This is a genomic window from Micromonospora sp. NPDC047812 (genome assembly GCF_040704175.1).
Taxonomy (GTDB): Bacteria; Actinomycetota; Actinomycetes; order Mycobacteriales; family Micromonosporaceae; genus Micromonospora.
The window spans coordinates 1,229,569-1,284,609 of sequence record NZ_JBEYRY010000002.1 but is presented as its reverse complement, the minus strand read 5'-3'; the positions used below and the strand labels follow the sequence as shown (position 1 = coordinate 1,284,609).

56 protein-coding genes, 1 tRNA gene and 1 pseudogene (2 of these 58 cut by a window edge) are annotated in these 55,041 nt (G+C 73.8%); 34 read left to right on the top strand and 24 right to left on the bottom strand.

The features are described 5' to 3' along the window. Both AB0883_RS13830 and AB0883_RS13825 read left to right on the top strand, forming a co-directional pair. Positions 1-463: the 3' portion of an NAD(P)H-binding protein gene (locus AB0883_RS13830; protein WP_366641484.1), read on the top strand. 323 nt of this gene lie to the left of the window's left edge; 463 of the gene's 786 nt are visible here — the last part of the coding sequence; the start codon falls outside the window, past its left edge; the stop codon is at positions 461-463. Positions 464-500: 37 nt separating this feature from the next. Further along, positions 501-695 (top strand): hypothetical protein, encoded by a 195-nt coding sequence (locus AB0883_RS13825; protein WP_121397379.1) that lies wholly within the window; start codon positions 501-503, stop codon positions 693-695. 98 nt (positions 696-793) lie between these two features. Here AB0883_RS13825 and AB0883_RS13820 read toward each other — a convergent pair whose 3' ends face one another. After that, a complete protein-coding gene (locus AB0883_RS13820; protein WP_121397378.1) occupies positions 794-994 on the bottom strand; it encodes a hypothetical protein in 201 nt (66 codons plus the stop codon). 148 nt (positions 995-1,142) lie between these two features. On the opposite strand from AB0883_RS13820, the gene AB0883_RS13815 reads away from it, so the two are divergent. Next, on the top strand, positions 1,143-1,691 hold the full coding sequence (locus tag AB0883_RS13815) for a YbaK/EbsC family protein (RefSeq protein ID WP_121397377.1): 549 nt from the start codon (positions 1,143-1,145) through the stop codon (positions 1,689-1,691). Between the two features lie 88 nt (positions 1,692-1,779). Here the strand turns inward: AB0883_RS13815 and AB0883_RS13810 are convergent, their stop codons facing one another. The 4 genes from AB0883_RS13810 to AB0883_RS13795 all read right to left on the bottom strand — a co-directional run bounded on the left by AB0883_RS13810 (position 1,780) and on the right by AB0883_RS13795 (position 5,190). Beyond that, positions 1,780-2,415 carry a DsbA family oxidoreductase gene (locus tag AB0883_RS13810; RefSeq protein ID WP_366641483.1) on the bottom strand — a complete coding sequence of 212 codons (636 nt, stop codon included), beginning with the start codon at positions 2,413-2,415 and terminating at the stop codon, positions 1,780-1,782. Positions 2,416-2,435: 20 nt separating this feature from the next. Continuing rightward, complete coding sequence (locus AB0883_RS13805) at positions 2,436-2,864, bottom strand: SufE family protein (RefSeq protein WP_327030052.1); 429 nt, start codon at positions 2,862-2,864, stop codon at positions 2,436-2,438. 74 nt (positions 2,865-2,938) lie between these two features. After that, on the bottom strand, positions 2,939-3,364 hold the full coding sequence (locus tag AB0883_RS13800; protein ID WP_366641482.1) for a CBS domain-containing protein: 426 nt from the start codon (positions 3,362-3,364) through the stop codon (positions 2,939-2,941). A 56-nt stretch (positions 3,365-3,420) separates the two neighbouring features. Further along, positions 3,421-5,190: a proline--tRNA ligase gene (locus AB0883_RS13795; protein WP_366641481.1), complete on the bottom strand. Its 1,770-nt coding sequence runs from the start codon at positions 5,188-5,190 to the stop codon at positions 3,421-3,423. A gap of 150 nt (positions 5,191-5,340) precedes the next feature. On the opposite strand from AB0883_RS13795, the gene AB0883_RS13790 reads away from it, so the two are divergent. Next, positions 5,341-5,871: a SigE family RNA polymerase sigma factor gene (locus AB0883_RS13790; RefSeq protein WP_366641480.1), complete on the top strand. Its 531-nt coding sequence runs from the start codon at positions 5,341-5,343 to the stop codon at positions 5,869-5,871. Next, entirely contained in the window at positions 5,868-6,992 is a 1,125-nt protein-coding gene (locus tag AB0883_RS13785; protein WP_366641479.1) for a hypothetical protein, read from the top strand. Before AB0883_RS13790 ends, AB0883_RS13785 begins: the two co-directional genes overlap by 4 nt. 50 nt (positions 6,993-7,042) lie before the next feature. On the opposite strand, the gene soxR is transcribed toward AB0883_RS13785, so the two are convergent. Then, on the bottom strand, positions 7,043-7,576 hold the full coding sequence (soxR, locus tag AB0883_RS13780; RefSeq protein ID WP_366641478.1) for a redox-sensitive transcriptional activator SoxR: 534 nt from the start codon (positions 7,574-7,576) through the stop codon (positions 7,043-7,045). 54 nt (positions 7,577-7,630) lie between these two features. Between soxR and AB0883_RS13775 the strand changes: the two are divergent. Then, positions 7,631-8,191, top strand: a pseudogene (locus AB0883_RS13775) (NAD(P)H-dependent oxidoreductase); the annotation flags it as partial. A gap of 98 nt (positions 8,192-8,289) precedes the next feature. Then, positions 8,290-9,495 (top strand): MFS transporter, encoded by a 1,206-nt coding sequence (locus AB0883_RS13770; RefSeq protein ID WP_366641477.1) that lies wholly within the window; start codon positions 8,290-8,292, stop codon positions 9,493-9,495. Between the two features lie 90 nt (positions 9,496-9,585). On the opposite strand, the gene AB0883_RS13765 is transcribed toward AB0883_RS13770, so the two are convergent. Both AB0883_RS13765 and AB0883_RS13760 read right to left on the bottom strand, forming a co-directional pair. Next, a complete protein-coding gene (locus AB0883_RS13765; RefSeq protein WP_366641476.1) occupies positions 9,586-10,080 on the bottom strand; it encodes a roadblock/LC7 domain-containing protein in 495 nt (164 codons plus the stop codon). Then, positions 10,077-10,448, bottom strand: a complete 372-nt coding sequence (locus AB0883_RS13760; RefSeq protein ID WP_132235405.1) for a hypothetical protein — start codon at positions 10,446-10,448, stop codon at positions 10,077-10,079. The genes AB0883_RS13765 and AB0883_RS13760 overlap by 4 nt, the downstream gene beginning before the upstream one ends. Before the next feature lie 435 nt (positions 10,449-10,883). Here AB0883_RS13760 and AB0883_RS13755 point away from each other — a divergent pair, with 435 nt between their 5' ends. The 3 genes from AB0883_RS13755 (at position 10,884) to AB0883_RS13745 (ending at position 13,068) form a co-directional block, all read left to right on the top strand. Then, on the top strand, positions 10,884-11,651 hold the full coding sequence (locus AB0883_RS13755) for an SGNH/GDSL hydrolase family protein (protein ID WP_366641475.1): 768 nt from the start codon (positions 10,884-10,886) through the stop codon (positions 11,649-11,651). Positions 11,652-11,654: 3 nt separating this feature from the next. After that, complete coding sequence (locus AB0883_RS13750; RefSeq protein WP_366641474.1) at positions 11,655-12,101, top strand: hypothetical protein; 447 nt, start codon at positions 11,655-11,657, stop codon at positions 12,099-12,101. Between the two features lie 64 nt (positions 12,102-12,165). Next, positions 12,166-13,068 (top strand): sulfurtransferase, encoded by a 903-nt coding sequence (locus AB0883_RS13745; protein ID WP_366641473.1) that lies wholly within the window; start codon positions 12,166-12,168, stop codon positions 13,066-13,068. A gap of 81 nt (positions 13,069-13,149) precedes the next feature. Here AB0883_RS13745 and AB0883_RS13740 read toward each other — a convergent pair whose 3' ends face one another. From AB0883_RS13740 to AB0883_RS13730, 3 genes are all read right to left on the bottom strand, one after another. Beyond that, positions 13,150-14,331, bottom strand: coding sequence for a hypothetical protein (locus AB0883_RS13740; protein WP_366641472.1), 1,182 nt, complete (start codon positions 14,329-14,331; stop codon positions 13,150-13,152). Further along, complete coding sequence (locus tag AB0883_RS13735) at positions 14,328-14,873, bottom strand: SigE family RNA polymerase sigma factor (protein ID WP_366641471.1); 546 nt, start codon at positions 14,871-14,873, stop codon at positions 14,328-14,330. Before AB0883_RS13735 ends, AB0883_RS13740 begins: the two co-directional genes overlap by 4 nt. Before the next feature lie 196 nt (positions 14,874-15,069). Then, the gene (locus AB0883_RS13730) at positions 15,070-15,648 is read right to left on the bottom strand and encodes a TetR family transcriptional regulator (protein WP_366641470.1); all 579 of its coding nucleotides are present in this window, start codon (positions 15,646-15,648) and stop codon (positions 15,070-15,072) included. Between the two features lie 108 nt (positions 15,649-15,756). On the opposite strand from AB0883_RS13730, the gene AB0883_RS13725 reads away from it, so the two are divergent. Both AB0883_RS13725 and AB0883_RS13720 read left to right on the top strand, forming a co-directional pair. Further along, on the top strand, positions 15,757-16,920 hold the full coding sequence (locus tag AB0883_RS13725) for an FAD-dependent oxidoreductase (protein ID WP_366641469.1): 1,164 nt from the start codon (positions 15,757-15,759) through the stop codon (positions 16,918-16,920). 9 nt (positions 16,921-16,929) lie between these two features. After that, a complete protein-coding gene (locus AB0883_RS13720; protein ID WP_366641468.1) occupies positions 16,930-17,496 on the top strand; it encodes a VanZ family protein in 567 nt (188 codons plus the stop codon). Here the strand turns inward: AB0883_RS13720 and AB0883_RS13715 are convergent. Beyond that, complete coding sequence (locus tag AB0883_RS13715) at positions 17,390-18,655, bottom strand: MFS transporter (RefSeq protein ID WP_366641467.1); 1,266 nt, start codon at positions 18,653-18,655, stop codon at positions 17,390-17,392. The genes AB0883_RS13720 and AB0883_RS13715 overlap by 107 nt on opposite strands. 153 nt (positions 18,656-18,808) lie before the next feature. On the opposite strand from AB0883_RS13715, the gene AB0883_RS13710 reads away from it, so the two are divergent. The 3 genes from AB0883_RS13710 (at position 18,809) to AB0883_RS13700 (ending at position 21,936) form a co-directional block, all read left to right on the top strand. Then, a complete protein-coding gene (locus AB0883_RS13710; protein ID WP_366641466.1) occupies positions 18,809-19,432 on the top strand; it encodes a TetR/AcrR family transcriptional regulator in 624 nt (207 codons plus the stop codon). 77 nt (positions 19,433-19,509) lie between these two features. Continuing rightward, the gene (locus tag AB0883_RS13705) at positions 19,510-20,847 is read left to right on the top strand and encodes a biotin carboxylase N-terminal domain-containing protein (RefSeq protein ID WP_366641465.1); all 1,338 of its coding nucleotides are present in this window, start codon (positions 19,510-19,512) and stop codon (positions 20,845-20,847) included. Between the two features lie 177 nt (positions 20,848-21,024). Beyond that, positions 21,025-21,936, top strand: coding sequence for a hydroxymethylglutaryl-CoA lyase (locus tag AB0883_RS13700; RefSeq protein WP_366641737.1), 912 nt, complete (start codon positions 21,025-21,027; stop codon positions 21,934-21,936). A 54-nt stretch (positions 21,937-21,990) separates the two neighbouring features. On the opposite strand, the gene AB0883_RS13695 is transcribed toward AB0883_RS13700, so the two are convergent. Further along, positions 21,991-22,551, bottom strand: a complete 561-nt coding sequence (locus AB0883_RS13695; RefSeq protein ID WP_366641464.1) for a snapalysin family zinc-dependent metalloprotease — start codon at positions 22,549-22,551, stop codon at positions 21,991-21,993. A gap of 206 nt (positions 22,552-22,757) precedes the next feature. Here AB0883_RS13695 and AB0883_RS13690 point away from each other — a divergent pair, with 206 nt between their 5' ends. The 3 genes from AB0883_RS13690 to AB0883_RS13680 all read left to right on the top strand — a co-directional run bounded on the left by AB0883_RS13690 (position 22,758) and on the right by AB0883_RS13680 (position 28,418). Next, the gene (locus AB0883_RS13690; RefSeq protein WP_366641463.1) at positions 22,758-24,290 is read left to right on the top strand and encodes an acyl-CoA carboxylase subunit beta; all 1,533 of its coding nucleotides are present in this window, start codon (positions 22,758-22,760) and stop codon (positions 24,288-24,290) included. Positions 24,291-24,397: 107 nt separating this feature from the next. Further along, complete coding sequence (locus AB0883_RS13685) at positions 24,398-25,552, top strand: acyl-CoA dehydrogenase family protein (RefSeq protein WP_121397345.1); 1,155 nt, start codon at positions 24,398-24,400, stop codon at positions 25,550-25,552. A gap of 232 nt (positions 25,553-25,784) precedes the next feature. Next, a complete protein-coding gene (locus AB0883_RS13680) occupies positions 25,785-28,418 on the top strand; it encodes a helix-turn-helix domain-containing protein (RefSeq protein ID WP_366641462.1) in 2,634 nt (877 codons plus the stop codon). A 258-nt stretch (positions 28,419-28,676) separates the two neighbouring features. Here AB0883_RS13680 and AB0883_RS13675 read toward each other — a convergent pair whose 3' ends face one another. Continuing rightward, complete coding sequence (locus AB0883_RS13675; RefSeq protein ID WP_366641461.1) at positions 28,677-29,186, bottom strand: MarR family transcriptional regulator; 510 nt, start codon at positions 29,184-29,186, stop codon at positions 28,677-28,679. Between the two features lie 104 nt (positions 29,187-29,290). Between AB0883_RS13675 and AB0883_RS13670 the strand changes: the two genes are divergently transcribed. Both AB0883_RS13670 and AB0883_RS13665 read left to right on the top strand, forming a co-directional pair. Further along, positions 29,291-29,872, top strand: coding sequence for a YceI family protein (locus tag AB0883_RS13670; RefSeq protein ID WP_366641460.1), 582 nt, complete (start codon positions 29,291-29,293; stop codon positions 29,870-29,872). A 307-nt stretch (positions 29,873-30,179) separates the two neighbouring features. After that, entirely contained in the window at positions 30,180-31,658 is a 1,479-nt protein-coding gene (locus tag AB0883_RS13665; protein ID WP_366641459.1) for a glutamate--cysteine ligase, read from the top strand. Positions 31,659-31,832: 174 nt separating this feature from the next. On the opposite strand, the gene AB0883_RS13660 is transcribed toward AB0883_RS13665, so the two are convergent. Continuing rightward, positions 31,833-33,248, bottom strand: coding sequence for a hypothetical protein (locus AB0883_RS13660; RefSeq protein ID WP_366641458.1), 1,416 nt, complete (start codon positions 33,246-33,248; stop codon positions 31,833-31,835). Between the two features lie 125 nt (positions 33,249-33,373). Between AB0883_RS13660 and AB0883_RS13655 the strand changes: the two genes are divergently transcribed. Next, a complete protein-coding gene (locus AB0883_RS13655; RefSeq protein WP_366641457.1) occupies positions 33,374-34,042 on the top strand; it encodes a PASTA domain-containing protein in 669 nt (222 codons plus the stop codon). 170 nt (positions 34,043-34,212) lie between these two features. Continuing rightward, positions 34,213-35,004, top strand: a complete 792-nt coding sequence (locus tag AB0883_RS13650) for a PASTA domain-containing protein (RefSeq protein WP_366641456.1) — start codon at positions 34,213-34,215, stop codon at positions 35,002-35,004. A gap of 36 nt (positions 35,005-35,040) precedes the next feature. Here the strand turns inward: AB0883_RS13650 and AB0883_RS13645 are convergent, their stop codons facing one another. Together AB0883_RS13645 and AB0883_RS13640 are read right to left on the bottom strand one after the other, a co-directional pair. Beyond that, a complete protein-coding gene (locus AB0883_RS13645) occupies positions 35,041-35,496 on the bottom strand; it encodes a hypothetical protein (RefSeq protein ID WP_366641455.1) in 456 nt (151 codons plus the stop codon). 99 nt (positions 35,497-35,595) lie between these two features. Continuing rightward, positions 35,596-35,883 carry a hypothetical protein gene (locus AB0883_RS13640; protein ID WP_089002741.1) on the bottom strand — a complete coding sequence of 96 codons (288 nt, stop codon included), beginning with the start codon at positions 35,881-35,883 and terminating at the stop codon, positions 35,596-35,598. Between the two features lie 624 nt (positions 35,884-36,507). On the opposite strand from AB0883_RS13640, the gene AB0883_RS13635 reads away from it, so the two are divergent. The 3 genes from AB0883_RS13635 to AB0883_RS13625 all read left to right on the top strand — a co-directional run bounded on the left by AB0883_RS13635 (position 36,508) and on the right by AB0883_RS13625 (position 38,188). Beyond that, complete coding sequence (locus tag AB0883_RS13635; protein WP_366641454.1) at positions 36,508-37,389, top strand: helix-turn-helix transcriptional regulator; 882 nt, start codon at positions 36,508-36,510, stop codon at positions 37,387-37,389. After that, positions 37,359-37,580, top strand: a complete 222-nt coding sequence (locus AB0883_RS13630) for a DUF397 domain-containing protein (RefSeq protein ID WP_121397338.1) — start codon at positions 37,359-37,361, stop codon at positions 37,578-37,580. The genes AB0883_RS13635 and AB0883_RS13630 overlap by 31 nt, the downstream gene beginning before the upstream one ends. 200 nt (positions 37,581-37,780) lie before the next feature. Continuing rightward, positions 37,781-38,188 carry a hypothetical protein gene (locus tag AB0883_RS13625; RefSeq protein WP_121397337.1) on the top strand — a complete coding sequence of 136 codons (408 nt, stop codon included), beginning with the start codon at positions 37,781-37,783 and terminating at the stop codon, positions 38,186-38,188. On the opposite strand, the gene AB0883_RS13620 is transcribed toward AB0883_RS13625, so the two are convergent. Next, the gene (locus tag AB0883_RS13620; RefSeq protein ID WP_366641453.1) at positions 38,156-38,755 is read right to left on the bottom strand and encodes a hypothetical protein; all 600 of its coding nucleotides are present in this window, start codon (positions 38,753-38,755) and stop codon (positions 38,156-38,158) included. The two genes, AB0883_RS13625 and AB0883_RS13620, sit on opposite strands and share 33 nt — an antisense overlap. 217 nt (positions 38,756-38,972) lie before the next feature. Here AB0883_RS13620 and AB0883_RS13615 point away from each other — a divergent pair, with 217 nt between their 5' ends. After that, a complete protein-coding gene (locus AB0883_RS13615) occupies positions 38,973-40,835 on the top strand; it encodes a S8 family serine peptidase (RefSeq protein WP_366641452.1) in 1,863 nt (620 codons plus the stop codon). Between the two features lie 72 nt (positions 40,836-40,907). Here the strand turns inward: AB0883_RS13615 and AB0883_RS13610 are convergent, their stop codons facing one another. The 3 genes from AB0883_RS13610 to AB0883_RS13600 form a co-directional block, all read right to left on the bottom strand. Further along, positions 40,908-41,714, bottom strand: coding sequence for a WecB/TagA/CpsF family glycosyltransferase (locus tag AB0883_RS13610; RefSeq protein ID WP_121399152.1), 807 nt, complete (start codon positions 41,712-41,714; stop codon positions 40,908-40,910). Beyond that, entirely contained in the window at positions 41,711-42,826 is a 1,116-nt protein-coding gene (locus AB0883_RS13605; protein ID WP_366641451.1) for an NAD-dependent epimerase/dehydratase family protein, read from the bottom strand. Before AB0883_RS13605 ends, AB0883_RS13610 begins: the two co-directional genes overlap by 4 nt. 66 nt (positions 42,827-42,892) lie before the next feature. After that, positions 42,893-42,978: transfer RNA gene (locus AB0883_RS13600), tRNA-Leu, on the bottom strand. A 226-nt stretch (positions 42,979-43,204) separates the two neighbouring features. Here AB0883_RS13600 and AB0883_RS13595 point away from each other — a divergent pair. The 8 genes from AB0883_RS13595 to AB0883_RS13560 all read left to right on the top strand — a co-directional run bounded on the left by AB0883_RS13595 (position 43,205) and on the right by AB0883_RS13560 (position 52,975). Further along, entirely contained in the window at positions 43,205-43,993 is a 789-nt protein-coding gene (locus AB0883_RS13595; protein ID WP_088996759.1) for a DUF3662 and FHA domain-containing protein, read from the top strand. Positions 43,994-43,999: 6 nt separating this feature from the next. Then, entirely contained in the window at positions 44,000-44,485 is a 486-nt protein-coding gene (locus AB0883_RS13590; RefSeq protein WP_121397334.1) for an FHA domain-containing protein, read from the top strand. Next, positions 44,482-45,924: a PP2C family serine/threonine-protein phosphatase gene (locus tag AB0883_RS13585; protein ID WP_366641450.1), complete on the top strand. Its 1,443-nt coding sequence runs from the start codon at positions 44,482-44,484 to the stop codon at positions 45,922-45,924. Before AB0883_RS13590 ends, AB0883_RS13585 begins: the two co-directional genes overlap by 4 nt. Positions 45,925-46,060: 136 nt before the next feature. Further along, positions 46,061-47,440 (top strand): FtsW/RodA/SpoVE family cell cycle protein, encoded by a 1,380-nt coding sequence (locus tag AB0883_RS13580; protein WP_366641736.1) that lies wholly within the window; start codon positions 46,061-46,063, stop codon positions 47,438-47,440. Then, positions 47,437-48,942, top strand: coding sequence for a penicillin-binding transpeptidase domain-containing protein (locus AB0883_RS13575; protein WP_366641449.1), 1,506 nt, complete (start codon positions 47,437-47,439; stop codon positions 48,940-48,942). Before AB0883_RS13580 ends, AB0883_RS13575 begins: the two co-directional genes overlap by 4 nt. A gap of 1 nt (position 48,943) precedes the next feature. Next, the gene (locus AB0883_RS13570; protein ID WP_366641448.1) at positions 48,944-50,344 is read left to right on the top strand and encodes a protein kinase; all 1,401 of its coding nucleotides are present in this window, start codon (positions 48,944-48,946) and stop codon (positions 50,342-50,344) included. Beyond that, a complete protein-coding gene (gene pknB, locus AB0883_RS13565) occupies positions 50,341-52,146 on the top strand; it encodes a Stk1 family PASTA domain-containing Ser/Thr kinase (protein WP_366641447.1) in 1,806 nt (601 codons plus the stop codon). Before AB0883_RS13570 ends, pknB begins: the two co-directional genes overlap by 4 nt. Before the next feature lie 157 nt (positions 52,147-52,303). Then, the gene (locus AB0883_RS13560; RefSeq protein ID WP_366641446.1) at positions 52,304-52,975 is read left to right on the top strand and encodes an ElyC/SanA/YdcF family protein; all 672 of its coding nucleotides are present in this window, start codon (positions 52,304-52,306) and stop codon (positions 52,973-52,975) included. A gap of 96 nt (positions 52,976-53,071) precedes the next feature. On the opposite strand, the gene AB0883_RS13555 is transcribed toward AB0883_RS13560, so the two are convergent. The 3 genes in view from AB0883_RS13555 to AB0883_RS13545 are tightly spaced (at most 7 nt apart) and all read right to left on the bottom strand, a layout consistent with a single transcriptional unit that may run on beyond the window. After that, entirely contained in the window at positions 53,072-53,722 is a 651-nt protein-coding gene (locus AB0883_RS13555; protein WP_366641445.1) for an aminodeoxychorismate/anthranilate synthase component II, read from the bottom strand. 7 nt (positions 53,723-53,729) lie between these two features. Then, positions 53,730-54,008, bottom strand: coding sequence for a hypothetical protein (locus AB0883_RS13550; protein ID WP_366641444.1), 279 nt, complete (start codon positions 54,006-54,008; stop codon positions 53,730-53,732). A 2-nt stretch (positions 54,009-54,010) separates the two neighbouring features. After that, positions 54,011-55,041, bottom strand: the 3' portion of a protein-coding gene (locus AB0883_RS13545; protein ID WP_366641443.1) for a class E sortase. 1,015 nt of this gene lie beyond the right edge of the window; 1,031 of the gene's 2,046 nt are visible here — the last part of the coding sequence; its start codon lies beyond the right edge, outside the window — the gene reads right to left on this strand; it ends in the stop codon at positions 54,011-54,013.

Genomic DNA, 55,041 nt, shown 5'->3' with positions numbered 1-55,041 from the left:
CCGGGTGCCGATCCCCTACTACCGGCACAAGCTCGCCGCCGAGCAGGTCGTGGCGGCCGGGACGGTGCCGTGGACGGTGCTGCGGGCGACCCAGTTCCCGGAGTTCCTCGACGGGATGCTGCGCGGGGCGAGCCGCCTCGGTCCGGTGATCGGCGACCCGGCCGTACTCGCCCAGCCGGTCGACCCCGGCGAGGTCGCGGACCGCCTCGTCCGGCGGCTCACCGCCGGCCCGCTGCGCGGCGTCGAGGAGTACGGCGGCCCGGAGGTGCTCCGCTTCGACGACGCGGCCCGCGCGTGGGCGGCCGCCCGGCGGTCCCGCCGCCCGCTGCTCCCGGTCCGGATACCGGGCAGGCTCGGTCGCGCCCTGCGCTCGGGCGGCCTGGTCACCGGGGCGACCCCGAAGGGCGTCCGGACCTGGGCCGACCACCTCGCCGACACGTACGGGGGAACCGGCGCAAGATGAACGGCCCGCGCATTCACGTCCGGCCTACCGTGACGCCATGTTCGCCATGGTCGCCACCGTCATCCTGTACGTCGCCGGGTTCGTCTTCCTCTACGGCGTGATCCGGCTCGCCATCCGCCACGCCCTGGAGGAGATGGAGGTGCGCCGGGTCCAGGCCGAGCGGGCGGAGGAACTGGCCTCCGTCCGGGACCGCGCGCTGCTCCGCGACAACGGCTTCCTCACCGGCAACTGACCGGTCCCGGCAGGCCGGGTCTTCCTGCTTCCGGCCGGCCCGTCCCGGCGGCCCCGGGACGGAACCGGTGCTCCGGGACGGGCCGGTGCCCGGGGTGACTAGAAGTCGGCGGCCACGGCCAGGTTGAACTTGTCGATGGCCGCCTTCTTCTCCTCCGGGAGCGCCTCGACGTCGATCCGGTCGGTCTCGCCCCTCCCGTCGTGGGTGTCGACACCCTTGAGGAGGTGATCGACGATGGAGTTCGCCTCGTCGGTGGTGAAGCCTGCGTCGGTCAGTATGTGCAGCGGAAGTTCACTCATGCCGATCGCCGGTACCCGGCACCACCCGCTCCCACACGTCCCCGGGACCCTATGCCGATCGATTAGGGGTGCCCCCTGTCGGCGATGGTTCCGGTCGCTGCTGGTGGTGGAACCCCGGGCGCGGGCGGGTGCGAGGATCGCAGGCGTGATGGGGACGCTGAAGACCGAACCCGCCCGCAGCCGGCTCGACCTGCTCGCTCCGCCGGTCGCCGCCGCCGTCGGGCAGTGGCCCGCCGAGGCGCCGGTGGACGTCGACGACGTGCTGGTGGCGCCGATCGACGCCGAGCTCGCCGACACCGCCGCCTTCTGTGCCGCGTACGAGGTGGGGCTGGACGAGTCGGCCAACTGCGTGGTGGTGGCCGGCAAGCGTGAGGGGGTAGTGCGCTACGCGGCCTGCGTCGTGCTCGCCACCACCCGCGTGGACGTCAACGGGGTGGCCCGCCGGGCGCTCGACGTGCGGAAGGCGAGCTTCGCGCCGATGGCCGACGCGGTGGAGCTGACCGGCATGGAGTACGGCGGCATCACCCCGATCGGCCTGCCGGAGCAGTGGCCGATCCTGGTCGACGCGCGGGTGATAGCCGCCCCGCACGTGATCATCGGGTCGGGCGTACGGCACAGCAAGATCGCGCTGCCCGGGCCGGCGCTCGGCGCGTTGCCCGGCGCGCGCGTGGTGGAAGGGCTGGCCAGGCCGGCCTGACCGATCATGGACGTCGATGCCGTTGCACGTGAAACATCGCGCCCGTCGATGTCCGCCGCCGGAGGTCGGCCTCGCCGCCGTCGGCGGGTCAGTCGGCCTCGGCCTCGCGGCGGTGCACCTCGGCCAGGGCCGCGAGCAGCGTCTCCGGCTCCTGGGCGCCGGTGACCGCGTACCTGCCGGCCAGCACGAAGGTGGGCACGCTGGTCACCCCGATCTGCCGGGCGGTGGCCAGCTCGTCGGAGAGTTCCGCCACCCGTTCGTCCGAGTCGAGAAAGCGGCGTGCCTCGGCCGCGTCCAGACCCACCTCGGCGGCGAGCGCGGCGAGCGCGTCCCGGGAGCCGACGTCGACGCCGTCGGTGAAGTGGGCGCGGTAGAGCGCGTCGACCATCTCGGCGGCGCGTCCCCGGTCGGTGGCCCAGGCGACCAGGCGGTGCGCGTCGAACGTGTTCGCCGCGACCGCGCGGTCGAAGTCGAGCTTCAGGCCGACCTGGCCCGCCACCTCCGTCACCTGACCGAACATCTGCCGGACGCGGTCCGGCCCGCCGAACTTCGCGGCCATCGCGTCGACCAGCGGTCGCGGCTCCGGCACCGGCGACGGATCGAGCTGGAACGGCCGGTAGCGGACGGTCACCTCGCCGTCGTACGACTCCAGGGCCTGCTCCAGCCGACGCTTGCCGATGTAGCACCAGGGGCACACGACGTCGGCGTAGATCTCGATCTCCATGTCGGGTGACAACCCTCCGTCTAGCTGGTCTGTTCCCGGACCTGCCGCTTGAGCCGGGCCAGGATGGCCGTGCCGCCGCGCACCCGCAGCGGGCTGATCGCCTGGGCCAGTCCCATCCGCTGGTAGAGGTCGTCGGGCACGGCGAGCACCTCGTCCGCGCTCGCCCCGGCCAGCCCCTCGGCGAGGATGCCGGCGAACGCACGGGTGGTGGGCGCCTCCGGCGGGCAGTCGAAGAGCGTCTCCACCGTCTTCTCCGGGGTCACCCGGGCGCGCAGGAAGAACGCCGTCTGGCACTCCGGCACCTGCTCCATGCCCTCCCGGTCGGCGGCGTCGGCGGGCAGCGGCGGGATGACGTCGGCGTACTCCAGCAGCATCTCCAGCACCACGTCGCGGGGCGCGGCGGCGAACTCGTCGACGATCTCGGAAAGCCTGGCCGGCATGGATGACATGACTTCGAGGCTACCGCCGCCGGCCGGGGACCCCTCCTGCGCCACGGGCGTCAGGAAGGGCCCTTCCGCGTATCTCAGGCGGTGGGCGCCTGCTCGCTGATCTCGCTCAACGCCGAGTTGGGGTCGAGCTGCATCGCGAGGTCGCCGAGGGAGACGATGCCGACCAGCTTGCGTTCGGCGTCGCAGACCAGCACCCGCCGGATGCCCCGCTCCCGCATCAGGGCCGCCGCCTCGGCCGCGGTCGAGTGCTGCTCGATCATCACCACCTCGCGGGTGATGATCGAGCCGATCGTGGTGGTGGCCGGGTCGCTGCGCTCGGCCACCGCCCGGACGACGATGTCGCGGTCGGTGAGCATGCCGGCGAGGGTGGCGCCGTCGGTGACCACCACGTCGCCGATGTCCGCCTCCTTCATCACCCTGGCCGCCTCATCCAGGGTGGTCTCGGCGGGCAGGTAGATGACCTGCTTCGTCATCACGTCGCTGACCCGGTAACCGGTCATGAGAGCCTCCAGAACGCATTCAGTCGATCGGACTGCGGTACCCCGTGACACGTTCGCTACACCACGTTCCCGCGCTCCCGGTGTACCCGTTCGACGAGTTGGTCCGCCACCCCGTCGACCGGCAGTTCGACGCGCTCGCCGGACGCCCGGTCGCGCAGTTCCACGTACCCCTCGGCGAGACGGCGGCCGACCACGACGGCGCGCGGGATGCCGATCAGCTCGGCGTCGGTGAACTTCACCCCGGCGGAGACGTGCGTCCGGTCGTCGACGAGCACCCGCAGGCCGGCGGCGGCGAGCCGCCCGCCGAGCTCCAGCGCCGCGTCCAGCTGCGGTCCCTTTCCGGCAGCCACCAGGTGTACGTCGCAGGGCGCGACCGCCTCCGGCCAGACCAGTCCCCGCTCGTCGTGGTGCTGCTCGACGATCGCGGCGACCGCGCGGGACACCCCGATCCCGTAGCAGCCCATGGTGGGCCGGACGGGCTTGCCGGCGGGGCCGAGCACGTCGACGGCGAAGGCGTCGGTGTAGCGGCGACCGAGCTGGAAGATGTGCCCGATCTCGATGCCCCGCCGCATGGTCAGCACGCCCGTGCCGCAGGCCGGGCAGGGGTCACCGGGCCGCACCTCGGCCGCCTCGATCGTGCCGTCCGGCACGAAGTCCCGGCCGCAGACCACCCCCGTCGCGTGCCGGCCCGGCTCGTTGGCGCCGGTCAGCCACGCGCTGCCCGGCACCACCCGGGGATCGGCCAGGTAGCGGATGCCCAGCTTCGCCATGACCTGCGGGCCGATGTAGCCACGGACCAGCTCCGGGTGGGCGTCCCAGCCGTCGAAGACGTCCACGGTGGCCGGGGCGACCGCCGCGCCGAGTCGCTTCAGGTCGACCTCCCGGTCGCCGGGCAGCCCGACCACCAGCAGCTCGGCCTCCTCCGCGCCGGGGCGGCGCAGGGCGAGCACCACGTTCTTCAGGGTGTCGGCGGCGGTCCAGTCGTCCCGCCCGCCCAGGCGTCGGGCGTTGGCCAGCTCGACCAGGCTGGCGATGGTCGGGGTCTCGGGGGTGTCGTGCACCTCGGCCGCCGGCTGCGCGTCCGGGTCGCCGGCCGGCGGGGCGGGCGTGGTCACCGCCTCGGTGTTGGCCGCGTAGTCGCAGGCGGTGCAGCCGACGAAGGTGTCCTCGCCGACGGGCGTCGCCGCCAGGAACTCCTCCGACGCCGAACCGCCCATCGCCCCGGAGGTCGCGCGCACGACGGTGTGCTCCAGCCCGAGCCGGTCGAAGATCCGCCGGTACGCCCCGCGGTGCCGCTCGTACGCCGCCGCGAGTCCCGCCTCGTCGAGGTCGAACGAGTAGGCGTCCTTCATCAGGAACTCGCGCCCGCGCAGCAGTCCGGCACGCGGACGGGCCTCGTCCCGGAACTTCGTCTGGATCTGGAAGAGCGTCACCGGGAAGTCCCGGTACGAGCTGAACAGGTCCTTGACCAGCAGCGCGGCCAGTTCCTCGTGGGTGGGCGCGAGCAGGTGCTCCGCGCCGCGCCGGTCGGCGAGGGTGAAGATGTCGTCGCCGTACTCCGTCCACCGGCCGCTGGTCCGGTAGGGCTCGGCCGGCAGCAGTGCCGGGAAGTGCACCTCCTGGTCGCCGATCGCCGTCATCTCCTGCCGGACCACCTCGGTGACCCGGTCCAGCACCAGCTTGCCCAGCGGCAGCCAGGTGTAGCCGCCCGGTGCGGCGCGACGGATGTAGCCGGCGCGCAGCAGGAGCCGGTGGCTCGGCACCTCCGCGTCCGCCGGGTCCTCGCGCAGGGTCCGGAGCAGCAGGGTCGACATGCGTAGCAGCATTGGCGCAGCGTACGGCGGGTACCGGCGGCCGGCGATCCGATTTGTTCCCCGCGAGGCACGAAACTGCCGCCCACGGCAACCCTGCTGCGTCACGGTGACGTCTGGGAGGGCGTCACGATGATGCACCGCCTACCCCAAGGATCGGCTCGTGTGGACCCTCTCCTGAGTGAGTTCGACTCGTTCGTGCGGACCCGTACGCCCGCGCTGCTGCGTTCGGCGTACCTGCTCACCGGCGACCAGCACCTCGCCGAGGACCTCGTCCAATCCGCCCTGGCCCGGACCCACCGCTCGTGGAACCGGCTGCACCACAGCGGAAACGCCGAGGCTTACACCCGCAAGACCATGTACCACCTGCAGGTCTCCTGGTGGCGGCGCCGCCGGGTGGCCGAGTCGATGCCAGGCGAGATGCCCGAGACGCGCGGAGGCGACTCGACCCCAGACCACGCCCAGCAGACCACGCTCCGGCTCACCCTGCGGGGCGCGTTGCAGAAGCTCTCCGCCAAGCAGCGCGCCGTGCTGGTCCTGCGGTTCTTCGAGGACCGCACCGAGGCAGAGACCGCCGAACTGCTCGGCGTGACCGCCGGCACCGTGAAGAGCCAGACCTTCAAGGCCCTGGCCAAGCTGCGCACCGTCGCCCCGGAACTCGCCGAGCTGTACGTCCTGGAAGGAAGCGCCCGATGAACGACGACCGCCTCCGGCTCGACCTCACCGACCTCGCCGACGAGGTCACCCCGGTCGACCTGCGGGACCGGGCCCTGCGTACGTCCCGCCGGATCGGCATCCAGCGGGCCGTCGCGACCTGCGCCGCCGCCCTGGTGCTGATGGCTGCCGCGACCGGGACCGCGCTCGCCATCCGGCCCAGCGGCCAGGCGCCCGTGCCCGGGCCGGCCGGCCCGTCGATCACCAGCAGTTGGCCACCGGTCGAGGTCACCCCGACCTCGGAGCCCTCGGACAGCGCCTCACCGACCAACTCGCAGGCGTTGCCGGCATCCGTTCTCGCCGGCACCCGGTACTACCTGGAGACCACGTCCACCAGGGCCCGGATCCACGCCGTCCGGGGCAGCACCGACCAGGTGGTCCACCAGGTCGAGTACGACACCTACGGATGCGAGTGGAACACCCTCACCGTCTCGCCGGACGGCAAGCGGGTGGCCTGGGTGCAGGACAGCACCGACGGCGACACCAGCGGTGTGCTGATGGCCGGCGCGATCGGGAAGCCGGGGGCGACCAGGCTGCTGGACGACGTCAACTGCCTCGACGCCAGGCCGCTGGTCTGGCAGGGCGGCGACCTGCTGATGGTGCGGAGGAAGGGCGGGCAGTCGGTGCTGCTCGACGTGGCGGCCAACAAGCGGGTCAACGGTGACCCGGGGCAGGAGACCGACCGGTGCTGGTCAGCCGATGGTGGCTGGCTGGCCGCGGTGGTGGAGGACGCGCCGTTCGTGACCGACGGGACGCAGTCGCGGCAGTACAGCTACACGCCGCCGAAGGAGGAGGCCGCGCGCTGGGGCGGTTGGCGGGCCCAGAGCGTGTCGATCGACGGCCGGTACGTGGCGGTCGGGTGGCTGGGCACCGACCCGTCCCGTAGGGACAGCAGCTTCGCGGTGGTCGACACCACCACGAGCAAGGTGGTGGAGCTGCCGGGCCGGGACGAGATCCGCAGCATCCTGTTCACCGTCGACCACCGGGTGATCGTCAAGCGGAGCACCGGAATCAGCGTGCTGGACAGCACCTTCGCACCACGCGGCACGGTCGCCGAGACCGCCTCGTTGCGGAACATGGCGTTGCTGGCGTACGTGCCCTGAGCCGTCGCCCGGCTCCCCGGACTGGCCGCCCTGTCGCCGGAGCCGTCGTGTCATGGGACGCGACGGCTCCGGGTCGGACCAGCCTCCGAGGGCGTGGGAGAGGTGCCGGGGCTGTCGTCCGGCACGGCTCGCGGACCGAGCAGTCGGCGCGGGCCCTGGCCGGTCTCGCCGAGGTGGTCGTTCGCGTTGCGCAGGAGGCAGCGGTCGATGGAGAGGCAGCCGCACCCGATGCAGTCGGTCAGGTCGTCGCGCAGGTGCTGGAGCTGGGCGATGCGCTGGTCGAGCTCGGCCTGCCAGGTGGTGGAGAGCAGGGCCCAGTCCTCCCGGGTCGGGGTACGCCCGTCCGGCAGGCCGGCCAGCGCCTCGGCGACGAGCCGGAGCGGGATGCCGACCCGTTGGGCGACCCGGATGAAGGACACCCGCCGGATGACGTCGCGGGGGTAGCGGCGCTGTCCGCCGCTGGTGCGTCGACTGTGGATCAGCCCCTTGGCCTCATAGAAGTGCAGGGCCGTGACGGCGACGCCGGTGCGGGCCGCGACCTGGCCGACGGTCAGCTCGGTGTGGTGGGGCGGAAGGCTCGCCATGTCGGCATGCTAACGGCTTGACCTCGACCATGGTCGAGGTTGAAGACTCGCGTCATGGAGCCGATACGGATCGGAATCGTCGTGGGGTCGACGCGGCCCGGACGGCGGGGCAGGGCGGTGGCCGACTGGGTGCACGACCTCGCCCGCGAGCGACATCCCGGTGTCGCGTTCGGGATGCTCGACCTCGCCGACTTCAACCTGCCCCTGCTGGACGAGCCGGTCCCGGCGGCGTTCGGCGACTACCGCCACCCGCACACCCGGGCCTGGGCCGCCGCCGTCGAGCCGTGCGACGGGTTCGTCTTCGTCACCCCGGAGTACAACCACTCCACCTCGGCCGCCTGCAAGAACGCGATCGACTACCTGTTCGCCGAGTGGCACCACAAGGCGGCCGGCTTCGTCGGGTACGGCGTGAGCGGGGGCTGGCGGGCCGTCGAGGCGCTGCGCCTGGTGCTGGCGGAGGTCCGGGTCGCCGGAGTGCGTACCGCCGTCGGGCTGTCCCTGCCCACCGACTTCACCGGGGAGCGCCCGACCCCCGCCGCGCACCAGGAGCGCGGCCTGGCCGCGATGCTCGACGAACTGCTCACCTGGGCGGTGGCCCTGGCCCCGATCCGCCGGTCGACGCCGGAGCCCCCGGCCACGCCGGTGACGGCGAATCCGGCCCGGCCGCCGGCGGCCGAGCCCGCCCGGCGGGGGGCGGAACAGGCGGCCCGCTCGTGACCGGCGTCGCCGCGGATCCCGCCGCCACCGCCCCCGTCGCCGGCCGCCGGGCGGCGACTGCCGTCCTGCTCGCCGGCTCCCTGCTGACCGTGCTCGCGGGCGCGGTGCTGACCCCGGTGGTCGAGCTGATCCGCGGCGAACTCCGGCTCACCGGCACCGCCGCAGGGCTCGTCCTCACCGCGCACGGACTCTCCCTCGCCCTCGCCGGCCCGCTGGTCGGCCGCGCCATCGACCGGTGGGGGGTGCGCGTACCGCTGGCCGTGGGGTTGATCCTCTACGGCCTGGCGGGCGGCGCCGGCCTGGTCACCGACAGCTATCCCCTGCTGATCGCCACCCGCCTGCTGTTCGGCGTCGGCGCGGCGCTGGTCTTCGCGGGGACCACGCTCGGGCTGCTCGACCTCTACGCGGGGGCGGCCCGCGACCGGGCGATGGGCTGGCGGTCCACCGCGATCAGCCTCGGCGGGGTGCTCTTCCCGCTGCTCGGCGGCGTGTTGGGCGGGCTCTCCTGGCACGCCCCCTTCGGCGTCTACCTGGTCGGGGTGCCCCTGGGCCTGGTCACGCTCCGGGTCCTCCCGGCCCGTCGCGCCGCCGCCGGCTCCGGCGCGCCACCGGGCCGGTCGGGGTCGCTGTGGAACCTGCTCCGTCAGCATCCCCCGCTCGTCGGGATCTACGGCCTCCAGGCGGTGACCAGCCTGCTGCTGTACGGGGTGCTGGTGTTCCTGCCGCAGCGGCTGGCCGAGGTCGGCATCACCGAGACGGCCGCCGTGGCGCTGTTCACGGCCGCCCCGTCGCTGGCCATGAGCGTCGTCGGTCTCGGCTACGCGCGGGCCCGGGCCCGCCTGGGGCAGGCGCGGCTGCTCACGGTCACCCTCGCCGTCTTCGCGGTCGCGCTGGTCACCCTGGGGCTGACCGGTTCGCCGGCGCTGATGCTCGTCGCGCCGGCCGTGTTCGGGATCGGCATGGGGCTGGTCGTGCCGGCGCTGACCGTGCTGGTGGCCGAACACTCGCCGCCCGCCCGGCGCGGTCAGGCCACCGCGCTGCTGGCCAGCGCCACCTTCGCCGGCCTGTTCGTCTCGCCGCTGCTGCTCGGGTCGGTCCAGGCGGCCACCTCGACGCGCGGCACGTTCCTGGCCGGGGCGGCGCTGGCCGGCGCCACCCTGGCGCTGCTCGCCGTACGCCTGCGACGTGGGCCGACGGCCTGACCGACGTGCCCTGCCCGAGGGGCGGCCCGGCCCGATCGACGCTGTCCTGCCCGAGGGGCGGCCCTGCCCGAGCGATGGGCGGGGCGGCCCTCAGGAACCGCGGACGGGCTGCTCCAGCAGGGCTTCGAGGCGCCTCGCCACCGGCGGGGCGTGCAGGTGCAGCCGGGCCACGTTGATGCTGTCCTCGCCGACCACCGCGAGCAGCGCCTGTGAGCTGACCGCGTAGACGCTCAGGTAGCCGTTGGCGTTGCGGACGGTGGACTGCTGGAAGTCGCCCTGCCCCAGCCGGAGCCCGACCTGCCGGCCCAGCCCGTACGTGGTGGCGGCGAGCGCCGCCAGGTCGCTCGGGTCCACGTCGGTCTGCAGGTTGTGGGTGATGAGCAGGCCGTCCACGCCGCCGAGGACGCAGCCGTGCACCCCCGGGATCTGTAGCCGCAACTCCGACAGCTCGTGCCCGATCGCCGGGTACGGCAGCGACGTGCTCCCGGCCAGCGACGGGGGCAACGGTCGAGGCGGCGGGAGGGTCCCCGTGCCGCGAGCGGTACGGCGGGGAAGGGGAGTCTCGGTGTCGTCGATCCCGCTCACAGCTCCAGGCTCTCCTCGATGCTGCGCAGCTGGTGGCGGGCCATGGCCAGGTTGGCGCGGCTCTTGCTCACCATCAGGTAGAGGAAGAGCCCCTTGCCGGTGCGGCTGGTCACCGGGCGGATCAGGTGGTACTGCGTGCCGAGGGTGATGAGGATGTCCTCGATCTCGTCGTTCAGGTTGAGCATCTCGATGGTGCGCAGCTTGGCACGGACGACATCGGTGTTGCCGGCGGCGGCGACGGTCAGGTCGATCTCCCCGGTACCGCCCGCCACGCCGAGGGTCATCCCACTGTTGTAGTCGACGAGTGCGGCGCCGATCGCGCCGTCGATACTCATCGCGGTCTTCAGTGCCAGGTCGAGGTTCGGCACGGTGTTTCTCCCAGGACGTACGGGCGGCGTCGCCGTCTGCGGTGCAGAGGGTGATCCGGCGGTGACAAGTGGTGTGACCTCGTAAAAAAGGTATGGACGAGGCTCGCACACCGGAGACCTCAGCGCACCCGGTGGCGCCGCCATCCACCTGACCGGACCGTGCGGGACGGCCGGCGGTCCCACAAATGGGACGTTCCGAGGGTTGCCGACCGCGTCCCCGAACTCCTCGCATCGACGCACGGCGGTGATCGTGGCCGCGACCCGGTCCCGGATCACGCCTGCGGGCACGGCCCCGCCGCCCACGATGACCTCCGCCACGTTTGTCCATCGGTGCCCCCCGGCGCCGGCCCTCCTGGTGGAGACTGTCCCGCGTCGGGAAGGGACCCTTCCTCCACCGGGGCGCCCTTTCCCACCGCACGTCGGAGGGATGATCAGGTGCGCTGGCGCAGTTACGTGGCGGTCGGGGACAGCTTCACCGAGGGCATGGACGACGCGTACCCGGACGGCACCTACCGGGGCTGGGCGGACCTGGTGGCCACCCGGCTGGCCGCCGAGGCCGGCCCCGACTTCCGGTACGCGAACCTGGCCATCCGGGGTCGGCTCTTCCCGAGCGTGGTAGCCGAGCAGGTGCCCGCCGCGCTCGCCATGAAGCCCGACCTGATCAGCTTCGCCGCCGGCGGCAACGACGTGCTGCGCCGCACCTTCGACCCGGACGCCCTGGTCACCCGCTTCGACGACGTCGTGCGGAGGCTGCGCTCCGGCGGCGCCGACGTGGTCCTCTTCCGGTTCGCCGACGTGATGGCCCGGCTGCCCGGCCAGCGCCTCGTCGCGCCCCGGGTGCAGCTGCTCAACCGGGCCGTCGGCGAGACCGCCGAGCGGCACGGCGCGATCCTGGTCGACCTGTACGCCGACGACGCGTACCTCAACCCGATGCTCTGGAGCACCGACCGGCTGCACCTGTCGGAGGCCGGGCACCGTCGGGTCGCGGCGCAGGTGCTCAACGCGCTGGGCGTCGGCTGCGACGAGGAGTGGCTGATGGTGCCGCCGCATCCGGCGCCCACGCCCTGGCTGGCCGCCCGCGCCGCCGACCTGCGCTGGGCCGGGCGGCACCTGGCGCCGTGGATCAAGCGCCGCCTCACCGGCCGATCCTCCGGCGACACGGTCACCGCCAAGCGCCCGTTGCTCGGCCCGATCGCCGACTGAGACGTGCTCACCCTGCACACCGCGCCGCTGCTGCGGACCGCGCCCGACGCCCCGCCCACCGCCGGGGCCGCCGTCGCGGTCCGGGCCGACCGGATCGTCGCGGTAGGGCCGCTGGCCGAGCTGACCGAGGCGTACGCGGGAGCCCGGATCCGCCGCTGGCCGGGCACGCTCGGGCCGGGGCTGGTGCACGACGGGCCGCTGCCGGCCGCCGACACCCCCCGCGAGCGGGTGCACGCGCTGCTGCGCCTCGGGGTGACCGCCGTGCTGGCCGGTCGCCTGACCGATCCGGCGCTGCGGGCCGCCGTGGAGCGCAGCGACCTGCTGGTGCTGCCCGCCGCCGCACCGCCGACGCTGGCACCCGGCGGGCGTGCCGACCTGGCGGTCCTCGACGCCGACGGCACCTGCCTGGTGACCGTGGTCGCCGGCCGGATCGCCCACCGCCGCGCCTGACCGTCCGGCGACGCCGTTCCCGATGGCCGGCCGCCGGCCCGCGATGCGGCGTACCTTGGGGATCATGTCTGTGCCGAGCGATCCCGATCCCCGACTCCAGTCGTACGCGGACCCGCAGCGGTTGGTCACCACCGGGTGGCTGGCCGAGCACCTGGGCGACGAGGGCCTCGTCGTGGTCGAGTGCGACGAGGACGTGCTGCTCTACGACACCGGCCACATCCCGGGTGCCGTCAAGGTGGACTGGCACACCGAACTCAACGACCAGGTGACCCGCGACTACCTCGACGCGAAGAGCTTCGCCGAGCTGTGCGCCGCCAAGGGCATCGGCCGGGGCGACACCGTCGTCTTCTACGGCGACAACTTCAACTGGTGGGCCGCGTACGCCCTGTGGGTGTTCACCCTCTTCGGCCACCCGGACGTGCGGCTCCTCGACGGCGGCCGGCAGAAGTGGGTCGCCGAGGGCCGCGAACTGACCCGGGACAAGCCGGCCCGGCCGCACGCCGACTATCCGGTGCCGCAGCGCAACGACGCGCCCGTGCGGGCGTACCGCGAGCAGGTCATGGCGCACGTGGCGGCGGGCCGCCCGCTGGTCGACGTCCGGTCGCCGGGCGAGTACACCGGCGAGATGCTGCACATGCCGGACTATCCGCAGGAGGGCGCGCTGCGCGGCGGGCACATCCCGGGCGCGGTCAGCAAGCCGTGGAAGTCCGCCGCCAACGACGACGGCACCTTCAAGGCGGCGGACGAGCTGCGCGCGATCTACGCCGACCAGCTCGGGCTGAGCCCGGACGACGACATCGTCGCGTACTGCCGGATCGGCGAGCGGTCGAGTCACACCTGGTTCGTGCTGCGGCACCTGCTGGGCTACCCGCAGGTGCGCAACTACGACGGCTCGTGGACCGAGTGGGGCAACCTGGTCCGGGCCCCCGTCGTCAAGGGCGACCAGCCCGGCGGCCTGGCGGGCTGACGCGTCGGCCGGTCCCCGCGCGCCCGCTGCGGTCGCGCGGGGACCGGCCTCTTCGGTGGTACGACCGCAGAAGCGACCCGCTCAACCGGCGGGGAGCGACACCGCCCCGAACAGGTTCCGCGTCACGCCCGTGACCTCGCGGGTCTCCGGCCGCCAGCGCAGCAGCCCGCCCGGGTTGTGGCGCAGCAGCACCGCGCCGTCGGAGTCCCAGCCGAGCACCTCGCAGCAGCCCTTCCAGCGGTCGCGACCCAGGTCGAGCAGGTAGGTCACCACGCGCGTCCGCGCGTTCAGCAGCGCGACGCCCTCCAGCCCGCCCATGGTGCCGGTGGTGATCCAGCCGGCGCGGGCGACCCGTTCGCCGCGCTGCCAGCCCCGCCCGTAGAACTCGTCGACCCGGTGACCGGGCGGTAGCGCGCGGAAGTCGACCGCGCCGAAGCCGCGGTGCGTCTCGTCGTTGCTCCACCGGACCTGCGTCAGGTTCGGCGGCGTGCCGCCCAGTTCGAGCAGCACGTTCGGCGGGGCCGTCGGCTCGGGCGCGACGACGTCCCAGGGCGACACCGGCAGCTTCCGGGCGGCGCCCGTGCCCCGGTCCAGCTCGTAGGTGGTGTCGTCGTCGCCGACGAGCAGCCGGTCGCCGGCCCACAGGACGTGCTCCAGGTAGCCCTTGAGCGGATGGCGGCGCACGGCGGCGGTGGTCAGGTCGACCACGATCACCTCGTCGGTCTGGGCGAAGGCGGCCGTCCGCCCGTCCGGGGAGAGGCTCCCGCTCTTCAACGGCACCGCCTCGTTGCCCTCGGCGTCGCGGGTCGGGGCGGGGGTGACCACGTCGAGGTCCCGTACGACGCCGTCGTCGCCGAGGACCCGGATCCGGCCGGCGACGCCGGTCCCGGGGTCGATCGGCTGGTGCAGCGCCAGTGCCCGGCGTACGGGCCGGTCGGAGAGCGTCGCGCCGACCGGGTCGCCGAGGCGGCCCAGCGGGTGCCCGGGATAGGCCAGCTCGGCCGGGGGCGTCTGCACGGGCACGGGGTGCGGGGTCGGGCTCTGCTTTGGGGTCGCGGTGGTGGCCGGTGGCGGCGGCGCGTCGGGGCGCAGCGCCAGTGCCGTACCGCCGGTGATCAGGGCGACCGCGAGCACGGTGGCGCCGGCGGCGCGGCGGGCGCGGCGCACCCGGCGGGCCCGTTCCCAGCCGGCCGCGGCGGGATGCGCCGGCCGGACGTCCTCGGCGGCGACGGTGAGCAGCCGGTGCAGTTCCTCTTCCCTCACGGGTTCACCTCCATCCTGGTGACCAGGCCGCCGCCGGGCCGTCCCTCGTCGCGTCCCAGATCCGGCGCGACCTCCCGCAGCCGGCGCAGCGCCGCGTGGCACTGGCTCTTGACGGTGCCCACGGTGACGCCGAGCGCCTCGGCGGTGGCGGCCTCGGTGAGGTCCTCGAAGTAGCGCAGCACCAGCACGGCCCGCTGCCGGGGCGGCAGGTGCCCGAGCGCGTCGCGCAGCGCGAGCCGCAGTTCCCCGTCGCCCTCGGCCGTGGCCCGCTCCGGCGGGTACGCGGCCAGCCACTCCCGGCGGCGTCGGCGCCACCAGGAGACGGCGTCGCGGTAGAGGATGGTCCGCACGTACGCGGCCGGGTCGCCGTGGCGTACGGAGCCCCAGCGCAGGGCGAGCTTGAGCAGGGCCTCCTGGAGCAGGTCCTCGGCCTGGTGCCGGTTGCCGCAGACCAGGTAGGCCGCGCGCAGCAGCCGGTGCTGGTGGCACTCGACGAAGGTGACGTAGCCGTCCCGCCCGTCGTCGATCGTCGGCGGTCCCATCCGCCCTCCCTCCGGCCGGCCGTCGCGCGTTCGCGTCACCACCTAGACGCACCGGGGCCCGGAAAGGTTGGGCGGGTGGCCGGCTGTCCGCACACCGGTGCCGGGCAGCGCCGGTGCCGGGTGCGGCGGCGGCCTGGGCACGGTCGGGCGTCAGGTGGCGGGCGGCGGCGTGGTCGGGCGGCGGGCGGCGGCGCGGTCAGGCGTCGGGCGTGCCGCGCAGGTAGCGCTGGACGGTCGGCGCGAGCCAGGCGACCAGCTCGGCCGGGTCGGCGTCGACCACCGGGGGCAGCCGGAGCACGTACCGGGTCAGCGCCACGCCGAGCATCTGGCTGGCGACCAGCCCGGCCCGCCGGGGGGCCTCCACGGGGTCGGGCACGACCCGGGCCACCGCCGTGGTGAGCTGGTCGGCGAAGATGCCGCGCATCCGTTCGGCCGCCGCCGGGTTGGTGGCGGCGGTACGCAGCAGCGCGGCCATCGTCCCGTCGGTCTCCCACCGGTCGACGACGTGCCGGACCAGCAGCTCGCCGAGCCGGTCGGGCGGCATGTCGGCCAGCTCGGGCAGCCGCAGGTCGAACTCGGCGGCCGCCGCGAAGAGCCCCTCCTTGCTGCCGTAGTAGCGCATCACCATCGACGGGTCGATCCGGGCGTCGGCCGCGATGGCCCGGATGGTCGCCCGGTCGTAGCCGTCGGCGGCGAAGCGTTCCCGGGCGGCCCGGAGGATCGCCGCCCGGGTGGCGTCGGAGCGGCGGGCGCGGGTCGGTGCGGCGTCGGTCATGCCCACGACCGTATGCCAACGCCTGTTGACACTTCATCTCCGGCGGGCCTAATGTTGCCAACAACTGTTTGCCAACAACCGTTGGCATGTGTGGGACGGAGGTCGGCGATGCTGCCCACGAACACGGACGTCCTGGTGGTGGGTGCCGGCGCGACGGGGCTGACCGCCGCGCTGACCCTGGCCCGGCGCGGGGTCGACGTGACCGTGGTCGACCGGCTGGACCGGCCGCCGCGGACCTCCCGGGCGGCGGTCGTGCACGCGTACACCCTGGAGACGCTGGACCGGATCGGCGCCGGCGCCCCGCTGGTGGCGCGCGGGCTGCGGTCGCCGGGGTTCACGGTCCGCGACCGCGACCGGGTGCTGCTCGCCGTGCCGTTCCACGCGTTGCCGTCCCGGCACGCCTACGCGCTGCTGGTGTCCCAGGCGGTCACCGAGGAGGTGCTCGCCGGGCGGCTCGCCGCGCTCGGCGTCCCGGTGTCGCGTCCGTACGCGCTGACCGGGCTGGCCGCCGACGCGGCCGGCGTGGTCGCGACCTTCGCGGGCGGCGCGACGGTCCGGGCCCGCTACCTCGTCGGCGCCGACGGGATGCACAGCACGGTGCGGGAGCACGCCGGGATCGGCTTCTCCGGCCCGGCCGGCGGCGGGGAGTCGTTCGCCCTGGCCGACGTCCGCGTGGAGAGCGCGCTGCCCCGCGACCGGGTGTCCCTCTTCCTGGCCCGCTCCGGCCCGCTGGTCTGGGCGCCGCTGCCCGACGGGGTGGTCCGGCTGGTCGCCGCGGTGGCGGAGGCCCCCGCCGCCCCCGACCGGGCCTACCTCCAGGCGCTGCTCGACGAGCGCGGGCCGGCGAGCCGCCCGGACCGGGTGACGGAGGTGCTCTGGGGCTCCCGGTTCCGGATCCACCACCGGATCGCCGACACCTTCCGCAGCGGCCGGGTGCTGCTCGCCGGCGACGCCGGACACGTGCACAGCCCCGCCGGCGGCCAGGGCATGAACCTGGGCATCGTGGACGCGGTCGACCTCGGTGACACGCTCGCCGACGTGCTGGGCGGCGCGCCCGACACCCTGCTCGACGGGTACGCGGCCCGGCGTCGCCCGATGGCCGGGGAGGTGGTGGCCCTCGCCGCCCGCCTGACCCGGCTCGCCACCCTGCCGCCGGCCGTCCGGCCGGCCCGCAACCTGCTGTTCCGCCTGCTCGACGCCGTGCCGCCGGCCCGGCACCGGATCGCGATGCGCCTCTCCGGGCTCGACCGGCGCGACGGTACGCGCGGCTAGGCTGCCCCGGTGGACCAGGTGTGGCGTGACTGGGGTGGCGTGCTGCTCGCCGTGGCCGCCGGGCTGCCCCTGCTCGCCCTGTCCACCGCCGTGCTGGCGCGTCACCGGCGCGACGCCGCGACGGCCGGGGAGTCCTGGCGGCGCAGCGTCGCCGAGGTGGGCGCGGTGGCCGGCACCCTGCCGTGGGTGTGGATGATCCTCACCCCCCGGCCCGCGTCCCGGCAGGTCGACCCGGTGCCGCTGCGTGACCTGGCGGACCTGCTGACCGGGCCGCCGGCGACCGCCGTGGTCCAGGTCGTCGGCAACCTGCTGGTCTTCGCCGCGCTGGGCTTCTTCGCCCCGGTACGCCTGGCCGCGCTGGCCGGCGTCGGCCGGCTGTTCCTGCTCGGGGCGGCCGGTTCCGTGCTGGTCGAGTCGCTCCAGTACGCGCTCGACCTCGGCCGGGTCTCCTCGGCCGACGACGTGCTGCTCAACGCGACGGGCGCCGCCCTGGCCGGGCTGCTGTCCCGGCGCTGGTGGGCCCGGCGGCCGGTGCCGGCGCGGCCGGTCGCAGCGCCCGCCACGCCGCGAGGGTGACCAGCACGAAGACCCCGGCCACCGCCGCCGCCACCGGTCCCACCCCGTACGCCGCGCCGGCCACGCCCGCGAGGGCCGCCCCGACCGGCGCGGTGAGCAGGCCGACCATCCGCTGGGCGGCGCCCACCCGGCCGAGCAGGGCGGCCGGCACGTGGCGCTGTCCGTACGAGGCCCACAGGCCGTTCCACACCGTGGTGCCGGCCGCGAACACGGCCAGCGCCAGCCCGCCGGGCACCGGATGCCGGGCGAGCGCGAGCCCGGTCAGCGCGACGGCCTGACCGGCGAGCACGACGCGCAGCGCGGGCACCGTGCCGAGCCGGGCGGCCAACCGACCCGCCCCGAGCCCACCGGCCAGCCCGCCGAGGACCGCCCCGGCGGCGAAGAGTCCGTACCCGGCCGGTGGCACCCGCAGCACGTCGAGCGCGTAGAGCACCAGCACCGCCGTCAGCCCGCTGATCGCCAGGTTGCTCCCGGCGGTCGCCACGGTCAGCCGCCACAGCATCGCGTCGCCGCGTACCCACCGCACCCCCTCGACGCCCTCCCGCCACACCGACCGCCGTCGCCCGGGGTGGGAGCGGGGGCGCGGCGGGGCCGGACGGAGGGCGAGGGTCAGCAGGGCGGCGCAGAGGAAGGTGGCGGCGTCCACGGCGAACGGCAGCGGGGCGGCCAGGGCGAAGAGCACGCCGGCGGCGGGGGCCCCGAGGAAGCCGCCCGCCACCGCCGAGCCGGCCTGGAGGCGGCCGTTGGCCCGGGCCAGCGCCGCCGGCGGCACCACGGACGGCAGCATCGCGAACGAGGCGGCGTCGAAGAGGGTGCCGAGCGCGGCGAGCAGGAACGCCACCGTCACCAGCGCGGCGACGCCGGCCCGGTCCAGGGCGACCGCGAGGGCGAGTCCACCGACCACGGCGGCGCGCAGCCCGTCCACCACCGCCATCGTCCGGCGGCGGTCCCAGCGGTCCGCGTACACGCCGCCGAGCAGGCCGAACAGCAGCGGCGGGAGCTGCCCGGCCACGGTCACCGCCGCGATCACCCGGGGATCGCGGGTCAGCGTCGCGGCCAGCAGCGCCAGTGCCGGCGTACGCAGGGCGTCGCCGAGCCGCGAGGACACGGCGGCGGACCAGAGCAGCCGGTAGTCGCGGCCGAGCGGGGGTGCGGTCATGCCGGCGACCCTCGGGGCTCGACCGGGTCGAGGGTCAAGGGCCGGGACGGGTCGGACACCGCTACCCGGCGTGTCGGGTACCGGTCCGGACGTGAGCCAACCGACGGGTAGCGGAGACTCCACGCCGGGCCGGTCGAGGTCTACGCTTGCCCGGTGACGGTGGAGCAGCAGGCACGGGGCAGGGCGAACGGTGCCGCGGGGGCGGGCCGGCGCCGGTCCCGCAAGGACGAGATCCTGGAGATCGCGGTCGGCCTCTTCGCCTCCCGGGGCTACCACGGTGTCTCGATGGACGACATCGGCGCGGCCGCCGGGGTCACCGGCCCGGCGCTCTACCACCACTTCGCGGGCAAGGAGGCCATGCTGGTCGCCGCGCTGATCCCGGTCAGCGAGGAGCTGCTGGCCGGCGGCCAGCAGCGGTCCACCGGCCACCCCGACGACCCGCGCGGCGCGCTCGAGTCGCTGATCGACTTCCACGTCGACTTCGCGCTGGCCAACCCGGCGGTGATCGCCCTGCACCTGCACGAGCTGGACCGGCTGCCCGACGAGCCCCGCCGCCGGATCCGCCGGCTCCAGCGGCTCTACGTCGAACAGTGGGTGACGGTGCTGACCACGCTGCATCCCGGCATGCCCGACGGCGAGGCGCGGGTGCTCGCCCACGCCGCGTTCGGCCTGATGAACTCGACGCCGTTCCTGGGTGGCGAGGTGGACCGGCGCCGCCGGGCCGAGCTGCTCCGCGCCGCCACCCTGGCCGCCCTCCTGGCCCACCCCGGATCCTGACGCCGGCCCCAACTCGTCGGTAACCTCCCGGCCGTGGTTCCCTAGCACCGTCCCGACCCTGGACGCTGGGAGGAAACATGATCGAGTCGCTGCTGGTCGCCAACCGGGGCGAGATCGCCCGCCGGATCATCCGGACCGCCAGGCGGCTCGGCGTCCGCGCGATCGCGGTGCACTCGGAGGCCGACGCCGGCCTGCCGTTCGTCACCGAGGCCGACGAGGCGGTGTGCGTGGGTCCGGCCAACCCGGCCCAGAGCTACCGCAACGTCGAGGCCGTTCTCGCCGCCGCCAAGTCGACCGGTGCGCAGGCCATCCACCCCGGCTACGGCTTCCTGTCGGAGAACGCCGACTTCGCCCGTACCGTCGAGGCGAGCGGGCTGATCTGGGTCGGGCCCGGCGCGGACGCGATCGCCGCGATGGGCGACAAGATCAACGCCCGGAACCTGATGGCGGCGGCCGGCGTGCCGGTCGCGCCCGGCACCACCGAACCGGCGGCCGACCTCGACGCGGCGGTCGCCGCGGCGGCGGAGATCGGCTACCCGGTGATGGTCAAGGCCGCGGCCGGTGGCGGCGGCATGGGCATGGGCGTGGCGACCGACGAGGCCGCGCTGCGCACCGAGTACGACAAGGTGCGCTCCTTCGCCGAGCGGATGTTCGGCGACGGCTCGGTGCTGATCGAGCGGTACTTCCCCCGGGTGCGCCACGTCGAGGTGCAGATCCTCGGCCTGGCCGACGGCCGGGTGGTCGCCCTCGGCGAGCGGGAGTGCTCGGTGCAGCGGCGCAACCAGAAGCTGGTCGAGGAGTCGCCGTCGCCGGCGGTCTCCCCGGAGCTGCGCGAGCGCTTCCTGGCCGCCGCCGTGCGCGCCGGCGAGGCGGTGGGCTACCGCAATGCGGGTACCGTCGAGTGCCTGCTCGACCCCGCCACGCAGGAGTTCTTCTTCCTGGAGATGAACACGCGGCTCCAGGTGGAGCACCCGGTCACCGAGCTGGTCTACGGCGTCGACCTGGTCGAGGAGCAGTTGCGGGTGGCCGCCGGCCTGGCGCCCACCTTCGACCCGGACGCGCTCGCCCCGCGCGGGCACGCCATCGAGCTGCGGATCAACGCCGAGGACCCGAAGCGCTTCCTGCCCGGCCCCGGCGTGATCAGGACCTGGGTGGAGCCGGGCGGCGAGGGCGTCCGGGTGGACTCCGGCTACGTCGAGGGCAACACCGTCACCCCGTTCTACGACAGCCTGATGGCCAAGCTGATCGTCAGCGGCGCGACCCGGGCCGAGGCGATCGAGCGGGCGCGGGCGGCGGTGGCCGCGTTCGAGCTGGCCGGCCCGAAGAACAACCTCCCCTTCTTCGCCGAACTCCTGGAGAACGAGGAGTTCCTCTCCGGCGACTACGACACGGGCATCGTCTCCCGCATGCGCTGACTCCCCACCCCACCCGGTCCGCTGCGTCGATCATGAGGTTGGCCGTGCGGTTCGCCGCTGTCGTCGCGGTCAACCTCATGATCGGCGCCGCTGGGTGCGGAACGGGGCGGGCGGGTGGGAGGCTGGGGGGACCCAGCACAAGCACTGCGTCCAGTGAGGTGACCCCTTATGGCGGAAATGCCGAACTCCGTGTCGATCCGGGAGGTCGGGCCGCGCGACGGGCTCCAGAACGAGGAGCCGATCCCGACCGGGGCCAAGGTGCGGCTGCTCGACGCCCTCTCCGGCACCGGCGTGCGGCGGATCGAGGCCGTCTCGTTCGTGCACCCGAAGGCGATCCCGCAGATGGCCGACGCCGACGAGGTGTGGCAGCGGGCCGCGAAGGCCGACGGCGTGCGCTACTCGGCGCTGGTGCCGAACACCCGGGGCGCGCAGCGGGCCCTGGCCGCCGGCTTCACCGAGATCGAGGTGGTGGTCTCGGCCAGCGACACGCACAACCGGCGCAACGTGAACCGCTCCACCGAGGAGTCGCTCGACGACATCGCCGAGCTGATCGACCTGCTGCACGGCGCCGGCGCGCAGGCCGAGGTGATCGTGGCGACCAGCTTCGGCTGCCCGTACGAGGGGGACACCGACCCGGCCCGGGTGGCCGCCATCGTGGACCGGGTGGTCCGCGACGGCGCCGACCGGGTGGCCTTCGGCGACACGACCGGCATGGGTACGCCCCGGCGGGTCCGCGAGCTGCTGACGGCGGTACGCGACCGCAACGCGCACGTCCCCGTGCTGCTGCACTTCCACAACACCCGGGGCACCGCGCTGGCCAACATGCTGACCGCGCTGGAGCTGGGCGTGACCGAGTTCGACGCCAGCGTCGGCGGCCTCGGTGGCTGCCCGTACGCGCCCGGGGCCAGCGGCAACCTGGCCACCGAGGAGGCGGTGCACATGCTGCACGACATGGGCGTCGACACCGGCATCGACCTGGACGCCCTGGTCGAGGTGGCCGAGCTGGCCGAGGAGCTGGTCGGCAAGCGGCTCCCGTCGGGGGTGCTCCGCGCGGGCCCGCGTACCCGGCTGACGCCGCTGCCGGGCTGAGGAGACGCGGGGAGGGGCCGGCGTCGTGCCGGCCCCTCCGACGTGCCCGGTCGGTCAGCCCACCCTGGCGGGCGTGGCCGGCCAGCTGTCGCGGAAGATCTGCGACCCGACGCGGTTGGTGCTGAAGGTGCCGGCGAAGAGGCTGGACACCCGGTTGGCCTCGGTGGTGCTCGGGTACGGGTTGGTGCAGCTGGTGCCGGCGCTGCCGCCGGACATCAGGATCGCGCAGTTGCCGTTGTAGTTGTCGGGCAGGCCGAGGATGTGCCCGATCTCGTGGGTCATGATCCGCAGCGGGCTGTACTGCTGGGCCTGCTGGGTGTCGATGTAGACCCGCCCGTTGCCCAGGCTGGTCCGGACGGCGTACGAGCCGCCGCCGGTGATCTGGTAGATCCGCAGGTTGGATCCGCAGTTCGCCGTGAGCGTCAGGTTCGACGTGGCGTTGTTCCAGATCGAGGCGGCCTGGTTGGCGGTGCCGGCGAAGCTGCCCGCCTGGCTGGTGTTGTAGCAGATGGTCATGGCCGCCGAGGCGGGCGTCGGGTTGGCGACCGTGACGCCGAGGGTGGCGAGCGCCGTCGCGGCGAACGCGGCCGCGAGCCGGTTGAGTCGTGAGGTCATCGCTGACTCCGATCCGGGAGGAGGGGTGTCCGGAGCGTAGCCCTAGGTATTCATGATTTTCAATGCCTCGTCGCGGGCGCGGGCGGGTGGTGTCGCCTCCGCCGCCCGTGGGTCGCCGGGGGGTGGGGGGATGCGCTAGCCTAACGATCGTTCAGGTCAGTCGGTCGGCCCGCGAGGTGACCGGCTCAGGTGGCGAGGGAGTCGGCGTGACGCTCGACGGTGAGGCACTGGAGCAGCTGCGGAAGCGGGCCCGGGCCGGCGGTGCGGACAAGTACCACGCGGCGAACGCCGCCAAGGGCAAGCTCTTCGCCCGGGAGCGGGTCGCGCTCCTGGTCGACGAGGGCTCCTTCGTCGAGGACGGCCTCTACGCCAACGCGATGGCCGAGGGCCTCCCGGCCGACGGCGTGGTGACCGGCACCGCCACCATCGACGGCCGCCCGGTCTGCCTGATGGCGAACGACTCCACGGTCAAGGCGGGCAGCTGGGGCGCCCGCACCGTCGAGAAGATCATCCGGATCATCGAGCGTGCCTACTCGACCAGCGTGCCGATGGTCTACCTGGTCGACTCGGCCGGCGCCCGGATCACCGACCAGGTCGACCTCTTCCCCGGCCGCCGTGGCGCCGGCAAGATCTTCTGGAACCAGGTCCGCGCCTCCGGTTCCATCCCGCAGGTCTGCGCGCTGTTCGGGCCGAGCGCGGCCGGCGGGGCGTACATCCCGGCGTTCTGCGACGTGGTCGCCATGGTCGACGGCAACGCCAGCATGTACCTCGGCTCCGACCGGATGGTCGAGATGGTCACCGGCGAGAAGACCACGCTGGAGGCGATGGGCGGCGCCAAGGTGCACTGCGCCGAGTCGGGCGTCGGGCACTTCCTCTGCAAGACCGAGGCCGACGCGCTCGACGTGGTGCGGCGCTACCTGTCGTACCTGCCGGCGAACTGGACGCAGCAGCCGCCGGCCGCGCCCGCCGTCGAGGCGCCGGAGAAGGCCGACCTGGCCGCGCTGGTGCCGGCGAGCGAGCGGCAGGCGTTCGACATGCGGCGGTACGTCAAGGGCCTGCTCGACGACGGCTCCTTCTTCGAGATCCAGGCGCTCTGGGCCAAGGAGCTGACCATCGGCTTCGGCCGGCTCAACGGCGAGGTCGTCGGCGTGGTCGGCAACAACTCGATGTTCAAGGGCGGCGTGCTCTTCGTCGACTCGGCCGACAAGGCGACCCGCTTCGTGCAGCTCTGCGACGCGTTCAACGTGCCGCTGCTCTTCCTTTCCGACGTGCCCGGGTTCATGGTCGGCAGCGCGGTGGAGAGGCAGGGCATCATCCGGCACGGCGCCAAGATGATCACCGCGATCTCCGAGGCGACCGTACCGAAGATCTGCGTGGTGGTCCGCAAGGCGTACGGCGCCGGTCTCTACGCGATGGCCGGTCCCGGCTTCGAGCCGGACGCCACGATCGCGCTGCCCACCGCCAAGATCGCGGTGATGGGCGCGGAGGCGGCGGTCAACGCGGTCTACGCGAACAAGATCGCCGCGATCGAGGACGAGGCCGAGCGGGCGGCGTTCGTCGCCGCGAAGCGCGAGGAGTACGAGCGCGACATCGACGTGGTCCGGCTCGCCAGCGAGCTGGTCATCGACGCGATCGTCGAGCCGCACGAGCTGCGCGCCGAGCTGGTCCGCCGGTTCGCCGCCGCCCGCACCAAGGAGCGGCACTTCTCCCGGCGCCGGCACGGCGTCACCCCGGTCTGATCCCGCCGCCGGCCCACCCGGCCGGCCGGCGGGCCCGCACCGCACCAGCGACCCGTCCGTTCCCGGCGTCACGAGCGCCCGGCGGCCCATCCACACAGGAGGATTCCATGGACTTCCGGCTCACCGAGGAGCAAGAGGCGCTGCGGGAGAGCGTGCGGGAATTCGCGCGCGAGGTGGTCGCCCCGGTCATCGCGGAGCACTACGAGAAGCACACCTTCCCGTACGAGGTGATCCGGCAGATGGGCAAGATGGGCCTGTTCGGCCTGCCCTTCGCCGAGGAGCACGGCGGCATGGGCGGCGACTACTTCGCGCTCTGCCTGGCGCTGGAGGAGCTGGCCCGGGTCGACTCGAGCGTCGCCATCACCCTGGAGGCGGCGGTCTCGCTCGGCGCGATGCCGATCTACCGCTTCGGCACCGACGAGCAGAAGGCGACGTGGCTGCCGAAGCTGCTCAGCGGCGAGGCGCTGGCCGGCTTCGGACTGACCGAGCCGGGCACCGGCTCGGACGCCGGCGGCACCCAGACTCGCGCGGTGCTCGACGAGTCCACGGACGAGTGGGTGATCAACGGCTCCAAGGCCTTCATCACCAACTCGGGCACCGACATCACGGCGCTGGTCACCGTCACCGCGGTCACCGGCACCCGCCCGGACGGCGCCAAGGAGCTGTCCACCATCATCGTCCCCTCGGGTACGCCGGGCTTCACCGTCGCGCCGGGCTACTCCAAGGTCGGCTGGAACGCCTCGGACACCCACGAGCTGACCTTCGACGACTGCCGGGTGCCGGCGGCGAACCTGCTCGGCGAGCGCGGCCGGGGCTTCGCCCAGTTCCTGCGCATCCTCGACGAGGGGCGGATCGCCATCGCCGCCCTGGCCGTCGGCCTCGCGCAGGGCTGCGTCGACGAGTCGATCAGGTACGCGAAGGAACGCCAGGCGTTCGGCCAGCCGATCGGCAACTACCAGGCGATCCAGTTCAAGATCGCCGACATGGAGATGAAGGCGCACACCGCCCGGCTGGCCTACTACGACGCGGCCGCACGGATGCTCGCCGGTGAGCCGTTCAAGCGGCAGGCCGCCATCGCCAAGCTGCACGCCAGCACCATCGCGGTGGACAACGCCCGCGAGGCCACCCAGATCCACGGTGGCTACGGCTTCATGAACGAGTACCCGGTGGCCCGGTTCTGGCGCGACTCCAAGATCCTGGAGATCGGCGAGGGCACGTCCGAGGTGCAGCGCATGATCATCGCGCGCGATCTGGGCATGTGACGGCGACGGGTCCGGTGGCGTCGGGGCAGCCGTCTCCGCGCCGCCGGACCCGTCCGGCGTGACCGGCCCGCTCGGCGTGACCGGCCCGTTCCCTGCCGCCGGTCCGTTCCGTGCCGCCGGATCCGTTCCGCGTCGTCGTCCGTCCGGTCCGCTGTCGGATATCCGCACCGGGGCGTCGGCAGTGCGACGCTCGGCTGCCGGCGGTCGTACCCCCTCCGTACCCTTCCTGCCCATGACGCCGGATCATGATCGTTCGCCGCATCCGGGCGGTCGTACCGGGCTGCCGGAGCTGCTGCGCGGGCACCGGCTCGCCGCCGGCCTGACGCAGGCCGAGCTGGCGGGCCGGGCGGGTGTGGGCGTCCGGACCGTCCGCGACCTGGAGCGGGGCCGCTCGTCCCGGCCGCAGCGCACCACTGTCGAGCTGCTCGCCGGCGCGCTGGAGCTGGCCGGAGCCGCCCGGTCGGCGTTCCTGGCCGCCGCCCGGGGGCCGGTCCCGGCCGCCCCGCCGGCCACCCCCGGAGGCGCCCCGCCGGCCCGCGTCGATCTCGACCACCACGCCGGTACGCCGGCCGCGCTCCCGCCCCCGGTCGCGCTGGTCGGCCGGGACCGCGACCTGGCCGAGCTGGTCGGTCTGCTCACCGACGGGCGCGGGCCCCGGCTGGTCAGCCTGGTCGGGCTGGCTGGCGTGGGCAAGACCGCGCTGGCCCTCTCGGTGGTCCACGCGGTCGCCGACGACCATCCCGGCGGGGCGGCCGGCGTGCTCATCGGCGAGGGCTCGGACGCGGCCGACGTGCTCTCCGCCTCGGTCGCCGTCTTCGGTGTCGCCCGGCTGCCCGAGCTGACCGTCCGCCTCGACGGTCGGCCGGCGCTGCTGCTCGTGGACGCGGCCGAGCGGGCCCCCGACGCGGTCGCCGAGACGGTGCACCGCCTCGCCGGGGCGGTGCCGTCGCTGCGGGTGCTGGTCACCGGCCGGCACCCGGTCGGCCTGCCCGGGGAGCGGGTGTGGCCGGTCGCGCCGCTCGACGTACCGCCGCCAGGCAGCGAGCGGGAGGGCCCGGCGGCGCTGGCCGGCTACCCCGCCGTGGCTCTCTTCACCGCCCGGCTCGACCAGGTCCGCCGGGAGCCGCCCGGCCCCGCCGAGCTGCCCGCCCTCGCCGCCCTGGTACGCCGCCTGGGCGGGCTCCCGCTCGCCATCGAGCTGATGGCGGCCCGCGGCCGGATCCTCGATCTCAACGAGCTGCTCGACCGGTACGGCGACCGTGTCCTCGACCTGACGACCTCGCCGGGGGCGGCCGGGCGGCCGGGCTGGGACAGCACGGAGCCGGGCCGTCCGGAGAGCCCGCGGGCGGCGGTGGCGGAGACCCTGCGGGACGCGGTGGCGGTCAGCTACCGCCTCCTCGCCCCCGACGAGCGGGCCGCGTTGCGCCGGCTCGCCGCGTTCGGCAACCGCTGGTCGGTCGAGCTGGCCGAGGAGATGCTCGCCGACCCCGCCGACCGGGACGGGACGGTGGTCGTGGACCCGGTGCCGCTGCTCGACCGGCTCGTCGAACTCGGTCTGTTGAGCGTCCGGGGCGCCGGGCCGTTCCGGTTCCGCCTGCTCGACGCCGTACGGGACTTCGCCGCCGAGCAGGCGACGGGCGCCGGCGAGCTGACCGCGATCCGGCGCCGGCACGCGCAGGTCGTCGCCCGGCTGGTGGCGCGGACCGCACCGGAGCTGGTCGGGGCCAACCTGCCGGCGGCGGTGCACCGCCTGGACGAGGTGACCGGCGACATCAGCTCCGCCCTGGCGCACGCCGCCGTCGACGACCCGTTGACCGCGCTGCGGTTGGCGGCGGCGCTGTCCCGGTGGTGGCGGTTCAGGGGGCGCGACGTCCCCGGCAGGCAGTGGCTCCGGCGCCTGCTGGCGGATCCGCGTACCGCCGATGTCGACCCGGTGCTGCGGGCGTGGGCGTTCCTCGGGGTGGCCCGGCTCGCCGCCGAGCACGGTGCCGGGGCCGAGGAACTGCCGGCCGCTCGGGAAGCGCTGGCCGCGTTCCGGGACGCGGGCGACGTCACCGGGGAGTTGGAGGCGCGTTCGGTGCTCTGCGCGCTTCTGATCGCCCTCGGCGAGCAAGACGAGGTGCGGACGCAGGCCGAGGCGGTGCTCGCGCTGGCCGTCCGGCACGGGCGGGTCCGGGACATGGCGGTGGCGCAGAACAACCTCGCCTGGCACGACATCCGGGTCGGTGACCTGGCGGCTGCCCGGCGCCGGCTGGCCACGGTCGACCGGCTCGCCGCGCGGGTCGGGGAGCAGCGGCTGCGGGTGCTCGCGCGGGCCAACCTCGCCGAGGTGTCCCGCCTCGAGGGCCGGTACGCGGACGCCGTCGACCAGGGCCGGCGGGTGGTGGCGGCGCTGGCGGAACTCGGCGACCCGGGCCACCGTCGCCGGGTGCTCGGCACGGTGGGGCTGGCGCTGGCCCGCGACGGCCGGTCCGCCGAGGCGGCCGAGGTGCTGGCCGAGCTGCGCCCGCCCCCGGGGCCGCCGGTGCCCCGCCCCGAGGAGGTCTGGTCGCCCGGGCGCCTGCCGGGTGCGCCGACGCCCGGGGTGCGCCCGGAGGACGGGATCTGCGCGCTGATCGAGGGGAACCTGGCGCTGCGCCGGGGCGATCGTGAGCTGGCGGCGGAGTGGTTCGCCGCGGCGGCGGAAGCCGGTGCCGGCGGTCAGGACCGGCGTGACGTGGTGGAGGCGCTGGTGGGACTGGCCGCCAGCTCGGGCGATCCCGCCGTGCTGGACCGCCTCGACCGGGCCTTCCGGCAGAGTGGTGTGCGGCTGCTGCCGCACGAGGAGGAGCAGTTGCGCCCGTGGGCCGCGAGCCGGAGCGGGTGACCCGGGCGGACCGGCCGTGCCGGCGTCGGGGCCGTGCCGTGGCGGGCGTTGCGCAGAGCGACCGGGGGGACGCGGGCGACGAAGCCCCTCTTGCTACCCCTCGCTCGTCGCCCGCGCCGTCACCCCCCGGTGCGTCCCCACTGCCCGAAGACTAGCCACCGTCCGCACGCGGCTCCGTCCGGTTTGAACGTCTATCGTCCCGTGGGTACGGCAGTTCTGCCGCTCTTTCTGCCGGTGCCGGGCGGGCCCGGGGACGGGTCAGGAGGGCGGGACCGTCCCGTCGCAGTCGGCGGCGGGCCCGGTGCTTCCGGCGGTGGCGCCGGGGTGCACCGCGTCCCGGACCCGGCGCAGCCCGTCGAGCAGGGCGTCCAGGGCCTCCGGGTCGAGCTGGCCGGTGAACCACTGCTCGATGATCCGCAGGTGCCCGGGCAGGGTCTCGTCGAGGCGTTGCAGGCCGGAGGCGGTGACCACGGCGAACGAACTGCGCCGGTCGGAGGGACAGGCGCGGCGGGCGAGCAGCCCGTCGCGTTCCATCCGGTCCACCACGCGGGTGACGCCGCTCGTCGAGAGCGAGGTCTGGGCGGCGAGGTCGGTCATCCGCAACTGGTTGCCGGGTGAGCGGGCGAGTCTGGTCAGCACCTCGAACTCGACCGGTGAGAGGCCGTGCTCCTCGAACTGGGCGGCGAACCGGGCCGAGAGCCCGGCGTGCGCCTCGACGAGCAGGCCGACGGCGGTGATCCGGGGGTCGTCGAACACGTTCTGGTCCACGCGCCCATCGTAGCAGTACTTGACACGAGGAATATTGCTATGCCTATAGTTGCTGCGGAAGTCGTTGGGCTACTAAACAACTTTTCCCCACGGAGGGCAGCTTCATGACCAGCAGCACCGCACCGGTCACCCGCGACTGGGACGGCCTCACGATCCCGACCGCCGGCACCTACCTGCTGGACGCGGCGCACAAGCGCGTGGGCTTCGTCGCCCGGCACATGATGGTCAGCAAGGTACGCGGTGAGTTCGCCGACGCGAGCGCCACCATCACCGTCGCCGAGGACCCGATGCAGTCCACGGTCAGCGCCACCATCCAGGCGGCCACCATCAACACCAACCAGGCCGACCGGGACGCGCACCTGCGCAGCCCCGAGTTCCTCGACGCCGAGGCCTTCCCGACCCTGGAGTTCCGCAGCACGGCCGTGAAGTCCCGCGACGGCAACGAGTTCGTCCTCTCCGGCGAGCTGACCATCAAGGGCGTCACCCGCCCGGTCGACCTGGACGTCGAGTTCGAGGGCGTCGGCCGCAGCCCGTTCGGGCAGGACATCTTCGGCTTTTCCGCGTCCACCGAGATCGACCGCGAGGACTTCGGCCTGACCTGGAACGTCGCCCTGGAGACCGGGGGCGTGCTGGTCGGCAAGAAGATTAAGATCGAGATCGAGGGCGAGGCCGTCCGTCAGGCCTGATCCGCCCTACCGCTTCCGGGCCCGCGCCGCGTCACGGCGCGGGCCCGACGCGCGTACGCAGGGTGATGGCCCGCCGGCTCGGGTGCGATTTGTCACGACTCATTCGCCGTTCGATCGGGTGCGGGCGGCACCGGCTGGGTAGATATGCCGCCGGGAGCGCGTCCGCCGACCGGAGTACGGTCGTCCCGGCCGTGGGATCGCCGCGACCTCCTATGGTCCCGACGATGCCGACACTCCTAACGTGGAGGGTTCACCACGCGCTTACCGGGCCGGTACGGTCCGACTGCGCCTCGCGCCGGGAGGAAACATGGGCAGGGACGTCGAGCAGGGCGCCTTCTCCCGGGAGGACCGGGTCCGCTACCGACAGAAGGTACGGCGGTGCCTGGACGTCTTCGCCCTGATGCTGGACGACTTCGGCTTCGACGCCGACCGGCCGATGACCGGGCTGGAGATCGAGCTCAACCTGGTCGACTCGGCGGCCGAGCCGGCGATGCGCAACGACCAGATCCTCGCCGACATCGCCGACCCGCTCTTCCAGACCGAGCTGGGCCAGTTCAACCTGGAGCTGAACGCGCCGCCCCGGCTGATCGAGGGCAGCGGGTTCGCCGACTACGAGCAGGACCTGCGCGGCAGTCTCTCCCGTGCCGACGAGCGGGCCGCCAAGTCGGACGCGAAGATCGTCCTGGTCGGCATCCTGCCCACCCTCACCGAGCGGCACCTGGTCGAGGACAACCTCTCCACCAACGAGCGGTACCGGGTGCTCAACGACCAGATCGTCGGCGCCCGGGGCGAGGACATCGAGCTCGACATCCGAGGCGTCGAACGCCTCCAGACCCACACCGACTCGATCGCCCCCGAGGCCGCCTGCACCAGCCTCCAGTTCCACCTCCAGGTCGCCCCGGACAGCTTCGCCGACTACTGGAACGCCTCCCAGGCCATCGCCGGGGTGCAGGTGGCCGTGGGGGCCAACTCGCCCTTCCTCTACGGGCGGCAGCTCTGGGCGGAGACCCGCATCGCCCTGTTCGAGCAGGCCACCGACACCCGGCCGGACGAGCTGAAGGCGCAGGGCGTACGCCCCCGGGTCTGGTTCGGCGAGCGCTGGATCACCTCGATCTTCGACCTCTTCGAGGAGAACGTCCGCTACTTCCCGCCGCTGCTGCCGATCTGCGAGGACGAGGACCCGGTCGAGGTCCTGCACGGTGGCGGCGTACCGGAGCTGGGCGAGCTGCGCCTGCACAACGGCACCGTCTACCGGTGGAACCGGCCGGTCTACGACATCATGAACGGCCGCCCGCACCTGCGCGTGGAGAACCGGGTGCTGCCGGCCGGCCCGACCGTGGTCGACATGCTGGCCAACGCCGCCTTCTACTTCGGGCTGGCGCGCGGGCTGGCGGAGTCCGACCGGCCCATCTGGAGCCAGCTCACCTTCAGCTCCGCCGAGGAGAACTTCCACGCCGCCGCCCGGCGCGGCATGGACGCCGTGCTGCACTGGCCCCGCCTCGGCGAGGTGCCGGTGACCAAGCTGGTCCTGGACGTCCTGCTGCCCAAGGCGGCCGCCGGGCTCGACCGGTTCGGGGTGTCCCCCGCCGAACGCGACCGGCTGCTCGGCATCATCGAGCAGCGCTGCCGTACGGGCCGCAACGGCGCGGTCTGGCAGACCGAGGCGGTCTGGGCGGCCGAGCGGCACCGCGGCATGGACCGGAACGCCGCCCTGCATCACATGGTGCAGCGCTACGCCGAGCTGCAACGCAGCAACGAGCCCGTGCACACCTGGCCCGTCGACTGACCCGCGTCCCGCTGCGCCGCAGCTGACCGGCATCCCGCTGCGCCGCAGCTGACCCCGCGTCCCGGGTGCGCCGCAGCTGACCGGCACCCCTGTGCGCCGATCCGGGCCGGCGCGGGCCCCTGACGCCCCGGTCGCACCCGTCCTGTCCCGGGTGCTCCGCACCCCGGCCGGCGTTCAGCGTGTGCGGCGGCCGGAGCGGGACCGGCGGCCGGTGGCCTGCGGTTCCGCCGGATCGTCGGCGGCCGGCGCGGGCTCCCCGGTCGTCGCCGACGCCCACGTGTCGTCCCCGGTGGCCGGGGCGGCCGGCTCCCCGGCCGGTGTGCCGGACGTGACCGCGGGCCTCGCGGCGGCGGGGACCGGCGCGGGTTCGCGCTCGGCGGGGCCCGGCGCGGGTTCGCGGTCGGCCGGGGGCGCTCCTGCGCCCGCCGCGACGGCGTCCCCGTCCGGCGCGCCGCCGCCCGGCCCTGTGAAGGCGTTGCCGTCGTCCGGCGTCGTGAAGGCGGCGGCGTCGACCGGCGTCGTGCGGGTGTCGCTGCCGGCGGGCGTCGCCTGGGCGTCGCCGTCGGTGCCGCCGGCCGGAGAGGTGTGCCGCCCCGGCGCCGAGGTGCCCGCGTGGTCGGCGGGTTCGCCGGTGCGTTGGCGGGGCACCCGCACCGTTCCCCGGGCCGCGGCCCGTCGGGCGGCCCGCTGGGCGAGGGCGGCGACCAGGACGGCGCCGCCGACCCCGATGATCACCGCGTACGGCGCGATCAGGTGCGCCGACACCTGCTCCGGGCTGATCGCGGTCAGCCTGGGCACCGCCAGGAAGTACGCGGTCGCGACGAGCAGCGGCCCGGCCGCACCCGAAACGGCCGCCCCGACCCGGTGGTCGGGATCCCGGGCGTCCCGGCGGGCCGCGAGGGCCCCGATCACCAGCGCGGAACCGAGGGACAGCAGCGCTCCCGGCCAGTAGAAGTAGTCGCGGATCCAGTACCGCCCGTCGTCGGGGCCGAGCTGCCAGATGCCGAGCTGGGCGCTGGTGAGGCCGCGCCCGGCCAGCACGCCGTCCACGACGGCGATCACGGCGAGCAGCCAGAGCCAGCCGACGGTGGCGATCACGTTGTTCGCGGCTGCCCGCGAGCGCAGCGCCCAGACCGCCGTCAGCACCCCGACCAGCACGCCGACCGCCGCGTAGGCCGCCGCGACGTTCCGGGGCGAGCCGGTGTCCGCCACCGTCACCGCCTCCCGGGCCGGTACGGCCACCAGCAGCACGGTGATCAGCGCGCCCACCCCGGCGGCCACGGCGAGCGCGACGGAGCCGAGGGCGCCTCCACCCGGTCCGGCGGGAGCCGGCTCGGCGGGGTCGGTGTCCGGTGCCGGGGCGCGGTCGCGCAGCCGCTGCGCACAGACCGCGCCGAAGACCGTCGAGGTGGCCGCGATCCAGGTGGCCCAGATCAGACCCGCCACCCACGCGGTCGCGCCGGCGGTCGCGTCCGCCGGTGCCCAGTTGATGATGCCCAGCCCGTAGCCGAAGCCCAGTTGGGCCGCGCCCGCGCCGGCAGCGACGCCGACCGCGGTCGCGATCGATCCTCCCCAGCCCCGTCTGGCCATGCCGGGGAGCGTAACGTCCCGTGGTCGGCGCGGCGAGTCGTGGCGGTCCGGCCCGGGGCGACCGCGATGACGCCGGTGTCGACGGGAGCGGGTACGGTCGCCGGTGATCGAGGCGGGGTGGGCGTATGACGGACGGGGACACGGGCGCGCGGGACGACGCCGGGCCGGACCGGTCGGCGTTGCTGCTCAGGGGCGGGCTGGCCGTCGTGCTGCTCGCGGCCGTCGGCGCGACCGGCGGCTGGCTCCTGGCCGGCGAGGACGACCCACCTGCCCCGCCGGCGGCGGCGGAGAGTCCGCCCTCCACCGGCACCCCGGACGCGGCCCGGCCGACCCCGGGCCGGTCCGCGCCCCAGGCTCCCCGCACGACCGCCCCGAGCCGCTCCGCCGGGCTGACGGTCCCGCCGGTCGTCGGCGAGGAGTTCACGGACGCCCGCGACGAACTGCGCGAGAAGCGGCTGGGCTGGCGGCTCGTCTTCGGCCAGGGCACGGGAACGACCGTGGAGCGCACCTCCCCGGAGGTGGGTACCGAGGTGCAGCCCGGACGCACCGTGACGCTCTACGTGAGCGGTCCGGCGCCGGCCACCACCGTGCCGGACGTGGTGGGCGACGACTGCGACGACGCGGCGGACGAACTCGTCGACGAGGGCTTCTACCCGCATTACCGGACGGGCAAGACCGGCAAGGTCAGCCGCCAGGACCCGGCCGGCGACGGTGCGGGAAGGTGGAACGACCAGGTGTCGATCTGGTGCGGCGACGCGCCGGAGGACGGCGGTTCGCCCTCCCCGACGCCGTGACGGAGCGTCCGGCACGCTGATCCCGGCCGATGGCCTCCGGGACCGCTAGGTTGGCGGTCGGGGCCCGCGACGCCCGCCCGGGCCGGGAGAGGACGTGCCATGAGTGAGCGTCAGCGAGCGAGTCATCGGCACAGCGCGCGAGCGAGTCATCGGCACAGCGTGGTGCCGGCATGAGCGACGACCGCCAGGAACCGCCCGCCGGGGAACACGACGACCGGACCCGCCCGCTGCCGCCGCCGGGCGATTCCTCGGCCGGGCCGGAACCCGACCGTACGCAGCCGCTGCCCCGCCCCGACCGGAGCGCCCCGGACGCCGGCGACGCCGCCCGGCCGATGCCCGTCGACGGCACCGCCCCGCTGGACCGTACGGCCGCCGGGCCGCCGGAGCGGTCCGGGCCGGCGGCATGGTCCGGCCGGGCGGAGGTGCGCCCCGGCGGGCCGGCCGACCAGCCGGAGGCCGAGTGGTACGCCGAGGACCAGGACGCGCGGCGCTGGTGGCTGCCGATCCTGTGGGGCGTGCTCGTGCTGCTGCTGCTCGGCCTGCTCGGCGCCGGGCTGTGGCTGGCCCTCCGGTCGGCGGACGACGGTCCGAGCGGGCCGGAGCCGTCGCCGTCGCCGTCGGTGACCCGCGCGTCGCCGACCACCGCCGCGCCGACCTCCGCCGCCCCCACCAGCTCGTCGCCCTCGGCGTCCCCGACGCCCTCGGTGCCGGCCGAAGTGCCGATGCCGCCGGTGGTGAACCTGCCGCTGGAGACGGCGCAGGCCATCCTGGACGACGTCGGGCTGGACCACCGGGTGGAGTACGAGACGTCGGACCGGCCGGCCGGCACGGTGATCCGCACCGAGCCGGAGGCGGGGGAGCTGGTGCCGGAGGACGAGGAGGTCACGCTGGTGGTGGCCCGCGACGCCGCCTCGCCGACCGGCGGGGTCACGCCGTCGGTCGAACCGACCGCCACCCGGTGAGCCGCTGACCGCGCCGCTGGCGGGGACGCTGCCGCGTCACCACATGCGTCGTCTCGTCCCGACCATGCCGAGCCCGGCCAGCGAGATGGCAAGTCCGAAGATGCCGGACCAGAAGAGGGAACGGCGGACGTCGTCGGGCGCGGGGCGGGCGGCGTGCGCCGCGCCGCCCGGGGAGGCCGTGGGAACGTCGGCCCCGGCGGCGCGCCCGGCCTCGTCGGCGGCGCCGAGCGCGTCCGGGCCGTCCGGTCCGGTCAGTGCGTACGGGTCGTCGAGGGCGTCCGGCCCGTCGTCGCCGTCGGGCGGGTCCTCGTCCACCACGGTGATCTCCGGTGCCGGGACCGGGGTGGTCAGCCGCGTGGTGGACGAGAGGGCGGGATCGCGGACCACGACCACCAGCGTGGTGGCGGCGCCGATCAGCGCCAGTAGTCCGAAGGCGTAGGCGATTCGGGAGCGGTGGTGCCGCCGCGCGGCGGGCTGATTGACCATGGCCATCCCAGGTTCGGGGTCCTGGACGCGCGGGGTGGAACGTGCCGGGGTGGGCGTACCTCATCCTATGGCGACGGCACGCCCCTCGGCTGCCGATCGCGCAGGTCAGCCCACCCGGACCGGGGTGCGGGCGACGGGCCGGCGCGGCGCGCGCACGGTGTGCGGCCGAGGCTCGGGGGCCGACCGCAGGTGGCGCAGCCCCTCCCGCTGGACGAAGATCGACCGCCGGCTGACCGCGTCCCCCGATGCGTTCAACTCGTAGCCTTCGAGCCAGATCCAGCCGTCGTAGGTCGGCCAGTCGAGCACCCGGATGACCCGGAACATGATGGGCCTGAGGAACTGGACACTCGCCGCGCGAGTCACGTGCAGTACGTCACCGGAGCGGGGAAGCACATGGGCTCCTGGGAGGGTCGGCCGGCCGACGGGCCGGCGGTGTGGGTCGGGGGACGTCGATGGCCCGTGGCGGGGTCGTGCCTCGTGGACCGGTGGTGCGGGCGGTGGTGGTCGGGCCGTACCCGCTGGTGGCGAACCGCCACCCGACCAGCACCCGGCTGCTCCGGGTACCGCTCCCGCCGCCGCAGCCAACTGGCGTGCAGCGGCGAGGTCATCAACCCGGGGCAGGTCTGGTTGTCGGCTGTCGGGCGGTTCCACCGTCGCGCGTCCCGCAGCCCGTGGGGTCACCACGGCGAGGAAGCGGACGAAGACGGTGAGTAACCCGTGCCATACGGACAGAGTGCATCAGCGACGTGCTTCATGCAAGTTGCACGTCGACTTTTGCCGATACGTGAGCGGCTAGTGCAAAGCAGCGCTTGAAGCCGTTCACGTATGCCCGGCACACTGGGAGCCGGTTTCGCCGTCGCGGCCGGCCGATGACCGGCACCACCCCACGCCGCGAACGACGCCCGCCGTACGACGGTCGCGCCCCTGGCGGGTGACGACAATGGCGCACGGTGAGGCGGAGGTGGACCGGATGAGGCCTGACAGGCGGTGGTCCCGACCAGCGGGCGGGGTCGTGTCGTGAGCGAGCGGCGCAGCCCCACCATCCGGCGGCGTCGCCTCGGCGCCGAACTGCGCCGGCAGCGGGAGACGGCCGGTATCACCATAGAGGCGGTCGCCGAGCAGTTGGAGTGCTCGGCGTCGAAGGTCTCGCGCATCGAGACCGGCCACACCACGGCGACGCCACGCGACGTGCGGGACATGCTGCGGATCTACGGCGTGGTGGGTGCCGAGAGCGACGAGCTGGTGCAGATCGCCCGGGAGGCGCGGCAGAAGGGCTGGTGGCACCCCTACAGCACGGTGCTGGTCGGCGCGTACGTCGGGCTGGAGGCGGCGGCCAGTTCGATCCGGGCGTACGAGCAGCAGGTGGTGCCCGGGCTGCTGGAGACGGAGGATTACGCGGGCGCGATGATCCGGGCCGCCCGGCCCGACTTCACTCCCGAACAGGTGCGGCAACGGGTGCGTGTCCGTCTGGGCCGTCAGTCGTTGTTGACGCAGGATGATCCGGTCGATCTGTGGGTGGTGCTCGATGAGGCGGTGGTAAGCCGTCCGGTGGGCGGGGACGAGGTAATGCGTGACCAGCTCAAACGCCTGGTCGAGGTGGCGGAACTGCCGAACGTGACGCTCCAGATCCTGCCTTTCACGGTGGGGGCGCACGCCGGCATGGACGGCACCTTCACGATCCTCAGCTTCCCTGAGCCCGGTGATCCGGATGTCGTGTACGCGGAGAATGCCACGGGTGGGCTCTTCCTGGAGAAGAGTGACGAACTGCAGAAGTACAGCTTCATCTTCGATCACGTCCGAGCGGCGGCCATACGTCCAGAGGAGTCCATCGCACACATCGCGAAACTGGCAGAGGAGCCGTTGTGGAAATGGCGACCAATGGGTTCCCCGTGGACCTGACGCAGGCGACGTGGTTCAAGAGCTCGAAGAGCGGGCCGAACTGTGACAACTGCGTGGAGGTGGCGTACGTGACGGGGGCGGTCGGCGTGCGGGACTCGAAGGACAAGACGGGCCCGGCCCTGGTCTTCGCCCCGGGTGGCTGGCACGCCTTCGTCGCCGGCGCCAGGGGCGGTGTGTTCGACAAGGGCTGACGGACCGGGATGTGAGGCGATGCCCCCGTCCGGCGACGAAGCCGGGCGGGGGCATCGCCGTGCCCGCGTCCGGGCCGGCCGCGAAGACGTCCCGCCGTCGGCGTCGCCACATCGGGTCCCGTGTCGTTGTACCCCTCGGTACGGCGCTGGTCGACAACCCGCCGCAGGGATCGGCAACCGAGCGAGGCAGGGCGAGACGGATGACGACGATCGGGTCAGACAACCTCACCAACGGGCCGGGGAAGCCGGAACGGTTCGGGGGCAAGTACCGGGGGGCACGGCGGGACACCGTCCTCACGGAGGTGGTGTCGACCGACACCGAGATGGGTGGCCGGGAGAGCCCGGCGGCCCCGCCGGAGCAGCCCGGCCCGCCGCTCTCCCTGCCCTCGCTGGACCCCAACCCGCTGACCGAGCCGTCGTTCCCGCCCGGCAACTGGTCGGTGGAACCGACCGAGTCGCTGGTCGACCACCCGCTGCTGCGCGGGCTGCTGATGGAGTTGCCGCCGAAGGGCAGCGTCCCGCCGCCCGGCTGGCTCGACCGCTGGTTCGAGGCGACCCGGGCGATCCTGGAACTGCTATACGTGCAGGGGCCCGGCCGCTCGCGGTGACGCGGGCCGCGCCGGTACGGCCCGCTCGACGAGCCGGCTGTGCCGCAGGGCGTGGCGTACGCCGATGGCGGCGACGCCCAGCACGCCCACGGTGACCGCCGGGCCGGCCACGCCGGGCCCGGAGAGCAGTTCGGGGGCGCTCGCCGCGGCCACCGCGGGCAGGATCGCCAGCCCGGTTACCTGCACCGGGAGACCGATCAGCGGGTGCGCGGCGGAGGCCCGCAGGCCGTGCGGCGCCGGGGTGCCCGGGGCCGACGAGAGGGCGCCCGCGCCCGCCCGCAGCCGACGTACCCGGCGTACCGTGCAGGCCGCGACCACGAGCGCGGGGGCGGCGGCGAGGGTGAGACCGGCGGCCGCCCGGTCCGCCGGGGTCGCGCCGGCGCTGGAGAGCCCCGCGGCCAGCACGGCGGCCGTCAGGCCCAGGCCGGTCAGCGTCAGGGCGAGCACCCATCCGGTACGCCGGCGCAGGGCCCGGGCGTGGTCCAGCCGGGGCAGCCCGTCCGCGAGCCAGCCGGCGACGAGCCAGACGGCGGCCAGCGACAGCAGCACGGTCAGGTGAATCTCCATGACGGACAGCCTTGCCCGTTCTCGACGATCGTGAATCCGGGCAGGTCCCGGGTTCGCCCCGCAGCCGCCTCCCCTAGGGGCCATCTCCCCGGTGTTATGGGGAAGTCGACATGTTTGAATTCCCGATTGCGCCGCCCTACCCTCAGCTTGATCGGCATTCATCGATTCACTCGTCTCGAACAGTTGGACGGTCGGTGCCGGTCGGAGGGAGTAGAAGATGGGTCTTCCACGCAGGTCCGTACTCGTCGGGGTGGCCGCTCTGGCCATGGTGGCCACCGCCACGCCCGCCATGGCCGCCGAACCGGTGGGCACGATCCGCGCCGCGGGCGGCGCCACGGCCGTGGCCGACAGCTACATCGTCGTCTTCAAGGACAGCTCGGTCGCCCGCAGCAGCGTCGGTGACACCGCGCAGCGGCTGGTCGGCCGGCACGGCGGCGCGGTCGCCCGCACCTACGGCGCCGCCCTGCGCGGCTTCGAGGCCCGGGTCGACGCCAGGGCCGCCGCCCGCATCGCCGCGGACCCCGCCGTGGCGTACGTCGAGCAGAACCACACGGTGTCCATCAGCGGCACCCAGACCAACCCGCCCTCCTGGGGCCTGGACCGGATCGACCAGCGGGCCCTGCCGCTGGACAGCTCCTACACGTACCCGAACACGGCGAGCAACGTGCACGCCTACATCATCGACACCGGCATCCGGTTCAGCCACAGCGACTTCGGCGGGCGGGCCGTCTCCGGCTACGACGCCGTCGACGGCGGCTCGGCCGACGACTGCAACGGGCACGGCACGCACGTCGCCGGCACCGTCGGCGGTTCGGCGTACGGCGTGGCCAAGGGCGTCCAGCTGGTCGGCGTGCGGGTGCTGAACTGCCAGGGCAGCGGTACGAACGCCGGCGTCATCGGCGGCGTCGACTGGGTGACCGCCAACGCGGTCAAGCCCGCCGTGGCCAACATGAGCCTCGGCGGCGGCGCGAACGCCTCGCTCGACACCGCCGTGCGCAACTCCATCAACTCCGGCGTGAGCTACGGCCTGGCGGCCGGCAACGACTCCGGCGGCAACGCCTGCAACACCTCGCCCGCCCGGACCGCCGAGGGCATCACCGTCGGCTCGACGACCAACACCGACGCCCGGTCCTCGTTCTCCAACATCGGCACCTGCCTGGACATCTTCGCGCCCGGCTCGTCGATCACCTCGGCGTGGCACACCAACGACACCTCGACGAACACGATCAGCGGCACCTCGATGGCGACGCCGCACGTGGTCGGCGCCGCGGCGCTGGTGGCCAGCGCCAACCCGACCTGGACGCCGCAGCAGGTCCGCGACTACCTGGTGAACAACGCCACCAGCAACGTGGTGACCAACCCGGGCACCGGCTCGCCCAACAAGCTGCTCTACGTCGTCAACGGCGACACCCCGCCGCCGACCGACGACTTCTCGGTCTCGGTCTCGCCGACCTCGGGCTCGACCGCGCCGGGCGGCTCGGTGACCGCCACGGTCGGCACCGCCACCACCAACGGCTCCGCCCAGTCGGTGAGCCTCTCGGCCAGCGGGCTGCCGTCCGGGGCGATCGCCTCGTTCAGCCCGGCCACCGTCACCTCGGGCGGTTCCTCGACGCTGACCATCAGCACCTCGGCGAGCACGCCGCCCGGCACCTACTCCGTGACCGTGACGGGCACCGCGGCCTCGGGCAGCAGGACCGCCACCTACTCGCTGACGGTCACCGGCACCGGTGGCGGCTGCTCCGGCACCAACGGCACCGACGTCGCGATCCCGGACACGGGCGTCACGGCCAGCAGCTCGATCGTGATCTCCGGCTGTGCCCGTAACGCCTCGTCGGCCTCCACCGTCGCGGTGAACATCGTGCACACCTACCGTGGCGACGTCGTCATCGACCTGGTCGCCCCGGACGGCTCGTCCTACCGGCTGAAGAACAGCAGCTTCTTCGACGGCGCGGACAACATCAACGCCACCTACACGGCGAACCTGTCGAGCGAGGCGGCGAACGGCACCTGGCAGCTGCGGGTGCGGGACGTCTACACGGGCGACACCGGCTACCTGAACACCTGGACCCTCACCCTCTGACGGAGTGACGACAGGGGCCCCTTCCCACCACCTCGTGCGTGGGAAGGGGCCCCTCTCGACGTCTGTCGGTAATCAGACGGCGAAGGTCGCCGGTCGCTCCGTGGCCGGGGCCGGCGGCCGAGCCTTCCACAGCCCCGTCTTCTGCCCGGCGAGCCGGGTCAGGTAGGCCGGGTTGAGGATCACGTAGCGTCGCCAGAGCCGCTTCGGCTCCAGGCCGAGGCGCCAGAACCACTCCAGGCCGGCCCGCTGCATCCACGGCGGCGGCTGGCGCAGCAGCCCGGCGTGGTAGTCGAAGGCCGCCCCGACCGCCATCATCGGCATGTCCAGCAGCGGCCGCATGGCGTACGTGAAGACCTCCTGGCGCGGGCAGCCCAGCCCGACCAGCACGAGCCGGGCGCCGCTGGACCGGATCCGGTCGGCGATCTCCACGTCCTCGCCCGGCTGCACCGCCCGGAACTTGGACGGCTCCACGCCGGCGATCTTCAGCGCCGGGAACATCCGCTCCAGCGCCGGGATCAGCCTGGCCAGGGTCTCCTCGGTCGACCCGTAAAGGTAGACCGGCAGCCCCTCGTCGGCGAACCGGGAGAGCACGTGCAGGGTCAGGGTCGGGCCGTAGACCCGGTCGGTGAGCCCCGCGCCGTGCAGCAGGTTGAGCGCCCAGCGCACCGGCTGGCCGTCGGGGGTGACCACGTCGAAGGAGTTCAGCCGGGCGTTGTGCGCCGGGTCGAGCACCCCGGTCATCACGCCGTGCACGGCCAGCGCCGTCAGCGCCAGCGGGCGGCGCTCCTGAGCGGCCGCCACCACCTGCTCGGTCGCCGCCGCGTAGTCGGTGGCGTCGACCAGGACCCCGAGGACGTTCCGCTTGCCCTTGCCGGTCATGCGCCCGGCACCCACTTGTCCACGTTGGCCTCGTGGATCTCCCGCATGATCATGGGCACGTCGTAGACCTGCTTCCACTCGGGGTAGTCGGCCTGGAAGGCCTCGTTCGAGCCGATCCACCACTTGTGGTCGCCGATCCGGTTGGCCTCGACGTACTCGGTGATCATCTCCTGGCCGGTGATCTGCTCGGCGAGCGCGAACGCCTCCCGGTTGGAGGTGTTCGAGTGCCGGCCGCCGCCGAGGTTGTAGACCGCCGCCGAGCGCGGGTTGCGGAAGAACGCCTCGAACGCGGAGACCACGTCCGAGCTGTGGATGGCGTCGCGGACCTGCTTGCCCTGGTAGCCGAAGATCTTGTAGGTGCGGCGCTCCATGTTGGCGCGCATCACGTAGCCGAGGAAGCCGTGCAGCTCCGTCGCGGAGTGCGCCGGGCCGGTCAGCGTCCCGCCCCGGAAGCAGGCCGTACGCATGCCGAAGTAGCGGCCGTACTCCTGCACCATGACGTCGGCCGCGACCTTCGAGGCGCCGAAGATCGAGTGCAGGCAGGCGTCGATGGACATGTCCTCACGGATGCCCTGCTCGTACGGGTGCCCCGGCTCGATCTCCCAGCGGGACTCCAGCTCGACCAGCGGCAGGCTGTTCGGCCGGTCGCCGTAGACCTTGTTGGTGGAGCAGTGGATGACCGGCGCCTCGACGCAGTGCTCGCGCACGTTCTGCAGGACGTTGAGCGTGCCGGCGGCGTTCACGTCGAAGTCCGTGAACGGGTCGCGCACCGCCCAGTCGTGCGACGGCTGGGCGGCGGTGTGGATCACCACGGCGACGTCGGTGCCGTACCGCTTGAACAGCTTGGCCAGCGCGGCCCGGTCGCGGATGTCGATGCTGTGGTGCGAGTACGCGGACCCCAGCTCGTCGGTCAGCCGGCGGACGTTCCACGCGGTGGACGCCTCCGCGCCGAAGAACTCCTGCCGCATGTCGTTGTCGATGCCGACGACCTCGAGACCGAGGCCGGCGAAGTGCCGGACCGCCTCGGAGCCGATAAGACCGCCCGACCCGGTCACGAACGCGACACTCACACGCCACTCCTGGTCCATCGGAGGCAGAAACCATCGGAGCATAGCGTGACGTACGGCACGCCCCGATACGGCGCGAGGGCCCCGCATCGCTGCGGAGCCCTCGCGTATTGGTGGGGAAGGGGGGAGTTGAACCCCCACGCCCTTTCGGGCACACGGACCTGAACCGTGCGCGTCTGCCATTCCGCCACTTCCCCGTGGCCTGACCTCGAACACTGTAGTCTGTGCCGGACCTGCTGTCTCCAGCGGGCCCCGGACATCCTAGCCGGTCCGTGGTCGTTGCGACGATCGGTTACCGTCCGAGGAGCGGTTACCGTTCGTGGCGGACGAAAGAGTAGCACGGCAGTATCGGCCCGTCCGAACGGGCCGCCGTCAGACGGCCGAGCGGCGTGTGAGCTGCGCGCGCGCCGGCCGGATACCATCATGTCCTCGGGACCCGAGGAGGAGCCGGTGAGCGTGCTGCAACGCTTCGAGAAGCGTCTGGAAGGCCTGGTCGAGGGGGCCTTCGCCAAGGTCTTCAAAGGGGTGGTCCACCCCGTGGAGATCCTCAACGCCATGCAGCGGGAGGCCGAGGCGCACAAGGCGATCCTGGCCGGTGGGCGCACGCTGGTGCCCAACCGCTACGTGATCGATCTCTCGCCCTACGACCACAGTCGTCTGGCGCCGTACGCCGCCGCGCTGGCCCAGGAACTGGCCCAGTCGCAGGCGGAGTTCATCGGCGAGCAGGCCTGGACGGTCTACGGCGACGTGATCGTCGAGATCGAACGCGGCGAGGGGCTGGACACGGGGATGTTCCGGGTCACCGCCGAGGTCTACACCGGCGGCGAGGTCGCCCCGGTCTCGGCGCCGGGCTACGACGCGGGCCCGCCCGCCTACCCGGCGTACGACCAGGGCGGCGGCTACGGTCCTCCGCCCGGCCACGGCGGCGGCCGCAACGTGCGGCTGGTCTCCGGCGACGGGCGCACCTACCCCCTCCAGATGGGCTCGACCGTGATCGGCCGCGGCGACCAGGCCAACCTGCGCCTGCCCGACGTCGGGATCTCGCGGCGACACGCCCGGCTGGACTTCGACGGCGGTCAGGTCGTGCTGACCGACCTCGGGTCGACCAACGGCACCATGGTCAACGGCCAGCGGGTCTCCGCCGTCGCCCTCAACCCCGGCGACATGATCCAGCTCGGCACCACGACGCTGACCTTCCGCGTGGACGGCTGACCCGCCTTGCCGGAACTGGTCATCACCGTCGCCCGGTTCGGGTTCCTCATCCTGCTGTGGATCTTCGTGTTCACCGTGGTCGGTGTGATCCGCCGGGACCTCTTCGCGGGCGCCCGGTCGGGCCGGCTGGTGGCCGCCCCCCGGGCCGTCGGCGCCTCGCTCGGGCAGGCGGCGAAGCCGACGAAGGCGAAGCGGGGCAGGGCGGCGCACCAGCTCGTGGTGACCGCCGGTCAGCTGGCGGGGACCCGGATCACCCTCGGCGAAGCGCAGATCACCATCGGCCGGGCGGAGGATTCCACCCTCGTCATCACCGACGACTACGCCTCGGCGCGGCACGCCCGACTGGTGCCGCGTGACGGCCAGTGGTTCGTCGAGGACCTCGGCTCGACTAACGGCACCTACCTGGATCGCGCTAAGGTCACCGGACCAACCCCCGTCCCCCTCGGCGTGCCGATCCGGATCGGCCGCACTTCTCTCGAATTACGGCCATGACTCTGACCCTGCGCTATGCGGCCCACAGCGACCGCGGTCTGATCCGAGACGGTAATCAGGATTCCGTCTACGCCGGGCCGCGGCTTCTCGCCGTCGCCGACGGCATGGGCGGCATGGCCGCCGGTGACGTCGCCAGCAACATCGTCATCGGTGCCATGGCGCCGCTCGACGAGGACGTCCCCGGTGACGCCCTCGTCGACGCGTTGCGTTCGGCCGTGGGCACCGCCAACCAGCAGCTCCGCGACACCGTGGACGCCAACCCCCAGCTGGAGGGGATGGGCACCACGCTCACCGCGACCCTCTTCTCCGGCAGCAAGCTGGGCATGGTCCACATCGGTGACTCGCGGGCCTACCTCCTGCGCAACGGCGAGTTCGCGCAGATCACCAAGGACGACACGTACGTCCAGATGCTCGTCGACGAGGGCCGCATCAGCGCCGAGGAGGCGAGCAGCCACCCCCAGCGCTCGCTGCTCACCCGGGCGCTCGACGGCCGCGACATCGACCCGGAATACAGCGTCCGCCAGGTGCTCCCCGGCGACCGCTACCTGATCTGCAGCGACGGCCTCTCGGGTGTCGTCAGCGCCGACACCATCGGCGAGACCATGCGCGAGTACACCGACCCGCAGCAGTGCGTCGAGCGGCTGGTGCAGCTCGCCCTGCGCGGCGGTGGGCCGGACAACATCACGGTGATCATCGCGGACGCCACCGACCAGGACATCGTCGAGGCGAGCCCGATCGTCGGCGGCGCCGCCGCCCGGGACCGGGGCATGGCGACCTCCGCCGACGTGTCCACGCCGGCCGCCCGCGCGTCCGCCCTCTCCGCGCCCCGCCCGCCCGTTCCCGAGGAGCCGGCGGCCGGTGCCGACGACGAGTCGGAGCGCCCGCGGCGTCGGCCGGTACGGGCCGCCGCGATCTCGGTGGCGTTGCTCGTGCTCGTCGGCGGCGCGGTCTTCGGCGGCTGGAGCTACACCCAGCGGCAGTACTACGTCGGCGCGACCGAGAACGGTCAGGTCGCGGTGTTCCGGGGCATCCAGGGCGAGATCGCCGGCATGGACCTGTCGACGGTGCACTCCACCAGCCCGGCGGACCTGGAGGACCTGACGCTGGCCGCCCAGGAGCAGGTCAAGCAGGGCATCCCGGCCAAGAGCGAGCCCGACGCCGAGCGTCGACTGGCCGAGCTGACCAGCGACGACCCGATGAACCCGAACCTGAAGCCCATCTGCCCGCCGAGCCCGAGTCCGAGCGCCGTGGCCGCCACCACCGCCCCGACGCCGACCACCGCCCCGGTGTCGCCCGCTCCGACCGTCAGCGCGAGTGCGAGCGCCCCGGTCAGCGGCCGGCCGAGCACGCCGGCCGCGCCGACCACCACGCCCGACGCCCCGCCCTCCGACACCGACTCGCCGGCGCTCGACCCCGCCGCGTGCCGGTCGCCGGAGTAGGCGCGGCTCGATCCGAGGACGTTCCGTGACCGCAGCGGCCATTCCGGCATCCTCGCCCGCCACCACGGGCGAGCAGCCCGGCGTACGCCTGGCCCGGTCCCGGCGCAACGCCGAGCTGTCGTTGCTGCTGGTCGCCATGGTGCTGGTGGCCGCGTACGGGGCGATGGTCGAGGCGAAGGTGCTCGACACCGTCACGGCCGACTTCTGGATGCCGGCCGCCGCGCTCACCGCCGTGTTCCTCGGCCTGCACCTGGTGATCCGGTTCCTGGCGCCCTTCGCCGACCCGGCACTGCTGCCGGCGGTCGCCCTGCTCAACGGGATCGGGGTCGGCTTCCTGCGCCGGCTCGACCTGGGCAGCGCGGCGCCCGCCGAGCGGGAGGACCTGGCCATCTTCGCCGGCACGGGGGGCCGGCAGCTGGCCTGGACGCTCGCCTCGGTCGTCCTCGCCGCCGGCCTGCTCGCCCTCATGCGCGACCACCGCTCGGTGTCCCGCTACGCGTACACGCTGGGGCTGGCCGGCATCGTGCTGGTGATGATCCCGGCGGTGCTGCCCAGCCGGTTCTCCGAGATCAACGGCGCGAAGCTGTGGGTCCGGGTCGGGGGCTTCTCCATCCAGCCGGGTGAGTTCGCCAAGCTGGCCCTGCTGGTCTTCTTCGCCTACTACCTGGTGCGCAAGCGCGAGGTGCTGTCGCTGGCGAGCCGCCGGTTCCTCGGCATCGACTTCCCGCGCGGGCGAGACCTCGGCCCGGTCGTCGCGGTCTGGCTGGTCAGCGTCCTGGTCCTCGTCTTCGAGAAGGACCTGGGCACCTCGCTGCTCTACTTCGGCATGTTCGTGGTGACGCTCTACATCGCCACCGAACGGGTCAGTTGGCTGCTCATCGGTCTGGTGCTCTTCTTCGGCGGCGTCTACCTGGCGTACGTGCTCGGCGACGTGGTCGGCGGGCCGTTCGCCAACTTCTACCTGCGCGCGCAGATCTGGCTGGACCCGTTCGCCGACCCCTACAACGACGGCTACCAGCTGGTGCAGGGGCTGCTCGCGCTCGGCACCGGTGGCCTCTTCGGCGCCGGCCCCGGTGGCGGCCAGCCGGGCCTGCTGCCCGAGGTGCAGAACGACTTCATCTTCGCCGGCATCGGCGAGGAGATCGGCCTCTTCGGCCTCTCCGCGCTGCTCGTGGTCTACCTGCTGATCGTCGAGCGGGGGCTGCGGGCGGCGCTGGCGGTCCGGGACTCGTTCGGCAAGCTGCTGGCCGGCGGGCTGGCCTTCACCCTCGGGCTCCAGGTCTTCGTGATCGTCGGCGGGATCAGCAAGCTCATCCCGCTGACCGGCCAGACCACCCCGTTCCTCTCCGCCGGCGGTTCCTCGCTGATGGCGAACTGGCTGCTCATCGCGGCACTGCTCCGGATCTCCGACGGGGCCCGTCGCCCCGTCGCCGGCGGTGGCGGCAAGGCGGCCCGCCCGTCCGGCGGCCCGCCGGAGCAGCTGCACGGTGCCCCCACGGAGGTGATCAGGCCGTGAACGCACCCCTGCGCCGCGTCGGCGTCGTCGTCATGGTTCTCTTCGGTCTGCTCTTCGCGAACCTGAACTGGATCCAGGCCTACAAGGCCGACGAGTACCGCACCAGCGACTACAACGGTCGGGTCCAGGTCGCCGAGTACGAGCGCCGGCGCGGCAACATCGAGGCCGGCGGCACCGCCTTCGCGCTCAGCAAGGAGACCGACGGCGAGCTGAAGTTCCAGCGCGCCTACCCGGGCGGGGCGAGGTACGCGCACGTGCTCGGCTACAAGCCGGTCAACCTCGCCGAGACCGGCATCGAGAAGCTCGAGAACGACTTCCTGGCCGGCACCAGCGACCAGCTCATCGCCAACCGGGTCAGGGACATGTTCACCGGTGACCAGTCCGGCGGCGGCAACGTGCTGCTCACGGTCTCCAAGGGCGCCCAGAACACCGCGTTCGAGCAGTTGCGCAACAACCGGGTCGACGCCGCCAAGGGCGCGGCGATCGCCGTCGACCCGCGTACCGGGGCGGTGCAGGCGCTGGTCTCGATGCCCAGCTTCGACCCCAACCCGCTGGTCAGCCACAACACCAACGAGGCCACGGCCGCGTACAACAAGCTGGAGCAGGACCCGGAGGGCCCGCTGAAGAACCGGGCCCTCGGCGAGGTGCTGCCCCCGGGCTCCACCTTCAAGATCGTGGTTGCCGCCGCGGCGCTGGAGAACGGCGTCGGTCAGCAGACGAGGATCCCGGCCGGGCCCAGCTGGACCCCGCCGACCTCGGGCACGCCGATCCGCAACGCGGCCCCGTCGATCTGCCCCGAGGACGCGGTGACCCTGATCAACGCGGTGACCGAGTCGTGCAACACGGGCTTCGCGCAGCTCGGCGTGCGGCTCGGCCCCGACAAGATCAAGGAGAAGGCCCGGCAGTTCGGCTTCGAGCAGGAGGACCTCACCGTCGGCCACCTCAACGAGGGCGGCCACCCGGTGGCGGCGAGCCGGACCGGCAGCATGCAGAACGCCGACGGCGGGGCCGACCCGGCCGCGCTGGCCCAGTCCTCCATCGGGCAGCGCGACGTGCGGATGACCCCGCTCCAGGGCGCCATGATCGCCGCGTCGGTCGCCAACGGCGGCAGCCAGATGCGGCCGTACCTGGTCCGCCAACTGCTTGGCCCGGACCGCACCACCAGCCACTACACCGCCAAGCCGAAGGAACTGCGGCAGCCGGTCAGCGGCCAGGTCGCCAGCGACCTGCGCGACATGATGGTCAGCGTGGTCGAGAACGGTTCCGGCACGAACGCGCAGCTCAGGGGCTACACGGTCGGCGGCAAGACCGGCACCGCCCAGTCCGCGCCGGACCGGCCCGACCACGGCTGGTTCATCGGCTTCGCCCTGGACAAGAACGGCACGCCGGTCTCCGCGGTCTGCGTCGTGCTGGAGCAGGCGGGCCCCGGCGGCAGCGCCGAGGCGGCCCGGATCGCGGGGCAGATCATGCGCGCCGCCATCGCCGACCCGGGGGGCCGCTGACATGCTCAGCCCCGGGGTGCAGCTCGGTAACCGCTACCGCCTGGACGAGCGGATCGCCAGCGGCGGCATGGGCGACGTCTGGCGCGGCACCGACCAGGTGCTCGGCCGTACGGTCGCCGTCAAGAGCCTGCTTCCCGCGCTGCTCGACGACCCCGACTTCGCCGAGCGCTTCCGGGGCGAGGCCCGCACCATGGCCACGATCAACCACCCCGGTGTGGTCGACGTCTACGACTTCGGCAACGACCAGCAGATCGCCTTCCTGGTGATGGAGTACGTCGAGGGCGACGCCCTGTCGGCCACGCTGGCCCGGGTCGGCCGGCTCACCCCGGCCCGCACGATGGCGCTCGTCGCCCAGGCCGCCGACGCGCTGCACGCGGCGCACGTGAAGGGCATCGTGCACCGGGACGTGAAGCCCGGCAACCTGCTGGTCCGCCCCAACGGCACCCTGGTGCTCACCGACTTCGGCATCGCCCGCTCGGAGCTGGTCGCCCAGCTCACCGCGGCCGGATCGGTGCTCGGCACCGCCTCGTACATCTCCCCGGAGCAGGCCACCGGCGGCGTCGCCACGCCCGCGTCCGACGTCTACGCGCTCGGGGTGGTGGCCTACCAGTGCCTCGCCGGCCGGCGCCCCTTCGAGGGCGACAACCCCCTCGACATCGCCATGCGGCACGTGCGGGAGACGCCCCGTCCGCTGCCGGCCGACATCCCGCCGCAGGTGCGGGCGGTGGTCGAGCGGGCCCTTGCGAAGGACCCGGCCGCACGGTGGCCGAGCGCCGCCACGCTGGCGGGGGTGGCCCGTCAGCTCAAGGCCCAGCTCTCCCAGCAGGCCCGGGCCGCCGGTCAGCCCATCTCCGCCGCCCCGGCGTCGCCGGCTGCCCCGCCCGGCCGCGCCCAGGTGCCGCCGCCGCGTCCGCCGGTGTCGCCCCACCGGCCGCCGAACGTCGCCGCGCAGCCGCCGCGTCCACCCATGGCGGCGCAACGGCCGCCCGTGGCGAACCCCCGGCCGGCCGCCGCGCCGCACCGCCCCAGCACGGTCGCGCCCCGCCCGCAGATGGCGCCGAACGGCTACCCGCGCGGCGCGGCGCCCGTGCCGCAGGCCCGCCCGATGTCGTACGCGGGACACGCCGTCCCGCCGGCGCACCAGCCGGGCGGGCAGCGGTCCCGGCCCGGGATGGTGTTCCTCGCCATCCTCGTGGCCGTACTGGTCCTCGTCTGCTCCGGCGTGATTTCCTACAGCGTGCGGGAAGGCACGAAGTCGAGCGCGGTCACTCCGCCGACGGTGACGTCCGGCGCGCTGTGGCCCGACGGACGCGACGATCCGACCGGAACGTCGTACCGTCGACAGGAACTGCCCCGGTCGGGCAGCGACGAGACGACGAGCGAAGGACGACAGACGCGATGACAGCGCAGGCCCGCCTGCTCGGTGGCAGGTACCAGGTCGGCGAGCTGCTCGGCTACGGCGGTATGGCCGAGGTGCACCGCGGTCGCGATCTCCGGCTCGGTCGGGACGTCGCGATCAAGATGCTCCGCACCGACCTGGCCCGGGACGCCACCTTCCAGATGCGGTTCCGCAGGGAGGCGCAGAACGCCGCGTCCCTCAACCACCCGGCGATCGTCGCCGTCTACGACACCGGCGAGGAGACCGCGCCCACCGGCGAGACCCTGCCGTTCATCGTCATGGAGTTCGTCAACGGGCGGACCCTCAAGGAGGTGCTGGGCGTCGAGGGGCGGCTCCAGCCGCGCCGGGCGCTGGAGATCTGCGCCGACATGTGCGCGGCCCTGGAGTTCAGCCACCGGCACGGCATCATCCACCGCGACATCAAGCCCGGCAACGTGATGCTCACCCAGACCGGCCAGGTCAAGGTGATGGACTTCGGCATCGCGCGGGCGTTGGCCAGCGGCGCCACCACCATGACCCAGACCAGCGCGGTCATCGGTACGGCGCAGTACCTCTCGCCGGAGCAGGCGCGCGGCGAGGCGGTCGACGCCCGCTCCGACGTCTACGCCGCCGGCTGCGTGCTGTTCGAGCTGGTCTGCGGGCATCCCCCGTTCGTCGGCGACAGCCCGGTCAGCGTGGCCTACCAGCACGTACGCGAGACGCCTCCGACCCCGAGCGACATCAACCCGGACGTCAACCCGGCCGTCGACGCGATCGTGCTCAAGGCGCTGTCGAAGAACCCCCTCAACCGCTACCAGAGCGCCGGCGAGATGCGTGCCGACCTGCTCCGCGCGGCCGCCGGCCGCCCGGTGATGGCGACCCCGGTGCTGCCGCAGGAGGAGACGGCGCAGCTCGCCCCGGCCGCGGGCGGCTACGCGGGCACCCCCGGCGCCCCTCAGACCCGGCAGATGCCGGCCCGGGTCGGCGACCCGCGCCGGCGCAAGGCGTCCTCCTGGCTGATCGCGACGTTCGCCGCGGTGGGCGTCCTCGCGGTGATCGCCCTCGCCGCCGCCCTGCTGAGCCAGCGCGACGGCGACGACCGGGCCACGGTCCCCACGGTGACCGGCCTGACCCAGCAGGAGGCGTTCGCCCGGATCGAGCAGGCCAACCTGGTGCCCAAGGAGGGCGATCCGGTCTTCGGCACCTGCCAGAAGGGCCAGGTGGTCAACCAGGCCCCGCCCGCCAACTCCCCGCTGGAGCCCAACCGGGAGGTCGTCGTCCGGGTCTGCGGCGGCGTGGAGATGAAGGCCATCCCGTCGGACCTCGTCGGCTCCACCTACGAGAGCGCGAAGAAGCGGCTGGAGGCGGCCGGCTTCAAGGTGGACAAGAAGGAGAAGGACGACGCCGAGAAGGAGGGCATCGTCCTCTCGGTGTCGCCCGATGAGGGCAAGCAGGTCGCCGCAGAGAGCACGGTCGTCCTCACCGTCTCCAGGGGCAACGTCGGCAAGGTGCCCAACGTGGTCGGCGACAGCGAGGACGACGCCAAGGAGGAGCTGGACGAGGCGGGCTACCGGATCAACGTCAAGCGGGGCCGCGAGGTGCCGCCGGACGAGGCCGGCCAGGTCACCTCGCAGGACCCGCCGGCCGAGAGTAATCTCGCCAGGGGCAGGACCGTGACGATCGTGGTCACCGTGCCGCAGGCCGAGCCGACGCCCACCGACTCGGGAAGCCCGACGCCCAGCACCACGCCGACCACCCCCGGTGACGGCGGCGGTGGGGGCTTCCCGCTGCCGACCACTCCGCCGATCCGGCTGCCCGAGCGCTGACGCGCTCGTGAGCGCGGAGGACCCGGCCGGGCAGCGCCCTGCGGATGCCGCCGGGCAGGGTCCTGTCGATGCCGCCGGGCGGCGTCCCTCTGTTGCCGTCGTTCGGCGCCCTCGGGTTGTCGGCGACGACGACGATCGGCCGGCGACAGGCGCGGCGGTGCGGACGAACCGGTGGCGGCGACGCCTGGTCCGCGCGGCGGTCCTGGGCCTGGTGGCGCTGCTCCTGGCCAGCCTCCCCTGGCTCTGGACGACGACCGCCGCCCGCGGCCACCTCTACGGCGAGGCCGACGCGCCGGCCGCCGACGTCGTGATCGTCCTGGGCACCGCCGTGGCGGCGGACGGCCGTCAACCGGGTGACCGGCTCACCGGCCGCCTGGAGACCGCCGCCGCGCTGGTGACCAGCGGGCGGGCCCGGGTCGTCCTCGTGTCGGGCGACGGGGGCGGCGCGTCAGGCGACGAGACGGCGGCGATGACCGCCCACCTGACCGAGCGGCTCGGCGTCAACGCGCGCCGAGTGGTGGCGGACCCGTACGGCCTGGACACCTACGACACCTGCGCCCGGGCGCGCGACGTGTACGGCGTCGAACGCGCCCTGATCGTGACCCAGTCCTACCACCTGTCCCGCGCGGTGACGCTGTGCCGGCACCTCGGCCTCGACGTCGACGGGGTGGCCGCCCGCTGCCCCGGCTGCGGGCGCGCCCTGCTCGTCGGCAAGGCCGTCCGGGACTACTTCGCCAGCGGCAAGGCGGCATGGGACGCGGTCCGGGGCAGGCCGCCCGCGGTCAGCTCGCCCGCGGACCCGGCGGTCCAGGACGCCCTGAAGAGCTGACCGTGCGGTGGGCGGGCGCAGGACTTCGGCAGGTCGGTGACCATGCCGACCCCGGCATTCCGTGACGAGTACCGACGGTCCGGCCCGCGCGGCCTGTCAGGCGGTGGCGAAGGCGGCGCGGCGGCGCGCGTCCACCTCGGCGGCCAGCGCCGGGGCGCGCTCCAGCGCCTCCGGGTGGCCGCAGGCGGCGAGCCAGTTCGCCAGCATCAGGTGACCGCCCTCGGTCAGCACCGACTCCGGGTGGAACTGGACGCCCTCGATCGGCAGCGTACGGTGCCGCATCGCCATCACCACCCCGGAACCCGTCCAGCCGGTGACCTCCAGCTCATCGGGCAGCGTCTCGGGCAGCACGGCGAGCGAGTGGTAGCGGGTGGCGGTGAACGGGTCCGGCAGGCCGGCGAGCACCCCGACGTCGCGGTGGCGGACCTCGGAGGTCTTGCCGTGCAGCAGCTCGGGGGCGCGGGCCACGGTGGCGCCGAAGGCCTCGCCGATCGCCTGGTGGCCCAGGCAGACGCCGAAGATCGGCAGCTCGCCCGCGTACGCACGGACGACGTCGAGGCAGATGCCGGCGCGGTCGGGGCTGCCGGGGCCGGGCGAGAGCAGGACGCCGGCCGCGCCGACCCTGCCCACCTCGGCGACCTCGATCTCGTCGTTGCGCCGGACCTCGCAGTCCACGCCGAGCTGGCCGAGGTACTGCACCAGGTTGAAGACGAACGAGTCGTAGTTGTCGATCACCAGGACACGCATCAGGGGTTCACTCGTCCGGGGAGGGAGGCGGGGTGTTGTTCTCGTCGGTGTCGTACGGCAGCTCGTGCTCGTCGCCGGGCGGGGCGTCCTCGCCGCCCGGCACCGGGTCGCCGCCGGGGTCGCCGGAATCCTGGGTGACCTGCACGTCGTCGAAGGGCAGCAGGGGCTCGGCCCACGGGAACACCACGTACCAGAGCAGGGCCACCATCGCGCTGGTGATCAGCAGGCTGCCGACGAGCTTGCCGGGCAGCCCGAAGGGAAGCTTGCGCCAGATCCAGCCGTACACCGTCAGGCCCCCAGTTCCGCCGGGCGCCCCGCCGACTTCGGCTGGCTGCGTGCCAGCTCGGCGTGGATGATCAGGCGTTGGTAGTTGTCGAACTTCGGGTTGCAGGTGGTCAGGGTGAGCATCGACTTGGTCGGCTTCTGCCCGGGCTTGCCCGGCACGGGCGCCACGACCTCGACCTGGGTGGGCTTCACGATCCGGCTCTGGGTCACCTTGTAGACGTGCCAGTCGGTCTTGCCCTCCACCACGATGGCGTCCCCGTCGTTCAGCTCGTCGAGCCGCCAGAAGGTGGCCCGGTTGCGGTGCCCGGCGACGGAGAAGTTGCCGACCTGGCCCGGCAGGGCGCTGGAGGGGTAGTGGCCCGGCGCGTACCGGATGTCCTTCTGGGTGACGCCCTCGACGACGACCCAGTTCTTGTCGAGCTTGGGGATGTGGAGACCGGCGATGGGCTTGCCCTGCACGGGCGGCTTCGGCTTGGTGGAGGCGCTGGCCGACGGCGCCACCGTCGGGTCGCCCTCGGGACCCCACGCCTGCGCCAGTTGCTGGCTGAGGTCGTTCTGGTGGGCGTCGACGATCGCCGACTTGCCCCAGACCTCGTAGCCGGCGAAGAGCAGCACCACCAGGCCGAAGGTGATCAGCAGTTCGCCGCTGACCCGGATGCCGGTACGCAGCCGGGAGCCCAGCGACGGCCGGGTGAGCTCCGAGTAGACGCTCTTGTAGCCCTCGCCGGTCTGCTCCGGGCGGAGCTGGACCACCCGCTCGCCCCGGCGTGGCCGAGGCTGCTCGGCGGGAGCGTCCGAGCCCCCCGGCTCGTCCGTCTTCGGAGGACGCGGTACCGCGCCCATCAGGGCGGTCGCCTCGACGAGTGCGGCCGGGGCGGTCGGCGTACGCCCGGAGACGGCCGGGATCAGGGCGGTGGCCCCGGGATCGACGTCGCATCCCGGGCCGGCCGGGGAGACCGGGGCCGACGGGCCGGTGGCCGACGCGCCCACCTTGGGGATGAAGGCGGTCGGCGCGTCGGCAGCCGGCCTGCCTT

What these genes read in the sequence shown, in the direction of transcription:
- AB0883_RS13825 (WP_121397379.1), top strand. Translation starts at nt 501, where the DNA reads ATGTTCGCCATGGTCGCCACCGTCATCCTGTACGTCGCCGGGTTCGTC.
- AB0883_RS13820 (WP_121397378.1), bottom strand. Translation starts at nt 994, where the DNA reads ATGAGTGAACTTCCGCTGCACATACTGACCGACGCAGGCTTCACCACC.
- AB0883_RS13815 (WP_121397377.1), top strand. Translation starts at nt 1,143, where the DNA reads ATGGGGACGCTGAAGACCGAACCCGCCCGCAGCCGGCTCGACCTGCTC.
- AB0883_RS13810 (WP_366641483.1), bottom strand. Translation starts at nt 2,415, where the DNA reads ATGGAGATCGAGATCTACGCCGACGTCGTGTGCCCCTGGTGCTACATC.
- AB0883_RS13805 (WP_327030052.1), bottom strand. Translation starts at nt 2,864, where the DNA reads ATGTCATCCATGCCGGCCAGGCTTTCCGAGATCGTCGACGAGTTCGCC.
- AB0883_RS13800 (WP_366641482.1), bottom strand. Translation starts at nt 3,364, where the DNA reads ATGACCGGTTACCGGGTCAGCGACGTGATGACGAAGCAGGTCATCTAC.
- AB0883_RS13795 (WP_366641481.1), bottom strand. Translation starts at nt 5,190, where the DNA reads ATGCTGCTACGCATGTCGACCCTGCTGCTCCGGACCCTGCGCGAGGAC.
- AB0883_RS13785 (WP_366641479.1), top strand. Translation starts at nt 5,868, where the DNA reads ATGAACGACGACCGCCTCCGGCTCGACCTCACCGACCTCGCCGACGAG.
- soxR (WP_366641478.1), bottom strand. Translation starts at nt 7,576, where the DNA reads ATGGCGAGCCTTCCGCCCCACCACACCGAGCTGACCGTCGGCCAGGTC.
- AB0883_RS13745 (WP_366641473.1), top strand. Translation starts at nt 12,166, where the DNA reads ATGTCTGTGCCGAGCGATCCCGATCCCCGACTCCAGTCGTACGCGGAC.
- AB0883_RS13735 (WP_366641471.1), bottom strand. Translation starts at nt 14,873, where the DNA reads ATGGGACCGCCGACGATCGACGACGGGCGGGACGGCTACGTCACCTTC.
- AB0883_RS13730 (WP_366641470.1), bottom strand. Translation starts at nt 15,648, where the DNA reads ATGACCGACGCCGCACCGACCCGCGCCCGCCGCTCCGACGCCACCCGG.
- AB0883_RS13725 (WP_366641469.1), top strand. Translation starts at nt 15,757, where the DNA reads ATGCTGCCCACGAACACGGACGTCCTGGTGGTGGGTGCCGGCGCGACG.
- AB0883_RS13715 (WP_366641467.1), bottom strand. Translation starts at nt 18,655, where the DNA reads ATGACCGCACCCCCGCTCGGCCGCGACTACCGGCTGCTCTGGTCCGCC.
- AB0883_RS13705 (WP_366641465.1), top strand. Translation starts at nt 19,510, where the DNA reads ATGATCGAGTCGCTGCTGGTCGCCAACCGGGGCGAGATCGCCCGCCGG.
- AB0883_RS13700 (WP_366641737.1), top strand. Translation starts at nt 21,025, where the DNA reads ATGCCGAACTCCGTGTCGATCCGGGAGGTCGGGCCGCGCGACGGGCTC.
- AB0883_RS13695 (WP_366641464.1), bottom strand. Translation starts at nt 22,551, where the DNA reads ATGACCTCACGACTCAACCGGCTCGCGGCCGCGTTCGCCGCGACGGCG.
- AB0883_RS13685 (WP_121397345.1), top strand. Translation starts at nt 24,398, where the DNA reads ATGGACTTCCGGCTCACCGAGGAGCAAGAGGCGCTGCGGGAGAGCGTG.
- AB0883_RS13680 (WP_366641462.1), top strand. Translation starts at nt 25,785, where the DNA reads ATGACGCCGGATCATGATCGTTCGCCGCATCCGGGCGGTCGTACCGGG.
- AB0883_RS13670 (WP_366641460.1), top strand. Translation starts at nt 29,291, where the DNA reads ATGACCAGCAGCACCGCACCGGTCACCCGCGACTGGGACGGCCTCACG.
- AB0883_RS13665 (WP_366641459.1), top strand. Translation starts at nt 30,180, where the DNA reads ATGGGCAGGGACGTCGAGCAGGGCGCCTTCTCCCGGGAGGACCGGGTC.
- AB0883_RS13660 (WP_366641458.1), bottom strand. Translation starts at nt 33,248, where the DNA reads ATGGCCAGACGGGGCTGGGGAGGATCGATCGCGACCGCGGTCGGCGTC.
- AB0883_RS13655 (WP_366641457.1), top strand. Translation starts at nt 33,374, where the DNA reads ATGACGGACGGGGACACGGGCGCGCGGGACGACGCCGGGCCGGACCGG.
- AB0883_RS13650 (WP_366641456.1), top strand. Translation starts at nt 34,213, where the DNA reads ATGAGCGACGACCGCCAGGAACCGCCCGCCGGGGAACACGACGACCGG.
- AB0883_RS13645 (WP_366641455.1), bottom strand. Translation starts at nt 35,496, where the DNA reads ATGGCCATGGTCAATCAGCCCGCCGCGCGGCGGCACCACCGCTCCCGA.
- AB0883_RS13630 (WP_121397338.1), top strand. Translation starts at nt 37,359, where the DNA reads ATGGCGACCAATGGGTTCCCCGTGGACCTGACGCAGGCGACGTGGTTC.
- AB0883_RS13625 (WP_121397337.1), top strand. Translation starts at nt 37,781, where the DNA reads ATGACGACGATCGGGTCAGACAACCTCACCAACGGGCCGGGGAAGCCG.
- AB0883_RS13620 (WP_366641453.1), bottom strand. Translation starts at nt 38,755, where the DNA reads ATGGAGATTCACCTGACCGTGCTGCTGTCGCTGGCCGCCGTCTGGCTC.
- AB0883_RS13615 (WP_366641452.1), top strand. Translation starts at nt 38,973, where the DNA reads ATGGGTCTTCCACGCAGGTCCGTACTCGTCGGGGTGGCCGCTCTGGCC.
- AB0883_RS13610 (WP_121399152.1), bottom strand. Translation starts at nt 41,714, where the DNA reads ATGACCGGCAAGGGCAAGCGGAACGTCCTCGGGGTCCTGGTCGACGCC.
- AB0883_RS13605 (WP_366641451.1), bottom strand. Translation starts at nt 42,826, where the DNA reads ATGCTCCGATGGTTTCTGCCTCCGATGGACCAGGAGTGGCGTGTGAGT.
- AB0883_RS13595 (WP_088996759.1), top strand. Translation starts at nt 43,205, where the DNA reads ATGTCCTCGGGACCCGAGGAGGAGCCGGTGAGCGTGCTGCAACGCTTC.
- AB0883_RS13585 (WP_366641450.1), top strand. Translation starts at nt 44,482, where the DNA reads ATGACTCTGACCCTGCGCTATGCGGCCCACAGCGACCGCGGTCTGATC.
- AB0883_RS13580 (WP_366641736.1), top strand. Translation starts at nt 46,061, where the DNA reads ATGGTGCTGGTGGCCGCGTACGGGGCGATGGTCGAGGCGAAGGTGCTC.
- AB0883_RS13570 (WP_366641448.1), top strand. Translation starts at nt 48,944, where the DNA reads ATGCTCAGCCCCGGGGTGCAGCTCGGTAACCGCTACCGCCTGGACGAG.
- pknB (WP_366641447.1), top strand. Translation starts at nt 50,341, where the DNA reads ATGACAGCGCAGGCCCGCCTGCTCGGTGGCAGGTACCAGGTCGGCGAG.
- AB0883_RS13555 (WP_366641445.1), bottom strand. Translation starts at nt 53,722, where the DNA reads ATGCGTGTCCTGGTGATCGACAACTACGACTCGTTCGTCTTCAACCTG.